At 71.8% G+C, this 43,070-nt stretch carries 35 protein-coding genes; 25 read left to right on the top strand and 10 right to left on the bottom strand.

Annotated elements, in window-relative coordinates:
- The 14 genes from HZS56_RS23915 to divIVA all read left to right on the top strand — a co-directional run.
- Positions 1–1,895, top strand: a 1,895-nt coding sequence (locus tag HZS56_RS23915) for a peptidoglycan D,D-transpeptidase FtsI family protein (RefSeq protein ID WP_253914750.1), incomplete at its 5' end; no start/stop codon positions are given.
- Between the two features lie 283 nt (positions 1,896–2,178).
- Positions 2,179–3,699, top strand: a complete 1,521-nt coding sequence (locus tag HZS56_RS23910) for a UDP-N-acetylmuramoyl-L-alanyl-D-glutamate--2,6-diaminopimelate ligase (RefSeq protein WP_216722827.1) — start codon at positions 2,179–2,181, stop codon at positions 3,697–3,699.
- Between the two features lie 73 nt (positions 3,700–3,772).
- Entirely contained in the window at positions 3,773–5,188 is a 1,416-nt protein-coding gene (locus HZS56_RS23905; protein WP_216722826.1) for a UDP-N-acetylmuramoyl-tripeptide--D-alanyl-D-alanine ligase, read from the top strand.
- Positions 5,188–6,285, top strand: a complete 1,098-nt coding sequence (gene mraY, locus HZS56_RS23900; RefSeq protein ID WP_216722830.1) for a phospho-N-acetylmuramoyl-pentapeptide-transferase — start codon at positions 5,188–5,190, stop codon at positions 6,283–6,285. Before HZS56_RS23905 ends, mraY begins: the two co-directional genes overlap by 1 nt.
- An 8-nt stretch (positions 6,286–6,293) precedes the next feature.
- Positions 6,294–7,742, top strand: a complete 1,449-nt coding sequence (gene murD / locus HZS56_RS23895) for a UDP-N-acetylmuramoyl-L-alanine--D-glutamate ligase (protein ID WP_216722825.1) — start codon at positions 6,294–6,296, stop codon at positions 7,740–7,742.
- Between the two features lie 77 nt (positions 7,743–7,819).
- Positions 7,820–9,190 (top strand): putative lipid II flippase FtsW, encoded by a 1,371-nt coding sequence (gene ftsW / locus HZS56_RS23890; protein WP_216722824.1) that lies wholly within the window; start codon positions 7,820–7,822, stop codon positions 9,188–9,190.
- A gap of 6 nt (positions 9,191–9,196) precedes the next feature.
- Positions 9,197–10,291, top strand: coding sequence for an undecaprenyldiphospho-muramoylpentapeptide beta-N-acetylglucosaminyltransferase (gene murG / locus HZS56_RS23885; protein ID WP_216722823.1), 1,095 nt, complete (start codon positions 9,197–9,199; stop codon positions 10,289–10,291).
- 25 nt (positions 10,292–10,316) lie between these two features.
- On the top strand, positions 10,317–11,111 hold the full coding sequence (gene ftsQ, locus HZS56_RS23880; RefSeq protein WP_216722822.1) for a cell division protein FtsQ: 795 nt from the start codon (positions 10,317–10,319) through the stop codon (positions 11,109–11,111).
- A gap of 287 nt (positions 11,112–11,398) precedes the next feature.
- Entirely contained in the window at positions 11,399–12,604 is a 1,206-nt protein-coding gene (gene ftsZ, locus HZS56_RS23875) for a cell division protein FtsZ (RefSeq protein ID WP_216722821.1), read from the top strand.
- Positions 12,601–13,329 carry a peptidoglycan editing factor PgeF gene (gene pgeF, locus HZS56_RS23870; RefSeq protein ID WP_216722820.1) on the top strand — a complete coding sequence of 243 codons (729 nt, stop codon included), beginning with the start codon at positions 12,601–12,603 and terminating at the stop codon, positions 13,327–13,329. Before ftsZ ends, pgeF begins: the two co-directional genes overlap by 4 nt.
- 6 nt (positions 13,330–13,335) lie before the next feature.
- A complete protein-coding gene (locus tag HZS56_RS23865; RefSeq protein WP_216722819.1) occupies positions 13,336–14,055 on the top strand; it encodes a YggS family pyridoxal phosphate-dependent enzyme in 720 nt (239 codons plus the stop codon).
- A 128-nt stretch (positions 14,056–14,183) separates the two neighbouring features.
- Positions 14,184–14,825 carry a cell division protein SepF gene (locus tag HZS56_RS23860; protein ID WP_216722818.1) on the top strand — a complete coding sequence of 214 codons (642 nt, stop codon included), beginning with the start codon at positions 14,184–14,186 and terminating at the stop codon, positions 14,823–14,825.
- 80 nt (positions 14,826–14,905) lie between these two features.
- Positions 14,906–15,202, top strand: a complete 297-nt coding sequence (locus tag HZS56_RS23855; protein ID WP_216722817.1) for a YggT family protein — start codon at positions 14,906–14,908, stop codon at positions 15,200–15,202.
- Between the two features lie 56 nt (positions 15,203–15,258).
- On the top strand, positions 15,259–16,497 hold the full coding sequence (gene divIVA / locus HZS56_RS23850) for an apical growth/hyphal branching protein DivIVA (RefSeq protein ID WP_216722816.1): 1,239 nt from the start codon (positions 15,259–15,261) through the stop codon (positions 16,495–16,497).
- A 232-nt stretch (positions 16,498–16,729) separates the two neighbouring features.
- On the opposite strand, the gene ileS is transcribed toward divIVA, so the two are convergent.
- Positions 16,730–19,876 (bottom strand): isoleucine--tRNA ligase, encoded by a 3,147-nt coding sequence (gene ileS / locus HZS56_RS23845; protein WP_216722815.1) that lies wholly within the window; start codon positions 19,874–19,876, stop codon positions 16,730–16,732.
- Positions 19,877–20,470: 594 nt separating this feature from the next.
- Here ileS and HZS56_RS23840 point away from each other — a divergent pair.
- The 5 genes from HZS56_RS23840 (at position 20,471) to HZS56_RS23820 (ending at position 25,174) form a co-directional block, all read left to right on the top strand.
- Entirely contained in the window at positions 20,471–21,274 is an 804-nt protein-coding gene (locus HZS56_RS23840; protein WP_216722814.1) for a TraR/DksA family transcriptional regulator, read from the top strand.
- Between the two features lie 91 nt (positions 21,275–21,365).
- Positions 21,366–21,965 carry a signal peptidase II gene (lspA, locus tag HZS56_RS23835; RefSeq protein WP_216722813.1) on the top strand — a complete coding sequence of 200 codons (600 nt, stop codon included), beginning with the start codon at positions 21,366–21,368 and terminating at the stop codon, positions 21,963–21,965.
- 104 nt (positions 21,966–22,069) lie between these two features.
- Positions 22,070–23,014, top strand: coding sequence for an RluA family pseudouridine synthase (locus HZS56_RS23830; protein WP_216722812.1), 945 nt, complete (start codon positions 22,070–22,072; stop codon positions 23,012–23,014).
- Complete coding sequence (locus tag HZS56_RS23825; protein WP_216722811.1) at positions 23,011–23,496, top strand: GNAT family N-acetyltransferase; 486 nt, start codon at positions 23,011–23,013, stop codon at positions 23,494–23,496. Before HZS56_RS23830 ends, HZS56_RS23825 begins: the two co-directional genes overlap by 4 nt.
- A 91-nt stretch (positions 23,497–23,587) precedes the next feature.
- On the top strand, positions 23,588–25,174 hold the full coding sequence (locus tag HZS56_RS23820) for a Na+/H+ antiporter (RefSeq protein ID WP_216722829.1): 1,587 nt from the start codon (positions 23,588–23,590) through the stop codon (positions 25,172–25,174).
- Positions 25,175–25,241: 67 nt separating this feature from the next.
- Here the strand turns inward: HZS56_RS23820 and HZS56_RS23815 are convergent, their stop codons facing one another.
- A complete protein-coding gene (locus HZS56_RS23815) occupies positions 25,242–26,366 on the bottom strand; it encodes a mechanosensitive ion channel family protein (RefSeq protein ID WP_216722810.1) in 1,125 nt (374 codons plus the stop codon).
- A 38-nt stretch (positions 26,367–26,404) separates the two neighbouring features.
- Between HZS56_RS23815 and HZS56_RS23810 the strand changes: the two genes are divergently transcribed.
- Positions 26,405–27,091 (top strand): dienelactone hydrolase family protein, encoded by a 687-nt coding sequence (locus tag HZS56_RS23810; RefSeq protein ID WP_308408143.1) that lies wholly within the window; start codon positions 26,405–26,407, stop codon positions 27,089–27,091.
- Positions 27,092–27,095: 4 nt separating this feature from the next.
- Here the strand turns inward: HZS56_RS23810 and HZS56_RS23805 are convergent, their stop codons facing one another.
- The 4 genes from HZS56_RS23805 to HZS56_RS23790 all read right to left on the bottom strand — a co-directional run bounded on the left by HZS56_RS23805 (position 27,096) and on the right by HZS56_RS23790 (position 31,925).
- Entirely contained in the window at positions 27,096–28,778 is a 1,683-nt protein-coding gene (locus HZS56_RS23805; RefSeq protein ID WP_216722808.1) for an alkaline phosphatase D family protein, read from the bottom strand.
- 83 nt (positions 28,779–28,861) lie between these two features.
- Positions 28,862–29,662 (bottom strand): DsbA family protein, encoded by an 801-nt coding sequence (locus tag HZS56_RS23800; RefSeq protein WP_216722807.1) that lies wholly within the window; start codon positions 29,660–29,662, stop codon positions 28,862–28,864.
- Between the two features lie 88 nt (positions 29,663–29,750).
- Positions 29,751–30,461 carry a hypothetical protein gene (locus HZS56_RS23795; protein WP_216722806.1) on the bottom strand — a complete coding sequence of 237 codons (711 nt, stop codon included), beginning with the start codon at positions 30,459–30,461 and terminating at the stop codon, positions 29,751–29,753.
- 123 nt (positions 30,462–30,584) lie between these two features.
- Positions 30,585–31,925 carry a DUF2252 domain-containing protein gene (locus HZS56_RS23790; RefSeq protein ID WP_216722805.1) on the bottom strand — a complete coding sequence of 447 codons (1,341 nt, stop codon included), beginning with the start codon at positions 31,923–31,925 and terminating at the stop codon, positions 30,585–30,587.
- A 213-nt stretch (positions 31,926–32,138) separates the two neighbouring features.
- On the opposite strand from HZS56_RS23790, the gene dnaE reads away from it, so the two are divergent.
- Entirely contained in the window at positions 32,139–35,678 is a 3,540-nt protein-coding gene (gene dnaE, locus HZS56_RS23785; RefSeq protein WP_216722804.1) for a DNA polymerase III subunit alpha, read from the top strand.
- A gap of 149 nt (positions 35,679–35,827) precedes the next feature.
- Here dnaE and HZS56_RS23780 read toward each other — a convergent pair whose 3' ends face one another.
- Positions 35,828–35,995: a hypothetical protein gene (locus tag HZS56_RS23780; RefSeq protein WP_216722803.1), complete on the bottom strand. Its 168-nt coding sequence runs from the start codon at positions 35,993–35,995 to the stop codon at positions 35,828–35,830.
- A 237-nt stretch (positions 35,996–36,232) separates the two neighbouring features.
- Here HZS56_RS23780 and HZS56_RS23775 point away from each other — a divergent pair, with 237 nt between their 5' ends.
- From HZS56_RS23775 to HZS56_RS23760, 4 genes are all read left to right on the top strand, one after another.
- Positions 36,233–37,447: an NYN domain-containing protein gene (locus HZS56_RS23775; protein ID WP_216722802.1), complete on the top strand. Its 1,215-nt coding sequence runs from the start codon at positions 36,233–36,235 to the stop codon at positions 37,445–37,447.
- A gap of 280 nt (positions 37,448–37,727) precedes the next feature.
- Entirely contained in the window at positions 37,728–38,702 is a 975-nt protein-coding gene (locus tag HZS56_RS23770) for an ABC transporter ATP-binding protein (RefSeq protein WP_216722828.1), read from the top strand.
- Positions 38,703–38,854: 152 nt separating this feature from the next.
- A complete protein-coding gene (locus HZS56_RS23765; RefSeq protein WP_216722801.1) occupies positions 38,855–39,670 on the top strand; it encodes an ABC transporter permease in 816 nt (271 codons plus the stop codon).
- Between the two features lie 34 nt (positions 39,671–39,704).
- On the top strand, positions 39,705–40,478 hold the full coding sequence (locus tag HZS56_RS23760) for an AAA family ATPase (protein WP_216722800.1): 774 nt from the start codon (positions 39,705–39,707) through the stop codon (positions 40,476–40,478).
- Between the two features lie 96 nt (positions 40,479–40,574).
- Here the strand turns inward: HZS56_RS23760 and ybaK are convergent, their stop codons facing one another.
- From ybaK to HZS56_RS23745, 3 genes are read right to left on the bottom strand one after another with little or no spacing between them, the layout of a single operon-like run.
- A complete protein-coding gene (ybaK, locus tag HZS56_RS23755; RefSeq protein ID WP_216722799.1) occupies positions 40,575–41,087 on the bottom strand; it encodes a Cys-tRNA(Pro) deacylase in 513 nt (170 codons plus the stop codon).
- 13 nt (positions 41,088–41,100) lie between these two features.
- The gene (locus HZS56_RS23750; RefSeq protein WP_216722798.1) at positions 41,101–41,841 is read right to left on the bottom strand and encodes an LON peptidase substrate-binding domain-containing protein; all 741 of its coding nucleotides are present in this window, start codon (positions 41,839–41,841) and stop codon (positions 41,101–41,103) included.
- Positions 41,842–41,852: 11 nt separating this feature from the next.
- Positions 41,853–42,872, bottom strand: a complete 1,020-nt coding sequence (locus tag HZS56_RS23745; RefSeq protein ID WP_216722797.1) for a hypothetical protein — start codon at positions 42,870–42,872, stop codon at positions 41,853–41,855.
- Positions 42,873–43,070: the final 198 nt, after the last annotated feature.

Below are 43,070 nucleotides of genomic sequence, written 5' to 3'. Positions count from 1 at the left end.
CCCGCCGCCCGCCCGGCCCCGGCGCGCGGCCGGCCCGCCGCCCCGGCCCGCCCCGTCCGGGCGCACCCCGCACCATCCGGCTGGGCAGCCCCCGGCCGCGCCTGCGCATGGTCGGCCTCGCGCTGACCCTGGTGCTGGCCGCCTTCGTCGTACGGCTGCTCCAGGTGCAGGCCGTCGACGCCGGCACGTACTCCGCCAAGGCCGAGCAGAACCGCTACGTCGTCCACACCCTGCCCGCCGAGCGCGGCGGGATCACCGACCGCAACGGCGTCGCCCTCGCGACCACGGTGGACTCCTACGACATCACCGCCGACCCCACGATGTTCACCCGCGAGCAGCTCAAGGTCGGCGACGGGCCCGAGCAGGCGGCGGCACTCCTCGCGCCCATCCTCGGACAGGACCAGGAGGACCTGGCCGACCGGCTCCGCCCCGACAACAAGGAACTGCGCTACGTCCGCCTCGCCCGCAGCCGGACTCCGCAGGTCTGGAACCAGATCAAGGACCTGAAGACCGCGCTCACCACCAAGGCGGAGACGGACAAGACCGTGGTCAACGTCCTCGCCGGCGTCTTCGCCGACCCCAGCAGCAAGCGGGTCTACCCGGGCGGCGACCTCGCCGCGGGCATCCTCGGCTGGGTCGGCGCCGACGGCAAGGGCGGCGGCGGTCTGGAGCGGCAGCTGAACAAGACGCTGGCCGGCGAGGACGGCAAGATCCGCTACGCGCAGGCCGGCGGCCGCCAGGTGCCCACCGCGGGCTCCACCGAGACGCCCGCCGTGCCCGGCAGCGACATCGAGCTGACCATCGACCGCGACATCCAGTGGGCCGCGCAGAACGCCATCAGCGAGCAGGTGGAGAAGTCCAAGGCGGACGGCGGTTACGTCATCGTCCAGGACACCGCCACCGGTGAGATCCTCGCCATGGCCAACTCGCCGGGCTTCGACCCGGGCGACCTCGCCCACGCCGACCCCGACGCACTGGGCAACGCGGCCCTCCAGGACGCCTTCGAGCCCGGCTCCACCGCCAAGGTGATGTCGATGGCGGCCGTCCTGGAGGAGAACGCCGCCACCCCGGGCACCCACATCACCGTCCCCAACCGGCTCAAGCGCGGCGACCGGCTGTTCAAGGACGACATCGACCACCCGACCTGGTACCTCACGCTCAACGGCGTGCTCGCCAAGTCCAGCAACATCGGCACCATCATGGCCACCGGCGAGCTGGGCAAGACCCAGGCGGAGGCCAACCGGGTGCTCCACTCCTACCTGCGCAAGTTCGGCCTCGGCGGCTACAGCGGCCTCGGTTTCCCCGGCGAGACCAAGGGCATCCTCGCGCCGCCCGGCCAGTGGTCCACCTCGCAGCAGTACACGATCCCTTTCGGCCAGGGCGTCTCCGTGAACGCGCTCCAGGCGGCCTCCGTGTACTCGACCATCGCCAACGGCGGCGTACGCGTCGAACCCACGCTCGTACGCGGCACCAAGGACGACGACGGCGGCTTCACACCCGCGCCGGAACCCGAGAAGACGCGCGTGGTCAGCGAGAAGACGGCGAAGACCCTCTCGCGGATGCTGGAGTCCGTCGTGGACGACGAGGAGGGCACCGGCACCAAGGCCCGCATCCCGGGCTACCGGGTCGCGGGCAAGACGGGCACGGCCAACCGGGTGGATCCGGCCACCGGCAAATACCACGGCTACACCTCGTCGTTCGCCGGCTTCGCCCCCGCCGACAAGCCCCGTGTCACCGTCTACTGCGCCATCCAGAACGCCACCGAGGGCAGCTACTTCGGCGGCCAGATCTGCGGACCCATCTACAAACAGGTCATGGAGTTCGCCCTGAAGACCCTCCAGGTCCCCCCGACCGGGGCCGCCCCGGCGAACCTGCCGGTCACCTTCACACCCTGACCCGCACCGGGCAGCCCCCGCCCCGCACCGATCAGCCCCTTGCACCGATCAGCCCCCCGCACCGCGCAGACCTCCCGCCGAGCAGCCAGCCCGGACCCGGCCCCACCGGGCCAGCCCCGATCCAGTACCGAGCCACCAGGAACCACCCGTGACAACGATCACCCCCGACCCCGGGAACCACAGCAACCCCCGGGCCTCACTTCGCCCGGAGGCCGGTACTGCCGGTACGCTCACCGCCGTGCCACACCCTGATCAGTCCCAAACCACCCAGAAGGGCCACCCCGTGACCTACCCGGGACCGCCCCGGCCGGTGCGGATCTCCGCCACACCCCTCGCGGAACTCGCCGATCAGCTGGGTGTCGCCGCGCCGGACGACGAGGCCGGGGTCACGGGCATCACCCATGACTCGCGCGCCGTCCGCCCCGGTGACCTGTACGCCGCCCTTCCCGGAGCCCGCGCCCACGGCGCCGACTTCGTCACCCAGGCCGCGGGCCTCGGTGCCGCCGCCGCGCTGACCGACCCGGCCGGCGCGGAGCGCGTCGCCGCCGCCGGACTGCCGGCCCTCGTCGTCGACGACCCGCGCGCGCGGATGGGCGAGCTGGCGGCCACGATCTACGGCCACCCCGGCCGCGACCTGCTCCAGATCGGCATCACCGGCACCTCCGGCAAGACCACCACCGCCTACCTCGTCGAGGGCGGTCTGCGCACGGAGAAGTCCACCGGGCTGATCGGCACGGTCGAGATGCGCATCGGCGACGAGCGCATCAAGTCGGAGCGGACCACGCCCGAGGCCACCGACCTCCAGGCGCTCTTCGCGGTGATGCGCGAGCGCGGCACCGAGGCGGTCGCCATGGAGGTGTCCAGTCACGCCCTGGTGCTCGGCCGGGTCGACGCCTGCGTCTTCGACGTCGCGGTCTTCACCAACCTCAGCCCGGAGCACATGGAGTTCCACTCCGGCATGGAGGACTACTTCCAGGCCAAGGCGCAGCTCTTCACGCCCCGGCGCAGCAGGCTCGGCGTGGTCAACATCGACGACGAGTACGGGCGCCGCCTCGCCAAGGAGGCCACCGTCCCGGTCGTCACCTACTCCGCCGAGGGCCACCCGGACGCCGACTGGCGCGCGGACGAGGTCGAGGTCGGCCCGCTGGACTCGACGTTCACCGTCCTCGGCCCCAAGGACGAGCGGATCTCCGCCAAGTCGCCGCTGGCCGGGCCGTTCAACGTGGCGAACACCCTCGCCGCGATCGTCTCGCTCGCCGCCGCCGGGCTCGACCCGCAGACCGCCGCCGACGGCATCGCCGCCGTCCCCGGCGTACCGGGCCGCCTGGAGCGCGTGGACGAGGGCCAGCCCTACTTCGCGGTGGTCGACTACGCCCACAAGACCGACGCGGTCGAGTCGGTGCTGCGGGCCCTGCGCAAGGTGACCGAGGGCAGGCTGCACGCCGTGCTCGGCTGCGGCGGCGACCGGGACACCACCAAGCGCGGGCCGATGGGCGCGGCCGTCGCCCGTTTCGCCGACACCGCCGTACTGACCTCCGACAACCCCCGCTCCGAGGACCCGCTCGCGATCCTCGCCGTCATGCTGCAGGGCGCGGCCTCCGTGCCCGCGCACGAGCGCGGCGAGGTGCAGGTCTTCGAGGACCGGGCCGCCGCGATCGCCGCCGCCGTCGCCCGGGCCGAGCCCGGGGACACCGTGGTGGTGGCGGGCAAGGGCCACGAGCAGGGACAGGACATCGCCGGGGTGGTGCGCCCCTTCGACGACCGCGAGGTGCTGCGCGAAGCCATCCGGAAGTCGAAGGACTGACCCACCGCACCACCCAGACGATCCAGATGATCCAGATGGCTCAGACAACCCAGATGATCCAGGGGACGAACTTGTGATCACTCTCTCTCTCGCCGAGATCGCAGATGTCGTCGGCGGGCAGATGCACGACATACCGGACGCGTCCGCGCAGGTCACCGGGCCCGTCGTCCGGGACTCGCGGGAAGCGGGGCCGGGCAGCCTCTTCGTCGCCTTCGTCGGCGAGCGGGTGGACGGCCACGACTTCGCCCCGGCGGTCGTCGGGGCGGGCGCGGTCGCCGTGCTCGGCTCCCGCCCCGTCGGCGTGCCCGCGATCGTCGTGGACGACGTCCAGGCGGCCCTCGGCGCGCTCGCCCGGCACGTCGTACGGCGCCTGGGCACCACCCTGGTGGCCCTCACCGGGTCGGCCGGCAAGACCAGCACCAAGGACCTGATCGCCCAGGTCCTGCGCCGCAAGGCGCCCACGGTGTTCACGCCGGGCTCCCTCAACAACGAGATCGGGCTGCCGCTCACCGCGCTCACCGCCACCGAGGAGACGCGGTTCCTGGTCCTGGAGATGGGCGCCCGTGGCATCGGGCACATCCGCTACCTCTGCGAGCTGACCCCGCCGAGGATCGGCCTCGTCCTCAACGTCGGCTCCGCGCACATCGGCGAGTTCGGCGGCCGGGAGCAGATCGCGCAGGCCAAGGGCGAACTCGTCGAGGCGCTGCCGCCGGCCGCGGAGGGGGGCACCGCGATCCTCAACGCGGACGACCCCCTCGTACGGGCCATGGCCTCCCGAACGAAGGCGAAGGTGCTCCTTTTCGGAGAGTCCGGCGAAGCGGACGTTCGGGCCGAGAACGTGCGACTCACGGACAGCGGACAGCCTTCCTTCAGCCTTCACACACCCTCCGGTGCAAGCGATGTGACCATGCGCCTGTACGGTGAGCACCACGTGTCGAACGCGCTCGCCGCGGCCGCCGTCGCCCACGAGTTGGGCATGTCCGCGAACGAGATCGCCACCGCGCTCTCCGAAGCGGGCTCCCTCTCCCGGTGGCGCATGGAGGTCACTGAGCGCCCGGACGGCGTGACGGTCGTCAACGACGCCTACAACGCGAACCCCGAGTCCATGAAGGCCGCGCTGCGCGCGCTCGTGGCCATCGGAAAGGGGCGTCGTACGTGGGCGGTGCTCGGCAAGATGGCCGAGCTCGGGGACGAGGCGCTCGCCGAGCACGACGCGGTCGGACGGCTCGCCGTCCGGCTCAACGTCAGCAAGCTCGTCGCGGTCGGGGGCAGGGAAGCCCAATGGCTGCAACTGGGCGCATATAACGAGGGTTCGTGGGGTGAGGAGTCGGTGCACGTGTCCGACGCACAGGCGGCGGTCGACCTGTTGCGCAGCGAGTTGCGCCCGGGGGACGTCGTGCTCGTGAAGGCGTCCCGGTCGGTGGGTCTGGAGGGTGTCGCGACGGCGCTGCTCGAGACCGGCACCGAGGGTGAGGTTGCCGCCCGATGATGAAGCAGATCCTGTTCGCAGGAGTCATTGGCCTCTTCCTGACGCTGGTCGGCACGCCGCTGCTGATCAAGCTGCTGGCCCGCAAGGGCTACGGTCAGTACATCCGCGACGACGGCCCGCGCGAGCACGCCAGCAAGCGCGGTACGCCGACCATGGGCGGCATCGCCTTCATCCTCGCGACGGTCGCCGCCTACTTCCTCGCCAAGGTCATCACCAGCTACCTGGAACCCGACCCCGACGTCGACGCGGGGCCGACCTTCTCGGGTCTGCTGGTGCTCGGCCTGATGGTCGGCATGGGCCTCGTCGGCTTCCTGGACGACTACATCAAGATCGTCAAACGGCGTTCGCTGGGTCTGCGGGCCAAGGCGAAGATGGCCGGCCAGCTCATCGTCGGCATCGCCTTCGCGGTCCTCGCGCTGCAGTTCGCCGACAACCGCGGCAACACCCCGGCCTCCACCAAGCTGTCGTTCATCACCGACTTCGGCTGGACCATCGGACCGGTGCTGTTCGTCATCTGGGCGCTGTTCATGATCCTCGCCATGTCCAACGGCGTGAACCTGACCGACGGCCTGGACGGACTCGCCACCGGCGCCTCCGTCCTGGTCTTCGGCGCCTACACCTTCATCGGGGTCTGGCAGTTCCAGGAGTCCTGCGCCAACGCGCAGACCCTGACCAACCCCGGTGCCTGCTACGAGGTGAGGGACCCCCTGGACCTCGCGGTGGTCGCGTCCGCGCTGATGGGCGCCTGCCTCGGCTTCCTGTGGTGGAACACCTCGCCGGCCAAGATCTTCATGGGCGACACCGGTTCGCTCGCGCTCGGCGGTGTGCTCGCGGGTCTGGCGATCTGCTCGCGCACCGAACTGCTGATGGCCATCCTCGGCGGCCTGTTCGTCCTGATCACCATGTCCGTGGTCATCCAGGTCGGCTCCTTCCGCCTCACCGGGAAGCGGGTCTTCCGGATGGCGCCACTCCAGCACCACTTCGAACTCAAAGGCTGGTCCGAGGTCCTTGTCGTGGTCCGCTTCTGGATCATCCAGGGCATCTGCGTGATCGTCGGACTCGGCCTCTTCTACGCGGGATGGGCAGCGGACAAGTGACCTCCTCGGTGCCTTCGGAATTCAGCGGCAAGCACGTCACCGTCGCCGGACTCGGCGTCTCCGGCGTCCCGGCGGCCAAGGTGCTGCACGGGCTCGGCGCGCACGTCACCGTCGTCAACGACGGCGCCGACGAGCGGGCGCGGGCGCAGGCGGCCGAGCTGGAGGCGCTCGGCGTCACCGTCCGGCTCGGCGACGGCACAGCATCCGACAGCGGCTCCGCCGCGGGCCTGCCCGAAGGCACCGAGCTGATCGTCACCGCACCCGGCTGGAAGCCCACCAAGCCCCTGTTCACGGCGGCCGGGCAGGCCGGTGTCCCCGTCTGGGGCGACGTCGAACTCGCCTGGCGGCTGCGCGGCCTGGACGGCCGGAAGCCGGCGCCCTGGCTGGCGGTCACCGGCACCAACGGCAAGACCACCACCGTCCGGATGCTCGCCTCGATCCTGAAGGCGGCCGGTCTGCGCACCGCCGCCGTCGGCAACATCGGCGTCTCCCTCCTGGACGCGGTCACCGGCGACACCGAGTACGACGTCCTCGCCGTGGAGCTGTCCAGCTACCAGCTCCACTGGGCGCCCTCCCTGCGCGCCGACTCCGCCGCCGTGCTCAACCTGGCCCCGGACCACCTCGACTGGCACGGCTCCATGGAGGCCTACGCCGCCGACAAGGGCCGCATCTACGAGGGCAACCGGGTCGCCTGCGTCTACAACGCGGACGCCACCGACAAGCCGTCGACCGAGGACCTGGTCCGCGCCGCCGACGTCGAGGAGGGCTGCCGGGCGGTCGGCTTCACCCTGGGCACCCCGGCCCCCTCCCAACTCGGCGTCGTGGAGGGCCTGCTGGTCGACCGCGCCTTCGTCGAGGACCGCCACAAGAACGCCCAGGAGCTGGCCGAGGTCTCCGACGTCAACCCGCCGGCCCCGCACAACATCGCCAACGCCCTTGCCGCCGCCGCCCTCGCCCGCGCCCACGGCGTCCCCGCCTCCGCCGTACGCGACGGACTGCGGGCCTTCACCCCGGACGCCCACCGCATCGCGCACGTCGCCGACGTGGACGGGGTCGCGTACGTGGACGACTCCAAGGCCACCAACACCCACGCCACCGAGGCCTCCTTGGCGGCGTACGAGTCGATCGTCTGGATCGCCGGCGGGCTCGCCAAGGGAGCGACCTTCGACGACCTGGTCGCGGGCGCGGCGAAGCGGCTGCGCGGCGCCGTCCTCATCGGCGCCGACCGCGCCCTGATCCGCGAAGCCCTGTCGCGACACGCCCCGGAAGTACCCGTGGTCGACCTCGACCGGACCGACACTGGAGCGATGCTCCAGGCCGTCCAGGAGGCCCGGCGGCTCGCCGAGCCCGGTGACACGGTCCTGCTGGCCCCGGCCTGTGCCTCCATGGACATGTTCACCAACTACAACAAGCGCGGCGACGCGTTCGCGGAGGCCGTTCGCGAACTCGGCGCCTGACCCGGCCGCCTCCTGCGCCGGGCGACCTCGGGGAGGACGCGTGGGACGGTCCGTGCCGACGTGCATCGGGGGCAGCGATGCCCGGTAGTCCGCAGAGCCGTACCGGCCGTCCGCCCGTGCAGCGGGCCGTCCGGCGCCCCGCCGCACCCGGACCGCAGCAGGAGAACGCGCTGCTGCGCCTCTACCGGCGGCTGCGCCGCGCCTGGGACCGGCCGCTGACGGCGTACTACCTGATCTGCGGCGGCAGCGCGCTGATCACCGTGCTCGGCCTGGTGATGGTCTACTCGGCCTCCCAGATCACCGCGCTCCAGCTGTCGCTGTCCGGCTCGTACTTCTTCCGCAAGCAGGCCCTGGCCGCGCTGATCGGCGCCGCACTCCTCGTCGTCGCCATGCGGATGCCGGTCAAGCTGCACCGCGCGCTGGCCTACCCGATCCTCGCGGGCGCCGTCTTCCTGATGGTCCTGGTCCAGGTGCCGGGGATAGGAGTCGCGGTCAACGGCAACCAGAACTGGATCGCGCTGGGCGGCTCCTTCCAGATCCAGCCCAGCGAGTTCGGCAAGCTGGCCCTGGTGCTGTGGGGCGCCGACCTGCTGGCACGCAAGCAGGACAAGAAGCTGCTCGCGCAGTGGAAGCACATGCTGGTCCCCCTGGTGCCCGCCGCGTTCATGCTGCTCGGTCTGATCATGATCGGCGGCGACATGGGCACCGCGATCATCCTGACGGCGATCCTGTTCGGCCTGCTGTGGCTGGCCGGGGCGCCCACCCGGATGTTCGCGGGCGTGCTGTCGATCGCCCTGCTGCTCGGCTTCATCCTCATCAAGACCAGCGAGAACCGCATGGCCCGGCTGAACTGCCTCGGCGCCACCGATCCCGGCCCCGGCGACTCCTGCTGGCAGGCCGTGCACGGCATCTACGCCCTCGCCTCGGGCGGACTGTTCGGTTCCGGGCTCGGCGCCAGTGTGGAGAAATGGGGCCAACTCCCAGAAGCGCACACCGACTTCATTTTCGCCGTCACCGGTGAGGAACTGGGCCTGGCGGGCACACTGTCGGTGCTCGCCCTCTTCGCGGCTCTAGGCTATGCGGGTATCCGCGTGGCCGGACGCACGGAGGACCCGTTCGTGAGGTATGCCGCGGGAGGCGTGACCACCTGGATCACGGCCCAGGCCGTGATCAACATCGGTGCGGTCCTCGGGCTGCTGCCGATCGCCGGGGTCCCGCTCCCGCTGTTCTCCTACGGCGGTTCCGCCCTGTTGCCGACCATGTTCGCCATCGGTCTGCTGATCGCCTTCGCGCGTGACGAACCCGGTGCGCGGGCGGCGCTTGCGTTGCGGCAACCTCGCTTTGGTAGAAAGCGGGGGGCCAGGGGTCCCGCGGGCAAGCGGAATCCCCGGAGTTGGAACACGATGCGACGGCGTGCCTCTGCGGCGCGCTCGTCCGGAGAGCGGTGAATTTCGGTGCATGTCGTACTCGCCGGCGGAGGAACCGCGGGCCACATCGAGCCCGCGCTCGCCCTCGCGGACGCCCTGCGCAGGCAGGATCCCACCGTGGGGATCACGGCCCTGGGCACGGAACGCGGCCTGGAGACCCGCCTGGTGCCCGAGCGCGGCTACGAGCTGGCGCTCATCCCGGCCGTGCCGCTGCCGCGCAAGCCCACCCCCGAGCTGATCACCGTGCCGGGCCGGCTGCGGGGCACCATCAAGGCGACCGAGCAGGTCCTGGAACGCACCAAGGCGGACGCCGTGGTCGGCTTCGGCGGCTACGTCGCACTGCCCGGCTACCTCGCGGCCAAGCGGCTCGGCGTGCCGATCGTCGTCCACGAGGCCAACGCCCGCCCCGGCCTGGCCAACAAGATCGGCTCGCGCTACGCGGCGCAGGTGGCCGTCTCCACTCCCGACAGCAAGCTGCGCGACTCCCGCTACATCGGCATCCCGCTGCGCCGCTCCATCGCGACCCTCGACCGCGCCGCCGCCCGCCCCGAGGCCCGCGCCATGTTCGGGCTCGACCCCAACCTGCCCACGCTCCTCGTCACCGGCGGCTCGCAGGGCGCCCGCCGCCTCAACGAGGTGATCCAGCAGGTCGCGCCCTGGCTGCAGCAGGCCGGCATCCAGATCCTGCACGCGGTCGGCCCCAAGAACGAACTGCCGCAGGTCCACCAGATGCCGGGGATGCCCCCGTACATCCCGGTAAGTTATCTGGACCGGATGGACCTCGCGTACGCGGCGGCCGACATGATGCTCTGCCGCGCGGGTGCGATGACCGTCGCCGAACTCTCCGCCGTCGGGCTCCCGGCCGCCTACGTCCCGCTGCCCATCGGCAACGGCGAACAGCGGCTCAACGCCCAGCCGGTGGTCAAGGCCGGCGGCGGGCTGCTGGTCGACGACGCGGAACTCACGCCCGAGTGGCTGCAGCAGAACGTCCTGCCCGTGCTCGCCGACCCGCACCGGCTGTACGAGATGTCCCGGGCCGCCGCCGAGTTCGGCCGCCGGGACGCCGACGACCTCCTCGTCGGCATGGTGTACGAGGCGATCGCCGCCCGTGCGCACCGCTAGACACGTCTGACGGAAGGCAGGGAGCGTGGCCGGACCGACCACCGCCGAGCGCGGTGCACGCCAGCAGGAGTCGTCCGGCCCGCCGAGCACACGCCGGTTCCGCCCGCCCCGACTTCGTACGATCATCATCATCGCGGTCGCCCTCGTGGTTCTCGCGGGCGGCGCCGGCTGGCTGCTCTACGGGTCGAACTGGACGCGCGTGGAGGGCGTGTCGGTCTCCGGGACCCGCGTTCTGACGCCCGCGCAGGTGCGCGAGGCCGCCGACGTCCCGGTCGGAGAGCCGCTGGTGTCCGTGGACACCGGCGCCGTCGAGGAACGGCTGCGCCGGAAACTGCCCCGCATCGGCGAGGTCTCCGTAGAGCGTTCCTGGCCGCACGGAATCAGCCTCGAAGTGACGGAACGCACGCCGGTTCTCCTTGTGCAAAAGGGCGGAAAGTTCGTGGAAGTGGACGACGAAGGCGTCCGGTTCGCCACGGTTTCCAAGGCGCCGAAAGGCGTGCCCACCCTGGAATTGGAACCCGCCCCCTCCGGCTCCGCCGCGGCGAGCCTGCGCCGCTTCGACGAGGCCCGTCTGGTGCGCGAGGCGGTACGGGTGGCCGGCCGGCTCCCGGCCGCGGTCGCCCGGGACACACGGCTCGTCAAGGTCCGTTCCTACGACGACATCTCACTGGAGTTGACCGGCGGCCGGACCGTCGCGTGGGGGAGTGGTGAACAGGGCGTGCGCAAGGCGCGCACACTCACCGCGCTGATGAAAGCGACTCCGAAGGCCGGGCACTTCGATGTGAGTGTTCCCACCGCCCCCGCGTCATCGGAGAGTTGACGGGCATCTGTGCAGGCCAGCACCCTGACTGGGCAGCGCTACGGCTGATCACATAGGGTGAAAAGAAAAACGGGAGGTTCGGCGTGTTCGTTGAACGTGCGCCACTTGTCGACTTAGTGTCCTGTTCGGAAGAGTCCAAGGAACAGACACACTGGTAACCCTAAACTTCAGCGTTAGGGTTCGGGTCGGCACTACGGACCGTCCCAATCGGCATCAGTCGTCGGGTCGCGGGGGCATCAGTGCTTCGGCGGCCGGCGACACGTAACTCGAGGCGAGAGGCCTTCGACGTGGCAGCACCGCAGAACTACCTCGCAGTCATCAAAGTCATCGGTGTCGGCGGCGGTGGTGTCAATGCCATCAACCGGATGATCGAGGTCGGTCTCAAGGGCGTCGAGTTCATCGCCATCAACACCGATGCACAGGCACTGTTGATGAGCGACGCCGACGTCAAGCTCGACGTCGGCCGCGAACTCACCCGCGGACTCGGCGCCGGAGCCAACCCGGCCGTCGGCCGCAAGGCCGCCGAGGACCACCGCGAGGAGATCGAGGAGGTCCTCAAGGGGGCCGACATGGTCTTCGTGACAGCCGGTGAAGGCGGCGGCACCGGCACCGGCGGCGCGCCCGTCGTGGCCAACATCGCCCGTTCGCTGGGCGCCCTCACCATCGGCGTGGTCACCCGCCCGTTCACCTTCGAGGGGCGGCGCCGGGCCAACCAGGCCGAGGACGGCATCGCGGAACTCCGCGAAGAGGTCGACACCCTCATCGTCATCCCCAACGACCGGCTCCTGTCCATCTCGGACCGCCAGGTCAGCGTGCTCGACGCGTTCAAGTCCGCCGACCAGGTACTGCTCTCCGGTGTGCAGGGCATCACCGACCTCATCACCACGCCCGGCCTGATCAACCTGGACTTCGCCGACGTCAAGTCGGTCATGTCCGAGGCCGGTTCGGCCCTCATGGGCATCGGCTCGGCCCGCGGCGACGACCGCGCGGTGGCCGCGGCCGAGATGGCGATCTCCTCCCCGCTGCTCGAGGCGTCCATCGACGGCGCCCGCGGGGTCCTGCTCTCCATCTCCGGCGGCAGCGACCTCGGCCTGTTCGAGATCAACGAGGCCGCCCAACTGGTCAGCGAGGCCGCCCACCCCGAGGCCAACATCATCTTCGGTGCGGTCATCGACGACGCCCTCGGCGACGAGGTGCGGGTCACCGTGATCGCGGCCGGCTTCGACGGGGGCCAGCCGCCGTCCAAGCGGGACAACGTCCTCGGCTCCTCCTCGGCCAAGCGCGAGGAGGCCACCCCGGCCCGGCCGTCGGCCGAGAGCCGGCCGTCCTTCGGCCCGCTCGGCAGCGTCAAGCCGAAGGAGGACCCGGAGCAGGCGCCCGCGCCCGAGCCGGTCGCCGACCTGCCGCCGGTCTCCCCGCCGCCGGTCCCGCCGTCGCGGACCTACTCGGACAGCGCGGCCGAGGAACTGGACGTGCCGGACTTCCTGAAGTGATAGGACGGCGCGACACCGTGAACGGCGCGCACTTCGGCTTCACCGACCGGTGGGGCGGAGTGAGCGCCGTTCCGTACGAGGAGCTCAACCTCGGCGGCGCGGTCGGCGACGACCCCGCGGCCGTCACGGCCAACCGGGAGCTGGCGGCCAAGTCGCTGGGCGTCGACCCGGCCCGGGTGGTCTGGATGAACCAGGTGCACGGGGCCGACGCCGTCGTGGTCGACGCGCCCTGGGGCGACCGTCCGGTTCCGCGGGTCGACGCCGTCGTCACCGCCGAACGCGGACTCGCCCTCGCCGTCCTCACCGCGGACTGCGTGCCCGTCCTGCTCGCCGACCCCGTCGCCGGCGTGGCCGCCGCGGCCCACGCGGGCCGGCCCGGCCTGGTCGCCGGGGTCGTCCCCGCCGCCGTACGGGCCATGACCGGACTGGGCGCGGACCCAGCCCGGATCGTCGCCCGCACCGGTCCCGCCGTGTGCGGACGGTGCTACGAGGTGCCCGAGGCGATGCGCGCGGACGTCTCCGCGGTCGTACCGGCGGCGCACGCCGAGACCAGTTGGGGCACGCCGGCCCTCGACGTGAGCGCCGGCGTGCACGCCCAGCTCGAGGACCTCGGCGTGCGCGAGCGGGCGCAGTCGCCGGTGTGCACCCGGGAGTCGCAGGACCACTTCTCGTACCGGCGCGACCGCACCACCGGGCGGCTCGCGGGCTATGTGTGGCTGGACTGATGGGGCATGACGGACCGTAAGCACGAACTCGCCGCGAACCTGGCGAAAGTGGAAGAACGCATCACCGCTGCGTGTGCGGCGGCCGGCCGGCCGCGCGAGGACGTGACCCTCATCGTGGTCACCAAGACCTACCCCGCCGACGATGTGCGCATTCTCTCGGAACTGGGAGTGCGGCACGTCGCCGAGAACCGCGACCAGGACGCCGCTCCGAAGGCCGCCGCATGTTCGGACCTGTCGCTTTCATGGCATTTCGTCGGCCAGTTGCAGACCAACAAGGTTCGTTCGGTGGTCGGTTACGCGGATGTCGTGCAGTCTGTCGACCGGGCCAGGCTCGTCACGGCGCTGTCGAGGGAAGCGGTGCGGGCCGGACGCGAGGTGGGCTGCCTGGTGCAGGTCGCGCTCGACGCGAGGGAGGGCGCACGCGGGGAGCGCGGCGGCGTCCCGCCTGCCGGAATCGAAGAGTTGGCCGACCTCGTCGCCGGATCGGACGGGCTGCGTCTGGACGGACTGATGACCGTGGCCCCGCTCACCGGCGAGTTCGCGGGGCGTCAACAGGAGGCGTTCGAGTACCTCGTGGATGTGGCGACCCGCGTGCGCCGAACCCATCCGGCTGCGAACATGGTCTCCGCAGGCATGAGTGCGGACCTCGAACAGGCCGTGGCCGCCGGAGCGACACATGTACGCGTCGGTACCGCGGTACTCGGAGTCCGCCCCAGGCTCGGGTAACGTCGCCAAGAAGTCGGACCACAGCAGAAAATATGGTCATTACCGCCGAAAGGCGGACGCAACGACCTCGTGGATCGCAGGCACTTGGAGTCGTCGGCAGATCCACCACAGAGCGGAGGACTCAGAGCATGGCCGGCGCGATGCGCAAGATGGCGGTCTACCTCGGCCTCGTGGAGGACGATGGGTACGACGGCCGGGGGTTCGACCCCGACGACGACTTCGAACCCGAACTGGACCCGGAGCCCGAGCGGGACCATCGGCGCCACGAACCGGCGCACCAGTCGCACGGTTCACATCAGCCCCAAAGGGACGAAGAGGTACGAGTCGTGCCACCGCCCGCACAGCGCGAGCCGGTGTCCCGTTCCGCTTCGCTCGCGGCGGAATCGGGTCGTCCGGCGCGCATCGCGCCCGTGGCGTCCATCACACAAGAACGCGCAAGCCTGGAAAAGAGCGCACCGGTCATCATGCCCAAGGTCGTGTCCGAACGAGAGCCCTACCGGATCACCACACTTCACCCCCGGACCTACAACGAGGCCCGTACCATCGGGGAACACTTCCGTGAGGGCACGCCGGTGATCATGAATCTGACTGAGATGGATGACACAGATGCGAAGCGACTTGTCGACTTTGCCGCCGGTTTGGTGTTTGGTCTTCACGGCAGTATCGAGCGGGTGACGCAGAAGGTGTTCCTGCTGTCTCCTGCTAACGTCGATGTCACGGCGGAGGACAAGGCCCGTATCGCAGAGGGCGGGTTCTTCAACCAGAGCTGAGACGCACAACCGGTACAGGGCAAGAACCCGGGCCCGAGGGAGGGTCTGAGAGATGGTTCAGGGGAGAGGGAAGCACAGGCATGAGCGTGGTCCTGGATGTCGTCTACATCGCGCTGATGTGTTTCCTCATCGTGCTCATCTTCCGGTTGGTCATGGACTACGTGTTCCAGTTCGCCCGCTCGTGGCAACCCGGCAAGGCGATGGTGGTCGTTCTGGAGGCCACCTACACTGTCACCGATCCACCGTTGAAGCTTCTGCGGCGGTTCATCCCGCCGCTGCGTCTCGGGGGCGTGGCGCTCGACCTGTCCTTCTTCGTACTGATGATCATCGTCTACATCCTGATCTGGATCGTGAACAACGTGATGAGCCAGCTGTGAGCGATGACTAGAGATACGGGCTTGCCGAATGCCGACGACAACGTTGAGGTGAAGAGATGCCGTTGACCCCCGAGGACGTGCGGAACAAGCAGTTCACGACCGTCCGCCTCCGAGAAGGCTATGACGAGGACGAGGTCGATGCCTTCCTCGACGAGGTCGAAGCCGAACTGACCCGCCTGCTCCGCGAGAACGAGGACCTGCGGGCCAAGCTGGCCGCGGCGACGCGCGCGGCCGCGCAGAACCAGCAGAACATGCGCAAGCCTCCGGAACCGCCGCAGGATCAGCAGGGGCAGCCACCCCACCAGCAGGGCCAGCCGCCGCACCAGCAGGGGCACCCGCCGCAGCAGGGCGGTATGCCGCAGCAGGGCATGCGAGGTCCCGGCGCTCCGGTGCCCGCCGGCATATCGGGCCCGCCGCAGCAGCAGATGGGTGGCCCCATGGGTGGTCCGCCCCAGCTGCCGAGCGGTGCCCCGCAGCTGCCCGCCGGTCCCGGCGGACAGGGCGGTCCGCAGGGACCCGGCCCGATGGGGCAGGGTCCGGGGCCGATGGGCCAGGGCCCGGGTCCGATGCAGGGCCAGATGGGTCCCGGTCCGATGGGCGGCCCCATGGGCGGCCCGCAGGGTCCCGGCGGCCCCGGTGGACCTGGTGGTCCCGGTGGGCCTGGTGGTCCCGGCATGCCCGGTCAGGGCGGCCCCGGCGGCGACAGCGCCGCCCGTGTCCTCTCGCTGGCCCAGCAGACCGCCGACCAGGCGATCGCCGAGGCCCGTTCCGAGGCCAACAAGATCGTCGGCGAGGCGCGTTCGCGTGCCGAGGGTCTGGAGCGGGACGCCCGTGCCAAGGCGGACGCCCTGGAGCGGGACGCGCAGGAGAAGCACCGCGTCGCGATGGGCTCGCTGGAGTCGGCCCGCGCCACGCTGGAGCGCAAGGTCGAGGACCTGCGCGGCTTCGAGCGCGAGTACCGCACGCGGCTGAAGTCCTACCTGGAGTCCCAGCTGCGCCAGTTGGAGACCCAGGCGGACGACTCGCTCGCTCCGCCGCGCACGCCCGCGACGGCCTCCCTGCCGCCGTCCCCGGCGCCCTCGATGGCTCCGGCCGGCGCGAGTGCCCCGTCCTACGGCGGCAACCAGTCGATGGGCGGCGCTCCGAGCCAGTCCGGTCCGTCCTACGGCGGGCAGCAGCAGATGCAGCCCGCGATGACCCAGCCGATGGCACCGGTGCGGCCGCAGGGGCCGTCGCCGATGGGGCAGGCGCCTTCGCCGATGCGCGGGTTCCTGATCGACGAGGACGACAACTGACGAACGGTAGTACGGCGTAGGAGCCGGCAGCGTTCAGGGCGGGCCCCGGGTTTCTGACCCGGGGCCCGCCCTTGTGCTGTGCGAGGTGCCTCCTCCCAGGCCCTGCAGGGCCGTTCAGGGCCGTTCAGGAACTGATGGGGGGGATGTGCGGCTGCGTGCGGCCACGGCGGAGGGCCCGCATCCCCCGGAGGAGTGCGGGCCCTCGTTGTCTTCCTTCGGCGCTGTCCTCCGGCTACTGCTTGCGCAGCCGGAACACCAGGGACAGCCCCTCGTCCGTGAACGGGGCGCCGTACGTGTCGTCCGCCTCGCCCTGGGCGAAGTCCGTCGCCAGGACCTCGTCGGCGATCAGGCCCGCATGGTCGGTCAGGGCCGCGATCGTCGCCGGGTCCGTGGCCGTCCAGCGCAGGGCGATCCGGTCGGCGACGTCGAGGCCGCTGTTCTTGCGGGCCTCCTGGATCAGACGGATCGCGTCCCGGGCGAGGCCCGCGCGGCGCAGCTCCTCAGTGAGCTCCAGGTCCAGCGCCACCGTCGCGCCCGAGTCGGAGGCGACCGACCAGCCCTCACGGGGCGTCTCGGTGATGATCACCTCGTCGGGGGTGAGGCCGATGGTCTCGCCGTCGACCTCCACCGACGCCGTGCCCTCGCGCAGGGCGAGGGACAGCGCGGCGGCGTCCGCGGCCGAGACGGCCTTCGCCACGTCCTGCACCCGCTTGCCGAACCGCTTGCCCAGAGCCCGGAAGTTGGCCTTCGCGGTCGTGTCGACCAGGCTGCCGCCGACCTCGCTCAGGGAGGCGAGGGACTCGACGTTCAGCTCCTCCGTGATCTGCGTGTGCAGCTCGGGGGAGAGCGTCTCGAAGCCCGCCACCGCGATCAGCGCACGGCTGAGCGGCTGCCGGGTCTTGACGCCCGACTCCGCGCGCGTCGCGCGGCCCAGCTCCACCAGGCGGCGGACCAGCGCCATCTGGCGTGACAGTTCCGGGTCGATCGCCGACAGGTCGGCCTCCGGCCACGACGACAGGTGCACCGACTCCGGGGCGCCCGGGGTGACCGGCACGACCAGGTCCTGCCAGACCCGCTCGGTGATGAACGGGGTGAGCGGCGCCATCAGCCTGGTGACCGTCTCGACGACCTCGTGCAGGGTGCGCAGCGCCGCCTTGTCGCCCTGCCAGAAGCGGCGGCGCGAGCGGCGCACGTACCAGTTGGAGAGGTCGTCGACGAACGCCGACAGCAGCTTGCCGGCCCGCTGGGTGTCGTACGCGTCCAGCGACTGCGTGACCTGGTCGGTGAGCGCGTGCAGCTCGGAGAGCAGCCAGCGGTCCAGGACCGGGCGGTCGGCCGGGGCCGGGTCCGCCCCGCTCGGGGCCCAGCCCGTGGTGCGGGCGTACAACGCCTGGAAGGCGACCGTGTTCCAGTAGGTGAGGAGCGTCTTGCGGACGACCTCCTGGATGGTGCCGTGGCCGACCCGGCGCGCCGCCCAGGGGGAGCCGCCGGCCGCCATGAACCAGCGCACCGCGTCGGCGCCGTGCTGGTCCATCAGCGGGATCGGCTGCAGGATGTTGCCCAGGTGCTTGGACATCTTGCGGCCGTCCTCGGCGAGGATGTGGCCGAGGCAGACGACGTTCTCGTAGGACGACTTGTCGAAGACCAGGGTGCCGATCGCCATCAGCGTGTAGAACCAGCCGCGGGTCTGGTCGATGGCCTCGGAGATGAACTGCGCCGGGTAGCGGCTCTCGAACAGCTCCTTGTTCTTGTACGGGTAGCCCCATTGGGCGAACGGCATCGAACCCGAGTCGTACCAGGCGTCGATGACCTCCGGGACGCGCACCGCTTCGAGGGAGCAGCCCTCGTGGGTGCAGGTGAGGGTCACGTCGTCGATGTACGGGCGGTGCGGGTCCAGGGCCGACTGGTCGGTGCCGGACAGCTCGGTCAGCTCCGCGCGGGAGCCGACGACCGTGAGGTGGTCCTCCGCGCAGCGCCAGATCGGCAGCGGGGTGCCCCAGTAGCGGTTGCGGGACAGCGCCCAGTCGATGTTGTTGTTCAGCCAGTCGCCGTACCGGCCGTGCTTGACCGCCTCCGGGTACCAGTTGGTCTTCTCGTTCTCCGCCAGGAGGCGGTCCTTGATGGCCGTGGTGCGGATGTACCAGGACGGCTGCGCGTAGTAGAGCAGGGCCGTGTGGCAGCGCCAGCAGTGCGGGTAGCTGTGCTCGTACGGGATGTGCTTGAACAGCAGGCCGCGGGCGTCCAGGTCCTCGGTGAGCTGCTCGTCGGCCTTCTTGAAGAAGACCCCTCCGACGAGGGGGAGGTCCTCCTCGAAGGTGCCGTCCGGGCGGACCGGGTTGACCACGGGCAGGCCGTAGGCGCGGCAGACCCTGAGGTCGTCCTCGCCGAAGGCGGGGGACTGGTGGACGAGGCCGGTGCCGTCCTCGGTGGTGACGTAGTCGGCGTTCACCACGTAGTGGGCCGGCTCGGGGAAGTCCACCAGCTCGAAGGGGCGCCGGTACGTCCAGCGCTCCATCTCGGCGCCCGTGAAGGACTGGCCGGTGGTCTCCCAGCCCTCGCCGAGCGCCTTGGCGGCCAGGGGCTCCGCGACGACCAGCTTCTCCTCGCCGTTCGTGGCGACGACGTAGGTGACGTCGGGGTGCGCGGCGACCGCGGTGTTGGAGACCAGGGTCCACGGGGTCGTCGTCCAGACGACCAGCGCGGCCTCGCCGGCCAGCGGTCCCGAGGTCAGCGGGAAGCGGACGTAGACGGACGGGTCGACGACCGTCTCGTAGCCCTGGGCCAGCTCATGGTCGGACAGGCCGGTGCCGCAGCGGGGGCACCAGGGGGCGACCCGGTGGTCCTGGACCAGCAGGCCCTTGTTGAAGATCTCCTTCAGTGACCACCAGACGGATTCGATGTACTCCGGGTCCATCGTGCGGTACGGGTCCTGGAGGTCGGCCCAGTAGCCCATGCGGGTCGTGAGCTCTTCGAAGGCGTCCGTGTGGCGGGTCACCGACTCCCGGCACTTCGCGTTGAACTCCGCGATGCCGTACGCCTCGATGTCCTGCTTGCCGGAGAAGCCCAGCTCCTTCTCGACCGCCAGCTCGACGGGCAGGCCGTGGCAGTCCCAGCCGGCCTTGCGGCCCACGTGGTAGCCGCGCATGGTGCGGAAGCGGGGGAAGACGTCCTTGAAGACGCGCGCCTCGATGTGGTGGGCGCCCGGCATGCCGTTGGCGGTCGGCGGACCCTCGTAGAACACCCACTCGGGGCGGCCCTCGGACTGCTCCAGGGTCTTGGCGAAGATCTTCTGCTCGCGCCAGAAGTCGAGCACCGCGTGTTCGAGCGCGGGCAGGTCGACCTGGGCGGGCACCTGGCGGTACTGCGGCTGCGTATTCAACGAGCTTCCTCCGGCGGACGTGCTGCCTTCCGTCGGAGGGACGAGAGCCGTGCTCCCGCGGTACCACCCTCCTTGGCCCCCGGTGCGTCGTGTGCTCCGGTGAGCCCCCTCATTGGGGTCGCGAGCCGGTTCTACTCGCCGCGGCGTCCTGCCACGGCTTTCTTCCGGCGGCTCCGGGGTGATCTTCACGTCGCGCTCGCCCCCGGGCTCACACCGTCCCCGGGTCGCTCTGGGCTGCTGACGCCGCTACTCGTCCCCATCCACGCCGTTCGCTCCGCCCAGTGTACGGCGCCGCACGGACGGCGGCCGACCGAGTTTCGGTGCCCGGCGGGGAGCGCGGGCACCGTACTGCCCCGGCGTGCCCGGAGGTGACCCGAATGCCGCCGTCCGCTTCCGGCTCCGGGGTGGTCTCGCCGGGGGCCGTCCCGGCGGATTACCCGGCGGGGAGCTGGGCACAACGCATGCATGCTCACCGCGTGGCGCACGGTGGGCGCGCGAAGCGGGCGGCGTGCCCCGTTGCCGCGGGGCCCGAGTCGATTTATCGTCCCAGCACGATTCGCGCGCAAGATCACAATATGTGAAGGGGCCGCGGCCATGGTGGCGGAGAAGAAGACGACGGCCGCGGAGCAGGGCGCCGCCGAGGAGAACAGCACGCAGCAGGGCCCGGCGAAGAGGACCGCGGCGAAGAAGGCGACGACGGCGAAGACGACGAAGACGGCGGCGAAGAAGACGGCGGCGAAGAAGACCGCGGCGAAGAAGACGGCGGCCAGGAAGACCGCGGCGAAGAAGAGCCCGGCGGGCGAGGGCACCGCGAAGAAGACCGCGGCCGGGAAGAGCGCGGCAGGCAAGAGCACGGCGAGCAAGAGCACGGCCAAGAAGGCGGGCGCGGCCGAGGCCGCGGAGCAGACGGGAGCCACGACGGTGGTTGCGAAGAAGACTCCTGGCACGGCCACGGCGGCCAAGACCGCCGTTCCCAAGGCCCGCGGCGCCGCTGCGGACCCCGGCGACCTCGCGGTACGCCCCGGCGAGGACCCCTGGACCCCGCAGGAGGTCGAGGAGGCGCGCGGCGAGCTGCAGTCCGAGGCCGACCGGCTGCGCACCGAGATCGACTCCTCCGAGCGCTCGCTGCAGGGCATGATGCGGGACTCCGGCGACGGCGCGGGCGACGACGAGGCGGACACCGGCAGCAAGAACATCACGCGCGAGCACGAACTGGCACTGGCCGCCACCGCGCGCGAGGTCCTCACCCAGACCGAACGCGCCCTGGAACGCCTGGACGCGGGTACCTACGGCCTGTGCGAGAACTGCGGCAAGCCGATCGGCAAGGCCCGGATGCAGGCCTTCCCGCGGGCCACCCTGTGCGTCGAGTGCAAGCAGAAGCAGGAGCGGCGGTACTGAGCCGGGCGCCGGACCGGTACTGAGCAGCAGCCGGGACGCGGGGCGTGCCGTACCCTCGTGCTCAGTCAAGGACCTAGGCTGAGGGACTCACGTGGCAGAGGCGGAGCGCATCATCGGTACTCCGGACACCCCGGACGCGACGGGGGACGGGCGGGAGCAGCCCGACGCGGAGCAGGAGCGGGAGCAGGCTCCGGAGCGCCCCCGGGGCAGGCGCCGGGTCGCCGTACTGTTCGCGGTCGCCGTCTTCGCGTACCTCCTCGACCTGGTCAGCAAGATGATCGTGGTCGCCAAGCTGGAGCACCACGAGCCGATCGAGATCATCGGCGACTGGCTGAGGTTCGCCGCGATCCGCAACGCGGGTGCGGCCTTCGGCATCGGCGAGGCCTTCACGATCATCTTCACGGTGATCGCGGCGTCCGTGATCGTCGTGATCGCCCGCCTCGCGCGCAAGCTCTACAGCGTGCCGTGGGCGATCGCGCTCGGCCTGCTGCTCGGCGGCGCCCTCGGCAACCTCACCGACCGGATCTTCCGCGCGCCCGGCGTCTTCGAGGGCGCGGTCGTGGACTTCATCGCGCCCAAGCACTTCGCCGTCTTCAACCTCGCCGACTCGGCGATCGTCTGCGGCGGCATCCTGATCGTGCTCCTCTCCTTCCGGGGTCTGGACCCCGACGGGACCGTCCACAAGGACTGAGCCCGCGCGGGACGACCGGGCGCGGGCCGGCGGGACGGGGCCGACCGGACGGGCCGACCGGACGGGCGTACGGACCCGCCCGGGCCGTCCGGCATACTCGACGGGTGAGCACGATTCCCGAGATCCGCACCCTGCCCGTGCCCGACGGCCTGGAGGGCGAGCGCGTCGACGCCGCCATCTCCCGCATGTTCGGCTTCTCCCGCACCAAGGCCGCCGAGCTGGCGGCGGCGGGGAAGGTGCAGGTCGACGGGTCGGTGGTCGGCAAGTCCGAGCGGGTCCACGGCGGCGCCTGGCTCGAGGTCGAGATGCCCGGGGCGCCCGCGCCCGTGCAGGTGGTCGCCGAGCCCGTCGAGGGCATGGAGATCGTGCACGACGACGACGACGTGGTCGTGGTCGTCAAGCCGGTCGGCGTCGCCGCGCACCCGTCCCCGGGCTGGACCGGCCCGACCGTCATCGGCGGACTGGCCGCCGCCGGGTACCGCGTCTCCACGTCCGGTGCCGCCGAGCGGCAGGGCATCGTGCACCGCCTCGACGTCGGCACCTCGGGTCTGATGGCGGTGGCCAAGTCCGAGCGGGCGTACACCTCGCTCAAGCGCCAGTTCAAGGAGCGCACGGTCGACAAGCGCTACCACACGCTCGTGCAGGGCCACCCCGACCCGACCAGCGGCACCATCGACGCCCCCATCGGCCGCCACCCGCAGCACGACTACAAGTGGGCCGTCACCGCCGAGGGCAAGCCCTCCGTCACGCACTACGACCTCATCGAGGCCTTCCGCGCCGCCTCCCTGCTCGACGTGAAGCTGGAGACCGGCCGCACCCACCAGATCCGCGTCCACATGGCCGCCCACCGCCACCCCTGCGTCGGCGACCTGACCTACGGCGCCGACCCCACGCTCGCCAAGCGGCTGCGCCTGACCCGCCAGTGGCTGCACGCCGTGCGGCTCGGCTTCGAGCACCCCGGCGACGGCCAGTGGGTCGAGTACGCCAGCGACTACCCCGAGGACCTCCAGCGCGCCCTCGACCTGGTCCGCGAGGAGACGTACGGATGAGCGCCCCGCGGTCCGCCCCCGGCTACGAGGTGCGCGTCGCCGAGGACCCCGCCGACCGGGAGGCCTGCTTCGCGGTGCGCAAGGAGGTCTTCGTCGCCGAGCAGCAGGTCCCCGAGGACATCGAGTACGACGCCCACGACGCCGGCGCCGTGCACGTCCTCGCGGTCCGGGAGGACGGCGTGCCGCTCGGCACCGGCCGGCTGCTGCACGGCGCGGCCGCCGCCGAGAGGAACGGCGACGGCGATCCGGACGTCGGCTCGCTCGGCCGGCTCGCGGTGACCGCGGCGGCCCGGGGCCTCGGCGTCGGGGCCGCGCTGGTGCGGGCCGTGGAGGACGCCGCACGCGCGCGGGGGCTCACCGCGGTGGATCTGCACGCGCAGACCCACGCCCTGGGTTTTTACCGGCGTTTGGGGTACGTGGCCTACGGACCCGAGTTCCCGGACGCCGGGATTCCGCACCGTGCGATGCGGCGAGCCCTGTAGCCGGGGCGCCGAACGGGCCGGTGGGACCGGTGGCGTGGCAGGCTTGGGGCCCGCCCTGACGTAACGCCGAGAGCCCACCGGAGCGGTGACTGTGGATCAGCTGGCCCTGTTGTTCATCTTGTTGCTCGGGGCCCTGCTGAGCGTTCCGGTCGGTGCGCGGCTGGGGCTGCCGGCACCGGTGCTGATGACCCTCCTCGGGATCGTCCTGGCCCTGCTCGAGTTCGTCCCCAACGTCGACATCCCGCCCGAGCTGATCCTGCCCGCGCTGCTGCCGCCGCTGCTCTACGCGGCCGTGCGGCGCACGTCCTGGCGGCAGTTCGCGGCCAACAAACGCCCGATCTTCCTGCTGGCGGTCGCGCTGGTCTTCGTCACCATGACCTGCGTCGCCACCGTCGCCCACGCCGTCGTCCCCGGGCTGCCCGTCGCCGCCGCCTTCGCGCTGGGCGCGCTGGTGGCGCCGCCCGACCCGGTCGCCGCGACCGCCGTCGCCGGGCAGTTGGGCCTCCCGCGCCGGCTGGTGTCGATCCTGGAGGGCGAGGGGCTGTTCAACGACGTGACGGCCATCGTCCTCTACCACGTGGCCATCGCGGCCGCGGTCGGCGGTTCCTTCTCGGCCTGGGAGGCCGGGCTCGACCTGGTGCTCTCGGCCGTCGTCGCCGTCCTGGTCGGGCTCGTCCTGGGCTGGGGATCCAACAAGCTGATGAGTGTCCTCGGCGACCCGACACTGCAGATCGGCCTGACCCTGCTGGTGCCCTTCGTCAGCTACGTCGCCGCCGACGAACTGCACGGATCCGGGGTGCTCGCCGTACTCACCACCGCGATGTTCCTCGCCGAGTACGCCTCCGACGCCGACGACGTGATGACGCGGCTCGGCGGCCACACCGTGTGGGACGTGGTGGACACGCTGGTAACCGGGGTCGCCTTCGGCCTGATCGGGCTGGAGCTGCACAACGCCGTCCGCACCGCCTCCGGCCGCTGGACGGAGCTGCTGGGCTGGGCCGCCGCGATCACCGCCGTGGTCATCCTGGTCCGGCTGCTGTGGCTGCTGCCCGCCACCTGGCTGACCCAGCGGCTGCACGCCCGGCGCGACCAGGACGAGGACATCCCGACGACCTGGCGGGAGACCGTGGTCATGTGGTGGGCCGGCATGCGGGGCGTGGCCTCGGTCGCGCTGGCCCTCGCGATCCCGCTGGAGACGGACAGCGGGGCGCCGTTCCCCCACCGGGAGGAGATCGTCTTCGTCGCGTTCGGCGTGATCATGGTCACGCTGCTGCTCCAGGGCCTGACGCTGCCCTGGCTGGTGGGCAGGCTCGGCGTCCGGGCGGACACCGAGCGGGAGCAGGAGTACGAGCGGGACCTGGCCGTACGGGCGGCCAGGGCGGCGAAGCGGCGCCTGAAGGAGATCGAGGAGGTCGAGGAGCTGCCGGAGGAGCTGTCCGAGCAGATGCTGCGGCGCGCCTACGACATCGGCGTGCGCATCAGCCCCGACCTCGGGGACGAGGAGCGCAGGGAGGCGCTGGAGCAGCGCGCCCGGCGGGTCAGGCGCGTCCGGCGCATCCAGGGCGAGATGCTGAGCGCCGCCCGCCACGAGATCCTGGCCGCCCGCAGCGAGGCCGGGGCCGACCCGGAGATCGTGGACCGGGTCCTGCGCCACCTGGACGTCCGCAGCCTGCGCTGAGCCGCCCCTCGACGCGCCGTCCGGCGTGCCCCGTCCGACGCCCCGCCCGCTGCTTCGCCCCGGCCGCTCACAGGCTCTTCGTCGGGCGGCCCGGGAAACGGCGGGGCTCCCCGTCGGGGGAGCGGCGGGCGGCGGGGAAGCCGTCGCGCGCGGGGCGCGGGACCGCGTCGGCGGTGTTGACCCGCGGCAGTGCGTACGGGTGCGCGTCGGCGAGAAAGCGGATCATCCCCTCGCGGACCGTCACCCGCACCGTCCAGATGTCGTCCGCGTCCTTCGCCGTCACCAGCGCCCGCACCTCCATGGTGTTCGGCGTGGTGTCCGTGACGGTCAGGTTGCAGGCCCGCCCGTCCCAGGCCGGGCACTCGCGCAGCAGGTCCCGCAGCCGCTCCCGCATCGCATCGAGGGGCGCCGAGTGGTCCAGGTGCCAGAAGACGGTCCCGGTCATCTGCGGGGTGCCGCGCGACCAGTTCTCGAACGGCTTGGAGGTGAAGTACGACACCGGCATCGTGATCCGGCGCTCGTCCCAGGTGCGCACCGTCAGGTACGTCAGCGTGATCTCCTCGACGGTGCCCCACTCCCCGTCCACCACGACCGTGTCGCCCATCCGCACCATGTCCCCGAAGGCGATCTGGAACCCGGCGAACAGGTTGCCCAGCGTGGACTGGGCGGCCACACCGGCGACGATGCCGATGATGCCGGCCGAGGCCAGCAGCGAGGCGCCCGCGGCACGCATCGCAGGGAACGTCAGCAGCATCGACGACACGGCGACCACGCCAACCACCGCCGAGACCACCCGCATGATCAGCGACACCTGGGTCCGCACGCGCCGCACCCGGGCCGGATCGCGCTCCGCGTGGGCGTGCGCGTACCGGGAGTAGGACGTCTCGACGACCGCCGCCGCGATCCGGATCACCAGCCAGGCCGCCGAGCCGATCAGCACCAGCGTCAGGGTCCGGCCGACCCCCGTCCGGTGGTCCGGGAACACCTCGGCCTCGACGTAGGACCCTCTCAGCAGCGCCGCGCACAGCACGATCTGGTACGGCACGCGGGCCCGCCGCAGCAGGCCCCACAGCGGTGTCTCGGGGTGGCGCCCGTCGGCCTTGCGCAGCAGCAGGTCGGTGGCCCAGCCGATGACCAGGGTCAGCAGGACTGAACCGCCGACCACGATCAGCGGGCGGAGTATCGTCTCCATGCCCTCGAACGTAACCGGACGCGCGGCGCGGCGAACCTGTGAGATGCGTCCCGCCCGGGCGTCGCCGGGGCGGGAGGGCCCGTGCGCTCGCCGCCCGGCGCGTTGTCACACCCGGCTGGCACGATGGCCCCATGAACATCGTGCTCTTTCACTCGACCCTCGGCCCGAGGCCCGCGGTGCGGCAGGCCGCCGACCGGCTGCGCGGCGCCGGACACCAGGTGTGGATCCCGGACCTCTTCGAGGGGCGGACCTTCGACAGCGTCGAGGAGGGCATGGAGTACCAGGACGGGATCGGCCGGGAGGAGCTGCTGAAGCGGGCCGTGCTGGCCGCCGCCCCCTACTCGGAGCGGGGCCTGGTGTACGCCGGGTTCTCGCTCGGCGCCTCCGTCGCGCAGACCCTCGCCCTCGGCGACCACCGGGCGCGCGGACTGCTGCTCCTGCACGGCACCTCGGACATCGCGCCCAACGCCGCGGTGGACGGGCTGCCGGTCCAGCTGCACGTGGCCGAGCCGGACCGCTTCGAGACGGACGACTGGCTGAGCGCCTGGTACCTCCAGATGGGCCGCATCGGCGCCGACGTCGAGGTGCACCGGTACGCGGGGGCCGGCCACCTCTACACCGACCCCGGCCTGCCCGAGGAGTACGACGCGGAGGCGGCCGAGGCCACCTGGCGGGTGGCGCTCGGCTTCCTCGACCAGCTCCAGGAGGAGCAGGCGCCCCGGTAGGCCCTCAGACGGGCGTGTGGACGCGCTCCACGCGCCGGGTGCCGCTGCGCGTGCGGTAGGAGCGGGCCCAGGCGGAGGTGGCGTCCGGGTCGGCGCGGTCGGAGACGGTGTAGTAGTCCATCTGCGCCCGCTCGGCGGTGACGTCGAGCACGCCGTACCCGTGCCGGTCGGTGTCGACCCAGTGGACGTGCCGGTTCGCGGTCCGGATCACCGGCGCCGCGACCGCCGAGACGGTGCCCTCGCGGACCTTCAGGATGTCGTCGAGGTTGTCGGAGCTGACCGAGGTGACGACGAACTCCGTGGCCGCCGACGCGGACAGCGGATACGTGCCCGCGTCATGGGGCACGTCGTTGGCCCAGGCCATGTGGATGTCGCCGGTCAGGAAGACGGTGTTGCGGATCGCGTGCGTGCGCAGGTGGGCCAGCAGCTCGCGGCGGTCGTCGGTGTAGCCGTCCCACTGGTCGGTGTTGAGGGCGAGGCCCTCCTTCGGCAGCCCCAGCAGCTCGGCGAGCGGCCCGAGCAGCGAGGCGGGCAGCGAGCCGATCGCGAACGGTGAGATCATCACCGGGTTTCCGACCAGCCGCCAGGTGGCGTCGGACGACGTGAGTCCGGACTTGAGCCAGTCCAGCTGGGCGCGGCCGGTGAGGGTGCGGTCCGGGTCGTCGACGGCGCCGTCGCCGAGCGCCGCCTGCTGCGAGCGGAACGAGCGCAGGTCGAGCAGCGAGAGGTCGGCGAGCCGGCCGAAGCGCAGCCGCCGGTAGGTGGTGCCGGCGATCGCCGGGCGCACCGGCATCCACTCGAAGTAGGCCTGCTTGGCGGCCGCCTGCCGGGCCGCCCAGGTGCCCTCGGCGCCCTCGGTGTGGTTCCCGGCGCCGCCCGACCAGGTGTCGTCGGCGATCTCGTGGTCGTCCCAGATCGCCACGACCGGCGCCGCGGCGTGCAGCCTCTGCAGGTCGGGGTCGGTCTTGTACTGCCCGTGCCGGATCCGGTAGTCGGCCAGGGTGAGGACCTCGTGGGCCGGGGCGTGCTGCCGTACGACGGTGTCGCGGTTGCCGTACTCGCCGGTGCCGTACTCGTAGAGGTAGTCGCCCAGGTGCAGCCAGGCGTCCAGGTCGCCGCGGGCCGCGAGGTGGCGGTACGGGGAGAAGTACCCGGCCTCCCAGTTGGCGCAGGAGACCACGCCGAAGCGCAGGCCCCGGACGGCGGCGTCGTGGGCGGGTGCGGTGCGGGTGCGGGCCACGGGGGAGTCGGTGGGGCCGGCGAAGAAGCCGAACCAGTAGTCCGTGGCGGGCGCGAGACCGCGGACGTCCGCCTTGACGGTGTGGTCGGAGGCCGCCGTCGCCGTGACGGACCCCTTGGCCACGATGTCGGTCAGGGCCCGGTCCGTGGCGACGACCCAGCCCACCTCGGTGTCCGGACCCCTGCCCGAGCCCGGCACGGCCTCGGGCGCCGGCGTCACCCGGGTCCACAGCAGGACCCCGTCGGGCAGGGGGTCGCCGGAGGCCACGCCGTGCAGGAAGGCCGGGGCGGCGCCGGCGGCACCCGCGGGCACCGCGGCGGCGAGCGGGGCGGTCAGGACGGCGCCGGCCGCCGCGGCCCTGACGACCGTACGGCGGCTCGGGGCCCGGACGTTCGCGCAGTTGCCGGGGTTGCCGGGGTTCTCGGACGCTCTGTCTCGACTGGTCACGGCCGATCAGATTACTGATCGGTACGCGCGCGAGTGGGCGAACCCCGGGAAGTTCGCCCACTCGTCAGCCGCGGGTCACCGGGTCACTTGCCGACGCCCGCGTCCTTGAGCGCCTTCTGCCACTGGTCGACCGAGCTGGGGTTCTCGATCACCTTGTCGTTGATCTTGATGGTCGGGGTGGACTGGACGCCCTCGGCGGTGTCGAAGGACTTGCTCATCCGCATCGCCCAGGCGTCGTAGGTGCCCTTCTCCACGGCGTCCTGGAACTTCTTGTTGTTCTTCAGGGCGTCCACCGTGTTCGCCACCTTGATCAGGTAGTCGTCCTTGGCGAACTCGTCGCTCGACTCCTCGGGGTGGTACTCGGCCGAGAACAGCGCCGTCTTGTAGTCGAGGAACGCCTCGGGGCCGACGTTCAGCGCGGCCCCGAGGGCGCTGAGCGCGTTCTTCGAACCCTCGCCGCTCAGGTTCCCGTCGAGGAACGTGCCGATGGTGAAGGAGAGCTTGTAGTCGCCGTCCTCCATGCCCTTGTTGACGGTCTCGCCGATGTTCTGCTCGAAGGACGCACAGGCCGGGCACCGCGGGTCCTCGTACAGGTGGACGGTGTTGTCGGTCTTGGACTCGCCGACGACGACCGTGGTGCCGTCCTTGCCGGAGGTGTTGGCCGGGGCCACCACCTTGGCGTCGGCGGCCTTCTCCCACTTCGAGGGCTGGTTGCCCTGCACGACGGCGTAGCTGATGCCGCCGGCTATCGCCAGTACACCGACGATCGAGACGGCGACGATCGCCTGCCGCTTGACCTTGTCGCGCTTGGCCTGGCGCTCGCGCTCCTGGCGCAGGCGCTCACGGGCGGCCGTCTTCGCTGCCTGGCTGTTCCGCTTGCTCATGATGGTGATCTCTCCGGGGACGCGCACACGGGTGTGTGCGGATACGCGTACGGGGGACTGCGGTGCTCGGTGGTGCTCGTGCGACGGGTCACACGGGCGCGGCCACCGGGCACGGCGGCCCGCGCCGTCCCAGGGAGTGCGTGAGGATCCGCTCGCGGGCGCCGGCGGTGCGGCGCGCCGGCGGCGCCGGGCGGCGGACCGCGGGCGCCCGGCGCACGCCCACCGCCGCGACGGCCAGCAGCAGCGGCCGGAAGGTGGTCGCAGCCACCGCGCCGAGCAGCTGGGCCAGCGCGCGCTCGCCGCGCCGCAGCCAGGCCGCCGCGAGCAGCCCGACCCCGACGTGCGCGCCCAGCAGCAGCCAGGCGGTGCCGGGGGCGGCCTGGGCCAGCACGGACGCCATCCGGTCGGTCTCGGCGCCGGTGACCCGGGTCAGCGGCGCGGTGACCCCGGCGTGGACGCCGGTGCCGTCGCCGCACAGCACGTCGAAACCGACCGAGCGCAGCGGGCCCGCGACCGGGCCGCCCGCCCGGCCGTAGCAGACGTGTTGTCCGGTGGTGAAGACCGTGTCGGCGGCCAGCTCCAGCGGGATCAGCAGGGCGGCGATCCGCCCGAAGCCCCGCTCGCGCCGCCCGGCCAGGGCGTACGCGAGCAGGAACACGGCGGCGGCGACGGCGGCGACCGTGGGCAGCGGCAGCGGAACCCCGGACAGCAGCACGTGCGACGCGGTGCTGAGCGTCACGACGAGTGCCGTGAACAGCGCCGCGCGTACGGCTCTGAGCGGGGTTCCGGATATGTCCATAGCAGTAGAAGAGTGTGTCACGGGGTCCGGTAGGAGACCCCTAAAGAGTTCCTGTGAGAATGCCGACCGTCGGCCCGGGCGGCGCTTTCCGGCCGGTGGTCCCGGCCGGCGCGCTCCGGCTGCTCACAGGCCGGGGATCCGGCCGTTGCGGAACAGGTCGACGAAGGTCTGGTGATCGGCACGCGCGCGTGCCCCGTACCGGTGCGCGAAGTCGACGAGCAGCGGCGCGAAGCCCTCCTCGTCGGCCGCGATGGCCGCGTCGATGGCCCGCTCGGTGGAGAACGGCACCAGGGACTCCCCGGACTGGTCGTCGGCCGCCCCGTGCATCGTGGCGGTGGCCCGGCCCAGGTCGGCGACCACCTCGGCGATCTCCTCCGGGTCGTCGAGGTCGCTCCAGTCCAGGTCGACCGCGTACGGCGAGACCTCGGCGACCAGCTGGCCCGCGCCGTCCAGCTCGGTCCAGCCCAGCCACGGGTCGGCGTGCGCCTGCAGCGCGCGCTGGGAGATCACCGTGCGGTGGCCCTCGTGCTGGAAGTACTCCCGGATCGCCGCGTCCGTGACGTACTGGGAGACGGCCGGGGTCTGGGCCTGCTTGATGTAGATCACGACGTCGTTCTCCAGGGCGTCGCTGTTGCCCTCGAGCAGGATGTTGTACGAGGGCAGCCCCGCCGACCCGATGCCGATGCCGCGGCGGCCGACGACGTCCTTCACGCGGTAGGAGTCCGGGCGGGCCAGGGAGGACTCGGGGAGCGTCTCCAGGTAGCCGTCGAAGGCGGCGAGGACCTTGTAGCGCGTGGCGGCGTCCAGCTCGACGGAGCCGCCGCCCGGGGCGAAGCGGCGTTCGAAGTCACGGATCTCGGTCATCGAGTCCAGCAGCCCGAAGCGGGTCAGCGAGCGGGCCACGCGCAGCGCGCCGAGCAGCGGCCCCTCCGCGGTGTCCAGCGTGAAGGGCGGCACCTCGTCGCTCTTGGCGCCGGTGGCCAGGGCGTGGATCCGCTCGCGGTACGCGCCCGCGTACACCTGCACCAGCTCGGTGATCTGCTCGTCGCTGAGCGCCTTCGCGTACCCGATCAGCGCCACGGAGGCGGCGAAGCGCTTGAGGTCCCAGGTGAAGGGGCCGACGTAGGCCTCGTCGAAGTCGTTGACGTTGAAGATCAGCCGGCCGGTGGAGTCCATGTACGTGCCGAAGTTCTCCGCGTGGAGATCGCCGTGGATCCACACCCGGGAGGTCCGCTCGTCCAGGTAGGCGCCGCCCTCGTGGCCGCTGAACTCCGGGTCCTCGGTCAGGTCGCGGTAGAAGAGACCGGCGGTGCCGCGGTAGAACGCGAAGGCCGAGGCCGCCATCTTCCGGAACTTCACGCGGAACGCCGCGGGATCCGCGGCCAGCAGCCGGCCGAAGGCGGTGTCGAAGACGGCGAGGATCTCCTCGCCGCGGTGCTCCTCGTTGAGCTGCGGGACCGACATGCCTGGTGCCTCCTGGTGCGGATGGTGCCCGAAGAATGGAGCGGATCTCCACTCGGGCCAACGTTCGAAGGGGTGCGGGAGTGCCCGCCCCAGAAGGTACGCGTGGGGAGCCTCGGTGTGTCAGTCCCGGGGCATAGACTTCGACGCCGACCCACCGGACCGACCGCAGCCCGTCGCTGGTCCGTCATACGAAGTTCTCCGAGGAGGCCGAACGTGTCCAAGCCGCCGTTCACGCACCTGCACGTCCACACCCAGTACTCCATGCTGGACGGCGCCGCGCGGCTCAAGGACATGTTCAACGCCTGCAACGAGATGGGCATGTCGCACATCGCCATGTCCGACCACGGCAACCTGCACGGGGCGTACGACTTCTTCCACTCCGCGCAGAAGGCCGGAGTCACCCCGATCATCGGCATCGAGGCGTACGTCGCACCCGAGTCCCGGCGCAACAAGCGCAAGATCCGGTGGGGCCAGCCGCACCAGAAGCGGGACGACGTCTCGGGTTCGGGCGGTTACACCCACAAGACGATGTGGGCGACGAACAGCACCGGTCTGCACAACCTCTTCCGCCTCTCCTCGGACGCCTACGCCGAGGGCTGGCTGCAGAAGTGGCCGCGGATGGACAAGGAGACCATCTCCCAGTGGTCGGAGGGGATCGTCGCCTCCACCGGCTGCCCCTCCGGCGAGGTCCAGACCCGGCTGCGCCTCGGCCACTTCGACGAGGCCCTGCAGGCGGCCGCCGACTACCAGGACATCTTCGGCAAGGACCGGTACTTCCTGGAGCTGATGGACCACGGCATCGACATCGAGCACCGGGTGCGCGAGGACCTGCTGCGGATCGGCAAGAAGCTCGGCATCCCGCCGCTGGTCACCAACGACTCGCACTACACGTACGCGCACGAGGCCACCGCCCACGACGCGCTGCTGTGCATCCAGACCGGCAAGAACCTCTCCGACCCGGACCGCTTCCGCTTCGACGGCACGGGGTACTACCTGAAGTCGACGGACGAGATGTACGCCGTCGACTCCTCCGACGCCTGGCAGGAGGGCTGCGCCAACACCCGCCTGGTCGCCGAGATGGTCGACACCACCGGCATGTTCGAGAAGCGCGACCTGATGCCGAAGTTCGACATCCCGGAGGGCTTCACCGAGGTCACCTGGTTCCAGGAGGAGGTCCGCCGCGGCATGGAGCGCCGCTTCTCGGGCCAGGTCCCCGAGGACCGCCAGAAGCAGGCCGAGTACGAGATGGACGTCATCATCCAGATGGGGTTCCCGGGGTACTTCCTCGTCGTCGCCGACTTCATCATGTGGGCCAAGAACCAGGGCATCGCCGTCGGCCCCGGCCGAGGCTCCGCGGCCGGCTCGATCGTCGCCTACGCGATGGGCATCACCGACCTCGACCCCATCCCGCACGGCCTGATCTTCGAGCGGTTCCTCAACCCCGAGCGCGTCTCCATGCCCGACGTCGACATCGACTTCGACGAGCGCAGGCGCGTCGAGGTGATCCGGTACGTGACCGAGAAGTACGGCGCCGACAAGGTCGCCATGATCGGCACGTACGGCAAGATCAAGGCGAAGAACGCCATCAAGGACTCCGCGCGGGTGCTGGGCTACCCGTACGCGATGGGCGACCGGCTCACCAAGGCGATGCCGGCCGACGTCCTCGGCAAGGGCATCGACCTCAGCGGCATCACCGACCCGGAGCACCCGCGTTACAGCGAGGCCGGCGAGATCCGCGGGATGTACGAGAACGAGCCGGACGTCAAGAAGGTCATCGACACCGCCAAGGGCGTCGAGGGCCTGGTGCGGCAGATGGGCGTGCACGCGGCCGGCGTGATCATGTCCAGCGAGCCCATCGTCGACCATGCCCCGGTCTGGGTGCGCCACACGGACAACGTCACCATCACGCAGTGGGACTACCCGCAGTGCGAGTCGCTCGGCCTGCTGAAGATGGACTTCCTCGGCCTGCGCAACCTGACGATCATGGACGACGCCGTCAAGATGGTGAAGTCCAACAAGGGCACCGACCTCGACCTGCTGTCCCTGCCGCTGGACGACGCCAAGACCTTCGACCTGCTCCAGCGCGGCGACACGCTCGGCGTCTTCCAGTTCGACGGCGGACCGATGCGCTCCCTGCTGCGGCTGATGAAGCCCGACAACTTCGAGGACATCTCCGCCGTCTCCGCGCTCTACCGTCCCGGCCCCATGGGCATGGACTCGCACACCAACTACGCGCTGCGCAAGAACGGCCTCCAGGAGATCACGCCGATCCACAAGGACCTGGCGGAGCCCCTGGAGGAGGTCCTGTCCGTCACCTACGGCCTGATCGTCTACCAGGAGCAGGTGCAGAAGGCCGCCCAGATCATCGCGGGCTACTCGCTCGGCGAGGCCGACATCCTGCGCCGCGTGATGGGCAAGAAGAAGCCCGAGGAACTGGAGAAGAACTTCGTCATCTTCCAGGCCGGCGCCCGGAAGAACGGCTACAGCGACGAGGCCATCCAGGCCCTGTGGGACGTGCTGGTCCCGTTCGCCGGCTACGCGTTCAACAAGGCGCACTCGGCCGCGTACGGACTGGTGTCGTACTGGACGGCGTACCTCAAGGCGAACTACCCGGCCGAGTACATGGCCGCCCTGCTCACCTCGGTCAAGGACGACAAGGACAAGTCGGCCGTCTACCTCAACGAGTGCCGGCGCATGGGCATCAAGGTGCTGCCGCCCAACGTCAACGAGTCCATGTCGAACTTCGCCGCGCAGGGCGACGACGTGATCCTCTTCGGCCTCTCCGCCGTGCGCAACGTCGGCACCAACGTGGTCGAGTCGATCATCAGGTGCCGCAAGGCCAAGGGGAAGTACGCCTCCTTCCCCGACTACCTGGACAAGGTGGAGGCGGTCGTCTGCAACAAGCGCACGACGGAGTCGCTGATCAAGGCCGGCGCCTTCGACGAGATGGGCCACACCCGCAAGGGCCTCACCGCGCAGTACGAACCGATGATCGACAACGTGGTCGCGGTCAAGCGCAAGGAGGCCGAGGGGCAGTTCGACCTCTTCGGCGGCATGGGCGACGAGCAGAGCGACGAACCCGGCTTCGGACTCGACGTGGTCTTCGGCGAGGACGAGTGGGACAAGACCTATCTCCTCGCCCAGGAGCGGGAGATGCTCGGCCTCTACGTCTCCGACCACCCGCTCTTCGGCCTGGAGCACGTGCTGTCCGACAAGGCCGACGCCGGTATCTCCCAGCTCACCGGCGGCGACTTCGGCGACGGCGCGGTCGTCACCATCGGCGGCATCATCTCGGGTCTGCAGCGCAAGATGACCAAGCAGGGCAACGCCTGGGCCATCGCCACCGTGGAGGACCTGGCCGGCTCCCTGGAGTGCATGTTCTTCCCGGCGACCTACCAGCTGGTCTCCACCCAACTGGTCGAGGACGCGGTGGTGTTCGTCAAGGGGCGGCTCGACAAGCGCGAGGACGTGCCCCGGCTGGTCGCGATGGAGCTGATGATCCCCGACCTGTCCAACGCGGGCACCAACGCCCCCGTGGTCCTCACCATCCCGGCCACCCGCGTCACCCCGCCGATGGTCAGCCGCCTCGGCGAGATCCTCACCCACCACCGGGGCGACAGCGAGGTGCGGATCAAGCTCCAGGGGCCGACGAAGACGACGGTGCTGCGCCTGGACCGGCACCGGGTGAAGCCGGACCCCGCCCTCTTCGGCGACCTCAAGGTCCTGCTCGGAGCGTCCTGCCTGGCGGGCTGAGCGGGAATCGCCGGGCGGTACCCACCGGGCGGAGCGGGCCGCCACCGGGCGGGAACGCCGGGCGGAAAGTGCGAGCGAGGGGCGCATCCGGTCCACCGGGTGCGCCCCTCGTCGTGCCGCGGGGGCCGCAACGGCCCGTACCGCGGATGTCAGTTGTGGCCGAAGCGCTTCTGCCGCTTGCGGGAGGCCGGGTCGCCGGGCGTCGTCAGCTGCGGGGAGTGCTGCTCCTCGCGGGTCGTCACGGAGGACTCGGCGGCCTGCGGGGCGCGCTCGGACTGGGGCTGCTTACGATCACGGTTGTTCTTGTTCTTGGCCATGGTGATCTACCTCCTGAGGGGGATCTGGGGACCAGGACCGAATTCAGATTCACACAGCCCAACAAAGAACGCATATCGTGCAATTACCGTGTGTGACGCAGGTCGTCGGAGTGCGGGGCGAGGGAGCGGGCTGCAGAAACGCCACGCCGAAGATCGAGTTCGGGCCGTTAACCTCCGCGCGGTCGGGCAGACTCGAAGGAAGCCCGAAGCAAACCTCCCGGAAAGAGGGTGGATCGCGTGGACCGCTGCATCGTCCTGGTGGACGCCGGGTATCTGCTGGGTGCCGCCGCGAGTCTCCTGGCCGGAGAGCCCTCACGCTCACGCATCACCGTCGATCACGCCGCCCTCATCCAGGGCCTGCGCGACCGCGCCGAGTCCGACACGGGCCGGCCCCTGCTGCGCATCTACTGGTTCGACGGCGCCCCCGACCGCGTCCCGCAGCCGGAGCACCGCCGGCTGCGGGTGATGCCGCGGGTCACCGTTCGGCTCGGCGCACTCACACGCAGTGACGGGCGGTGGGCGCAGAAGGGCGTCGACGCCGCCATGCACGCCGAGCTGACCGAACTGGCCCGCAATCGCGCCTGCTCCGACGTGGTCCTGGTGACCGGCGACGGTGACCTGCTGCCGGGCATGATGGCCGCCAAGGAGCACGGCGTCGCCGTCCACCTGTGGGCCGTCCAGGCCGCCGACGGCGACTACAACCAGTCCGAGGACCTGGTCGCCGAGGCCGACGAGCGGCGCGTCCTGGACCGGGCGTGGATCACCAAGGCCGTACGTGCCAAGGAACTCGGCGGCATCTGCGCGCCGCCGCCCGTGCCCCGCCCCGAGATCGCCGCGATCCTCTCGGCGCCGCTGCCCGAGTCCGCCCTCTCCGCCGCGCCCCAGCGCCCGGCCGAGGAACCGGAGCACCCGACCACGGCCCCCGCCGCGAGCAACGGCGTCGAGGAACGCGCGGCGCCCGCCAAGGGCGTCCCCACCCCCAAGGACCTCGCCGCCCTGCGCGCCCCGGGCGCCCACCCCGCCCCGCAGCCGACCAGCGCCACCCTGCGCTGGTCCTCCGACAAGGGCTGGGTGGACCGCCCCGCCGCCGAGCCGGCCGAGGCCGCCTCGCTGCCGACGCTGGCCCAGCTCACCACGGCCGAGCAGCGCTGGGCCGACCGCGAGGAGGACATCACCACGGTCGGCGGCGACCCGTACGAGGTCGGGCAGGTCTTCGCCCGCCGCTGGCTCGAACGCCTGGGCGACCAGGGGCGCCTGCAGAAACTCTCCGGGATGTATCCGCGCATCCCGCACCGCGTCGACGGCGAGCTGCTGCGCTACGCGGCCCGCTTCGGGCTGCTGGCCCACAAGGACGACCAGATCGACGAGCACGACCGGTACGCGATCCGGGCCGGGTTCTGGCGGGAGATCGACGTGCGGACGGCCACCGAACGCACTCCCGGGCCGGAGTGAGCCACGGGGCTCCGCGTTCCGGCGGCTGCCGGCCGTCCTCCCCGGCCGGGTCCCCGGTCCGCTCCCGTTCCCGGTCCGTTGCCGCTGCCGTTCCCGGCCCGGTCCGGTCCCACGCGGTCCGGTCCCGGTGTTGTCCGGTCCCGGTGTCGCCCGGCTCGACCGGCACTGCTGAATCGACACTTATGGGCGGACCCGGGAGCGGGCGCAAGGGACCGACCCCGTAGTCTCGTCCCTTGTGAGTACGCGCGCGGCACAGGCATCTCGACCCGGTGGCGGTGCCGTGTGCGCGGTGCGCGGACTGACCAAGACCTATCCGGCCGTACGCGGCAGGCGCGGCGTTCCCGCCACCCCCGAGGTGCGGGCCACCGACGACGTGACCCTGGAGATCCGCCGCGGTGAGATCTTCGGGCTGCTCGGCCCCAACGGCGCGGGCAAGTCCACCCTCGTGCGCCAGCTCACCGGTCTGATGCGCCCCGACCTCGGCAGCGTGGAGATCCTCGGCCACGACATCGTGCGCCATCCCGAGCGCGCCGCGCGGATCCTCGCCTACCTCGGGCAGGAGTCCAGCGCCCTCGACGAACTGACCGTCTCGCTCGCCGCCGAGACCACCGGGCGGCTGCGCGGCCTGGACGTGCGGCCGGCCCGTGCCGAGCGGGACGCCGTCCTGGAGGAACTGGGCCTCACGCCCCTCGCCGGCCGCCCGCTCAAGAAGCTCTCCGGCGGCCAGCGCCGCCTCGCCTGCTTCGCCGCCGCGCTGGTGGGGGAGCGCCCGCTGCTGGTCCTGGACGAGCCGACCACCGGCATGGACCCGGTGGCCCGGCGCGCGGTCTGGGCGGCCGTGGACCGGCGGCGCGCCGAGTTCGGCACCACTGTGCTGCTCGTCACCCACAACGTCATCGAGGCCGAGACCGTCCTCGACCGGGTCGCGGTCCTCGACCGGGGACGCGTGATCGCCTGCGACACCCCCGCCGGGCTCAAGGAGCGGGTCGCGGGCGAGGTCCGCGTCGACCTGGTCTGGCGCGAGAGCGCCCCGCTGCACGTCCCGGAGGTCGCCGCCCTGCGCGACCGAGCCGTGGAGTCGGGGCGCCGCTGGACGCTGCGGCTCGCCCCCGAGGAGGCCCGCGCGGTCGTCGCCACCGTCACCGGCGGCGCCGCCTTCGCGGCCCTCGACGACTTCACCCTGGCCACGCCCAGCCTGGAGGACGTCTACCTGGCGCTGGGCGGCGCCGCGCGGCAGGGGCTGGTGAGGGCTTGAGTACGCCAGCGGTGAGAACACCGGCCGCCGCATCCGTACCCGACGGGGTGAGCGCACCCGGCTGGGCGGCCGGCCCCGAGAGGGCGGGCGCACCCGGCAGGGCGACCGCATCGAAGGATCCTGACGAACCTGATGAAGGGGAGCAGCGCGACGTGAGTGTCGTATCCGCCGATGTCCTGCCGGGCGGCGCCCTGGCCGTCGAGGAGCAGGGTGCGGCCGGGCTGGGGCCCCGGGCGCGGCTGTGGCCGTCCCTGGTGGCCGTGTACCGGGCACAGCTGTCCCGGGCGCGGGTCGCGCGCATCCCGCTGCTGTTCGTGGCCACCTTCCAGTCGGTCGGCATCATGATCCTGATGCGCGGCGTCGTGGACGGCGGCGGCGAGGCACGGGCGGTGGTCGCCGGTTCGGCGGTACTCGTCGTCGCCTTCGTGGCACTGAACCTCCTCGCCCAGTACTTCGGCCAGCTGCGCGCCAACGGCGGCCTCGACCACTACGCCACGCTGCCCGTGCCGCCCGCCGCGGTGGTCCTGGGCGCCGCGGGCGCGTACGCGTCCTTCACCGTGCCCGGCACCGTGGTGACGGCGGTCTTCGGCTGCCTGCTGTTCGGGCTGCCGATGACCCACCTGTGGGTGCTGGTGGCCGTGATCCCGCTGGCCGGCGCGGCGCTCGCCGGGCTGGGCGCGGCGCTCGGCCTCCTCGCGCCCCGGCCGGAGTTCGCCACGCTGCTGGGCCAGCTGGGGATGTCGGCTGCGCTGCTGCTCGGCGTGCTGCCGGCCGAGCGGCTGCCGGAGGTGGTCCGGCTGGCCCGGGACCTGCTGCCCTCGACCTACGGCGTGGAGGCCTTCGCCCGTACGTTCGGGCCCGACCCCGACTGGGCGTTCGTGCTCGGCGACCTCGCGGTGTGCGCCGTCGTCGGCGTGATCTCGCTGGCCGTCGCCACCTGGGCGTACCGCAGAGCTGCCGTCCGGTGACGCGCGGCACAGGCACGTTTGGCACGATGGCGGGGTGACCGCACCTCTGACTCCGCCACCACCACCGAACGAAGGCTCGTCGTACCAGGGCGGGCCGGTGCCGCCGCCCGCAAGTGCGCACGAGTCGGGAGCCGCGGCGGGCTCCCCGTACGACGCGTCCGACCCGTCGGACTCGTCCGACTCGTCCGACTCGTCCGACGCGTACGACTCTCACGGCGAACAGGACGGCCCCGGGATGTTGACCGAAGTGCGGCAGGCCGCCGTGACCGTGCTGGCGGTCGCGCTCTCCGGTGCGCTGCTGGGGGTGCTGTGGTGGCAGCTGGCCCCGGACGTGCCGCTCGTCGGCACGGTGGCGGACGGCCGCTGGTTCGTCTACCTCGCGGACTCCGAGGGCGAGCAGGCGATCGCGGTCGACGGAACGTTCACGCTGCTCGCGCTGGCGTTCGGCGCGCTCAGCGCGTTGGTGGTGTTCCTGCTGCGCAGGCGCGGGGGAGTGCCGCTGGTGGTGGCCCTCGGCGCGGGCGGGCTGCTCGGGTCGCTGCTGGCGTGGCGGCTCGGGGTGTGGCTCGGTCCGACGCAGGACGTGCTCGCGCACGCCAAGGACGTCGGCGAGGGGGAGACGTTCACGGCGCCGCTGAGGCTGGGCGCGAAGGGGGCGCTGCTGGCGTGGCCACTGGCGGGGCTGGTGGTGCACCTGGGGCTGACGGGGCTGTTCGGGCCGAGGGATCCGGAGCCGGATCCTTGGCCCGCGCCGCACCCTCCGGGGGGCGCGGAGGGTACGGGGGGTACCTGGGGCAAGTCGGGCTGAGTTCTCGGGCGCCCGGGGTTGGTGCTGGGCGGGGGTGGGCCGCGCTGCCCGGCGCTGACGGGATGCCTCCCCCACTCCCGGCTCCCCCCCCGGGCGTTACGTCGGGCGGGCGATGGGGGCTGTGGTTGCGGAGGTGAGGGTGGTGAGGTCGGTGGGGGAGAGTTCGATCTCCAGGCCCCGGCGGCCCGCCGAGACGCAGATGGTGGCGTGGGACGCCGCCGACGCGTCCAGGACCGTGGCCAGCCGCTTGCGCTGGCCCAGCGGGGAGATCCCGCCCCGTACGTAGCCCGTGGTCCGCTCGGCCAGCGCCGGGTCCGCCATCGCCGCGCGCTTGCCGCCCACCGCGGCCGCCAGTGCCTTGAGGTCCAGCCGGCCCGCCACCGGCACCACCGCGACCGTCAGGGCACCGTCGACGTCCGCCACCAGCGTCTTGAACACCCGATCGGGGGAAACCCCCATCGCCTCGGCCGCCTCCTCGCCGTAGGACGGGTGGGCGGGGTCGTGCTCGTAGGAGTGGACCGTGTACGTCACTCCGGCGGCCGTCAGCGCCACCGTCGCGGGCGTGCCGCCCGACTGCTGCTTCTTCGCCTTGTTCGGCTTCTTCGCCATGAGGGCCGGTACCTCAGTTGAGACTCGTCGGGCCGCGCGTCAGCTCCTGCGCCGGCAGGGACGGCAGCGTACGGATGATGGAGGTCTCGGAGCGGAGGAGTCTCAACTCGTCCCGCAGCCGCGAGGCCGTGTCCGGGGCCTGGAGCAGCCGCTGCTTCGTCGGCGTGTCCAGCATCATCGCGGCGGCGACCAGGTAGGAGACCACGCCCGGCTCGTCCGGCAGGTCGGCGCCGGTCGCCAGTGACCGCTCGCGGGCCCCCGCCAGCCGCTTCTGGTACTGGCGGAAGGAGCGCAGCACGCCCTCGGCCAGCGCGCCCGCCTCGTCGCCGGGTTCCTCGGGCAGCGGTTCCAGTTCGGCGGTCAGGAAGGGTCCCGAGGCGTCGACGGAGACCAGGCGCACCCGGGTGGTGCCGGTGGCGAGCACCTCGAAGCTGCCGTCGGACCGTTCGCGGATCGTCGCCGCGTCCGCGACGCAGCCCACCTTGTGGAAGGCCTTGAGCGGATCCTTGCCGAAGCCCGCCGCCGGCCCGCGCTCCGGCGTGGCCGTCGGGTCGGGCATGCCGGGGACGCTCTGCGCCACCTCGTGGCCGTCGCGGATCGCCACGACGGCGAACCGGCGCGGTTCGTCCTCGGAGGTCTTCAGCAACTCGCGCATCATGGCGCGATAGCGCTCCTCGAAGATGTTGAGCGGGAGCACCAGCCCCGGGTACAGAACGGAGTTCAGGGGGAAGAGGGGGAGCCGGACGGTCGTCACGACGCAGAAGCCTAATGGTCGCCGGGGGCGGCGCGTCCGCCGCGCCCGCGTGGTGGATGCTCCGGAGCCGCCGTACGGACCTCCGCGCGGGCGTCGGCCCGCACCTGGAGGAAGCGGCCGAGGGGGTCGTCCGTGTCCCGGTCCCACGGGAAGGACGTGACGTAAGGGCCGGTCAGGCGCAGTTGCTCCGCCGCGTCCTGTCGCCGTCCCAGCCGCAGGAGGACGTACGCCAGCAGGTTCCGCAGCTCCGCCGCCCACGGGTCGGCCGCCGGGTGCGCCGCCGACAGGGCGATCGCGCGGTCGGCGGCCGCGTCCAGACGCCGGCAGTGCGTGCGTACGGCGGTGGCGGCGGCCCCGGAGGCGTTCAGGCACGTGAAGGCGGCGCGCAGCGGCAGGGCCCGCACGAGCGCGTCCTCGGGGGAGTCCTGGGCGGCCGTCTCCGCGAAGTCCAGGCACTCGCCGTGGGCGTCGGGCGAGGAGGCGGCCAGGTACTCCAGGGCGGCGACGTGGCAGCCGTAGTGGTGCGGGGAGCGGCGCACCGCCTGCGCCCACAGCCGCTCGAACTCGGCGTGTCCGGCGCGCGCGCCGCGCGCGGCGTCCAGCGCGGTCCGCCACGGCACCGGGTCGGGTCCCGAGGACTCGGCGGCGGTGACGACCGCCGGGACGACCTGGCGCAGGAGTTCGGCCCGGGCCGGAGAGTCCCAGCGGCGGTGGACCGCGAGACGGGCGGCGACCAGCAGGGCGTCGGGGTCGTCCGGGGCGGCGGCGCGCCAGGTGCCGAGCCACTCGGGACGGGAGCCGGCGAAGGCGGCGAGGCGGGTCGCGTAGCGGTCGCGGTGCTCCCACTCGGCGTGCTCGCGGGTGCTGGACAGGAGACCGGCCGCGGGGGCGTGGTCGCCGCCCGCCGCCGCGACGAGGGCGGGGGCGAGGCGGTCGTCGGGGGCGTCGAGGAGCACGTCGTCGTCTGGTGCGGACCGGGGCGTCCGGGTGCGGGCCCGGGCAGCCGTGGTCCGGAGAAACGCGCGCAGCATGGCCAGTACGACGGTTGAGGGTTGGGGATGGTTGTGCGGGTTCGCTCCGCTGGGTTGGGCGGGGTTTTCAGGAAGGGCGCCGTCGTTCGTGAGGTGCCCGGGGTGGGTGCTGGGCGGGGGTGGGTCGCGCTGCCCGGCGCTTACGGGGCGCCTCCCCCAGAGGGGGTACCCCCAGCGCCCACCCGTGCCGCCCTGGGG

This window comes from Streptomyces mayonensis (genome assembly GCF_018982965.1).
Taxonomy (GTDB): Bacteria; Actinomycetota; Actinomycetes; order Streptomycetales; family Streptomycetaceae; genus Streptomyces; species Streptomyces mayonensis.
This window is presented reverse-complemented; position numbering and strand designations above follow the sequence as displayed.

What these genes read in the sequence shown, in the direction of transcription:
- HZS56_RS23865 (WP_216722819.1), top strand. Translation starts at nt 13,336, where the DNA reads ATGACGGACCGTAAGCACGAACTCGCCGCGAACCTGGCGAAAGTGGAA.
- HZS56_RS23825 (WP_216722811.1), top strand. Translation starts at nt 23,011, where the DNA reads ATGAGCGCCCCGCGGTCCGCCCCCGGCTACGAGGTGCGCGTCGCCGAG.
- HZS56_RS23790 (WP_216722805.1), bottom strand. Translation starts at nt 31,925, where the DNA reads ATGTCGGTCCCGCAGCTCAACGAGGAGCACCGCGGCGAGGAGATCCTC.
- HZS56_RS23780 (WP_216722803.1), bottom strand. Translation starts at nt 35,995, where the DNA reads ATGGCCAAGAACAAGAACAACCGTGATCGTAAGCAGCCCCAGTCCGAG.
- HZS56_RS23855 (WP_216722817.1), top strand. Translation starts at nt 14,906, where the DNA reads ATGAGCGTGGTCCTGGATGTCGTCTACATCGCGCTGATGTGTTTCCTC.
- HZS56_RS23745 (WP_216722797.1), bottom strand. Translation starts at nt 42,872, where the DNA reads ATGCTGCGCGCGTTTCTCCGGACCACGGCTGCCCGGGCCCGCACCCGG.
- HZS56_RS23840 (WP_216722814.1), top strand. Translation starts at nt 20,471, where the DNA reads ATGGTGGCGGAGAAGAAGACGACGGCCGCGGAGCAGGGCGCCGCCGAG.
- ybaK (WP_216722799.1), bottom strand. Translation starts at nt 41,087, where the DNA reads ATGGCGAAGAAGCCGAACAAGGCGAAGAAGCAGCAGTCGGGCGGCACG.
- HZS56_RS23860 (WP_216722818.1), top strand. Translation starts at nt 14,184, where the DNA reads ATGGCCGGCGCGATGCGCAAGATGGCGGTCTACCTCGGCCTCGTGGAG.
- ftsW (WP_216722824.1), top strand. Translation starts at nt 7,820, where the DNA reads ATGCCCGGTAGTCCGCAGAGCCGTACCGGCCGTCCGCCCGTGCAGCGG.
- HZS56_RS23815 (WP_216722810.1), bottom strand. Translation starts at nt 26,366, where the DNA reads ATGGAGACGATACTCCGCCCGCTGATCGTGGTCGGCGGTTCAGTCCTG.
- HZS56_RS23795 (WP_216722806.1), bottom strand. Translation starts at nt 30,461, where the DNA reads ATGGACATATCCGGAACCCCGCTCAGAGCCGTACGCGCGGCGCTGTTC.
- mraY (WP_216722830.1), top strand. Translation starts at nt 5,188, where the DNA reads ATGAAGCAGATCCTGTTCGCAGGAGTCATTGGCCTCTTCCTGACGCTG.
- divIVA (WP_216722816.1), top strand. Translation starts at nt 15,259, where the DNA reads ATGCCGTTGACCCCCGAGGACGTGCGGAACAAGCAGTTCACGACCGTC.
- HZS56_RS23800 (WP_216722807.1), bottom strand. Translation starts at nt 29,662, where the DNA reads ATGAGCAAGCGGAACAGCCAGGCAGCGAAGACGGCCGCCCGTGAGCGC.